Raw genomic sequence first — 56,471 nt, 5'->3', positions numbered from 1 at the left:
AGGAACAGCTGCTGGGCGGTGAAGTCGAACCCCATCGACACCAGGAACGCCGAGCTGACGCTCCACACCAGCCACACCGAGAACCCGAGGTGCTCGGCGAAGATCGACCAGCCCAGGTTGCGGCGGGCCACCGCCCGGCCGGTCGTCGCCCAGAAGTCCGGGTCCTCGGGCCGCCAGTCGTCGATCCACCGACCGGTGCGCCGGACGGGTGCTGCGGTCGTCTCCTGGCCCGCGGCAGCGACCTCGGGCGGGGGTGCGGTCGTCGTCATGCCCCTCAACCTGGGCCCCGGAGGTAACCCCCGGCGCCGCCCGCTGGTTCGCGAACGTCAACTTGTCCTCACGACCTCACGGGCCCCGCACCCACCGCTGGTTGAGCCGCGACGGCGCGCAGCCGCCGGGCCGGGCGGTTGAGGAAGGCGCGCAGCGCCTGTCTCGAAACCTCCCGGCCCCACCGGGTCTCGGGACGGTTGCCAGCGCAACCTCCTCGACCAGCGGGAGCGGGCGGTGACGACCGTTCGTCGCGCCGGACCGACCGCTCACCGACGAGCGGTCGCCACTGGGCGACGGGGCCGCGCGCAGGCCTGCCCGGGCGACGTACGCCGCTCTTACGGTGACGCCGATCACACCAGCCCACGGAAGGGGTCCTCGGTGACCACACCGCCCGACGTGCCGGACCAGGCGAGCCGCCACGATCCGGTCTACGACCAGCTGTCCGCCGCCCCGGAGTTCCACGAGCTGCGCAAGCGCTACCGGGGCTTCGTGCTCCCGGCCACCGCCGCGTTCCTCGCCTGGTACCTCCTCTACATCCTGATGTCGAACTACGCCGGCTCCTTCATGGACACCAAGGTCGTCGGCAACATCAACGTGGCCCTGGTCTTCGGGCTGCTGCAGTTCGCGACCACCTTCGGGCTGGCGTTCCTCTACGCCCGCTACTCCGAGAGCAAGCTCGACCCGCTCGCCCGCGAGCTCAACGCCGAGTACGTCGCCCAGAAGGGCACGCACTCCCCGCGCCGCCACCACGAGGAGGGCCACTGATGGACGACCAGGTGCTCACCACCGTCCTGTTCCTGGCCGTCGTCGCGTTGACGGTCGGCATCACGTTCTGGGCCAGCCGGCAGACGTCCGGCACCGCCGACTTCTACGCGGGCGGCCGCTCGTTCTCGCCGGTGCAGAACGGCCTGGCGATCGGCGGCGACTACATGTCGGCGGCGTCGTTCCTCGGCATCTCCGGCGCGATCGCACTGTCCGGCTACGACGGCTTCCTCTACTCGATCGGCTTCCTGGTCGCCTGGCTGGTGGCGCTGCTGCTGGTCGCAGAGATGCTGCGCAACTCGGGCCGCTACACGATGGCCGACCAGCTGGCGTTCCGCATGCGCCAGCGCCCGGTCCGGATGGCCGCGGCGACCTCGACCGTCGTCGTGTCGATCTTCTACCTGCTCGCGCAGATGGTCGGCGCGGGCGCGCTGGTCGCGCTGCTGCTCGGCGTCGACGACCAGGCCGTCAAGAACATCGTCATCTTCGGTGTCGGCGCGCTGATGATCTTCTACGTCACCGTCGGCGGCATGAAGGGCACCACCTGGGTGCAGATCGTCAAGGCCGTCCTGTTGATGACCGGCTCGGCGCTCATCGTCGTGCTGGTGCTGGCGAAGTTCGACTTCAACCTCTCCGAGCTCCTCGGCGCCGCGGCCAGCAACTCCGGCCAGGGGTCGGCGTTCCTCGAGCCGGGCCTGAAGTACGGCGCCAGCGCCACCAGCAAGATCGACTTCATCAGCCTGGGCATCGCCCTGGTCCTCGGCACCGCCGGCCTGCCGCACATCCTGATCCGCTTCTACACGGTCCCGACCTCCCGCGACGCGCGGAAGTCGGTCCTGTGGGCGATCGGGCTGATCGGCGTGTTCTACCTGTTCACGCTGGTGCTCGGCTTCGGTGCCGCGGCGCTGCTCGACATCCCGGGGCTGCGCGAGTCCGGTGAGCTCGACGCCTCGGGCAACCTGGCCGCCCCGCTGCTCGCCGAGTCCGTCGGTGGCGGAGCCGGCTCGACCGGAGGCGCGATCCTGCTCGCCCTGATCGCGGCGGTGGCGTTCGCGACGATCCTCGCGGTGGTCGCGGGCCTGACGCTGACGTCGTCGGCGTCGGTGGCCCACGACATCTACAACTCGGTCATCAAGAAGGGCACCGCGACCGAGGACCAGGAGATCAAGGTGACCCGGTTCGCCGCCGCCGGCATCGGCCTGGTGTCGATCCTGCTGGCGATCCCGGCGCAGAGCCTCAACATCGCCTTCCTGGTGGCGCTGGCCTTCGCGGTCGCCGCCTCGGCGAACCTGCCGACGATCATCTACAACATGTTCTGGCGCCGGTTCAACACCCGCGGCGCGCTGTGGAGCATCTACGGCGGCCTGATCTCCGCCGTGGGCCTGGTGGTCTTCTCGCCGGTCGTCTCGGGCAAGGGGCTGGACCCCACCGGCAAGAACCTGTCGCTGCTGCCCACCAGCATCGACATCTCCTGGTTCCCGCTGGAGAACCCGGGCATCGTCTCCATCCCGCTCGGCTTCTTCTTCGGCTGGCTCGGCACGGTCACCAGCCGCGAGCCCTCCGCCGAGGACCGCTACACCGAGCTGGAGGTCCGGGCGCTGACCGGGGCCGGGGCCGAGCAGGCCGTCCAGCACTGACCTCCCCACCGGGTCGTGTGCCCCAGGACGCGCACCGCCGCGTGCTGGGGCACACGACCCTTCACTACTGTGGCGAGGGCCACCCCCCGCCCGACAACCAGGACGATCAGGAGCGCGAAAGTGAGCGAAGAGACCCTGTCCAACCTCCTCAAGGAGGACCGTCGGTTCGAGCCGCCCGCCGAGCTCGCCGCGCACGCCAACCTCACCGAGGAGGCCTACGCCCGCGCCGCCGAGGACCGGGAGGGCTTCTGGGCCGAGCAGGCCGAGCGCCTGACCTGGAGCAAGAAGTGGGACCAGGTGCTCGACTGGAGCGACGCCCCGTTCGCGAAGTGGTACGTCGGCGGCGAGCTCAACGCGGCGTACAACTGCGTCGACCGGCACGTCGAGGCCGGCAACGGCGACAAGGTCGCGATCCACTGGGTCGGCGAGCCGGTCGACGACAAGCGGTCGATCACCTACGCCGAGCTGCAGGCGGAGGTCAGCCAGGCCGCCAACGCCCTGACCGACCTCGGTGTCGGCACCGGTGACCGGGTGGCGATCTACATGCCGATGATCCCCGAGGCGATCGTCACGATGCTCGCCTGCGCGCGCATCGGCGCCCCGCACACCGTGGTCTTCGGCGGCTTCTCCTCCGACGCGCTCGCCTCCCGGGTCGTGGACTGCCAGGCCAAGGTCGTCGTGACCGCCGACGGCGGCTACCGCCGCGGCGCGCCGTCGGCGCTCAAGCCGGCCGTCGACGAGGCCCGCGCCAAGGCCGCCGAGCGCGACGGGCACACGGTCGAGAAGGTGCTGGTCGTCAAGCGCACCGGCCAGGAGGTCGACTGGGACGACTCGGTCGACGTCTGGTGGCACGACAGCGTCGCGAGGGCCTCCACCGAGCACCAGTGGCAGGCCTTCGACTCCGAGCACCCGCTCTACGTCATGTACACCTCGGGCACCACCGGCAAGCCCAAGGGCATCCTGCACACCACCGGCGGCTACCTCACCGGCTGCGCCTACACGCACTGGGCGGTCTTCGACCTCAAGCCCGAGACCGACGTCTACTGGTGCACCGCCGACATCGGCTGGGTGACCGGCCACTCCTACATCGTCTACGGACCGCTGGCCAACGGCGCGACGCAGGTGCTCTACGAGGGCACGCCCGACTCCCCGGAGAAGGGCCGCTGGTGGCAGGTGATCGAGGAGTACGGCGTCACGATCTTCTACACCGCGCCCACCGCGATCCGCTCGTTCATGAAGCAGGGCCGCGAGATCCCCGACGCCCGCGACCTCTCGTCGCTGCGCGTGCTCGGGTCGGTCGGCGAGCCGATCAACCCCGAGGCCTACGTCTGGTACCGCCAGGTCATCGGCGGCGACCGCACCCCGGTCGTCGACACCTGGTGGCAGACCGAGACCGGCGCGATCATGATCAGCCCGCTGCCCGGCGTCACCGCCGGCAAGCCCGGCTCGGCGATGATCCCGATCCCGGGCGTCTCCGCCGACGTGGTGACCGAGGAGGGCGAGTCGGTCCCCAACGGCTCGGGCGGCTACCTCGTGCTCACCGAGCCGTGGCCCTCGATGCTGCGCGGCATCTGGGGCGACGACCAGCGCTACCGCGACACCTACTGGTCGCGCTACGCCGAGGCCGACGGGGGCAAGGGCTGGTACTTCGCCGGCGACGGCGCGAAGAAGGACACCGACGGGGACCTGTGGGTCCTCGGCCGCGTCGACGACGTCATGAACGTCTCCGGCCACCGGCTCTCCACCACCGAGATCGAGTCCGCGCTCGTCTCCCACCCCAAGGTCGCGGAGGCCGCGGTCGTGGGCGCGAAGGACGAGGACACCGGCCAGGCGGTCTGCGCGTTCGTCATCCTCCGCGACGAGGCCGGCGACGGGGGCGAGGACATCGTCGAGGAGCTGCGCAACCACGTCCGCAAGGAGATCGGCGCGATCGCCAAGCCGCGCCAGGTGATGATCGTCCCCGAGCTGCCGAAGACGCGCTCGGGCAAGATCATGCGCCGCCTGCTCCGCGACGTGGCCGAGCACCGCGAGGTCGGCGACGTCACCACGCTGGCCGACTCCACCGTCATGGACCTGATCTCCGGCCGGCTCACCTCCGGCAAGGGCGGCGACGACTGACGGGTCGTCGCTCTCCACCCGCACCAGGACCCGTCGGCGGGGTAGTAACGGTCAGGAACGTCCGTGACTACCCCGCCGACGGTCATTGTCGTCCGTTACTACCCCGTCGCCCGCCCGGCCACCGCGGCGCCCGGACAGGCGCGCCGGGCCCGGCGGTACGGCGTACCGGCTCAACGCAGCGCGGCGACGACCTTGGGCAGCCCCCACCGCAGCGGGGCGTCGAACCACGGCCAGTTGTGCACGCCGCCCTGGCGGACCCAGGCCGAGTAGGGCACGCCGGCCTGGGTGAGCGCGGCGAGGAACGACCGGTGGCCGGTCCACATCAGCTGCTCGGTGTAGCCGGTGTGCAGCGGGTCGGTGGTCTCGCTGGCGGTGCTCGGCGACCCGGTGCCGGCGGCGACGAAGAGGTCGACGCCCTTGAGCTTGGGCGCGAGCGAGACGGGGTTGTGCGCGTCCCAGGTGGCGCGCTCGAGCAGGGGGTTGCCCCAGACGCGGAGCAGGTTCGGCGGGCTGACGCCGATCGCCTTGGCGATCTCCGGCGGGAGGATGTTCGCGATCATCAGGTTGGTGTCGACGGCGCCGGAGAGCGTGAACGCCGCCTGGTAGAGGCCGGGGTGCCGCGCGGGGTAGATCAGCGCGCCGAGGCCGCCCATCGAGGCGCCGACAGCAGCGCGCTTGCCGGTCGTGCGGAACTTCCGGTCGACCCAGCGGGTGAGGATCTCGGTGTGGAAGGTCTCCCACTGCCAGGAGCCGTCCTTCCAGTCGCTGAACATCCCGGCCTCGTCGCCGATGCCGCCCTCGGGCATCACGAAGATCGCCTTGAGCGGCTTGGTGACGGCGGTGAGCTCGGTGCCCACGCTCCAGCGGATGTAGGGGCTGCGGGCGCCGTTGAAGAGGTAGACGACCGGGTAGCGCTTCTTCTTGTTCTTCTTCGCTCGGTAGCCGGCCGGGAAGAGGACGCGGACCATGGTGCTGGTGACCTTCACGTCCGCGGGGACCGGCACCCGGAAGTCGCGGCAGCGCGCCGGCGGGCAGGCCTTCGTGCCGTCCGCACCGGGGGAATCGTCCGTGGGCCGGTAGCTCGTCGGCGTCGACGGCACGAGCATCAGGTCGAGGAAGGACTGCCACGACGACCCGGACGCGCCGGTCTGGGTCGTGGTCTTCTCGACGTGGACGTCCTCGCCGGTGTCGGCCAGCGCGGTGCTGCCCCCGCCGGCAGCGACGAGCGCGAGCACGACGGAGCCGACCAGGGCGGCGAGGGCGCGGCGCGGGCGCCGGAGTCGAGCGTTCACGACTGGGGCAACGACCGCGGGGGCACCGAGGTCACGCGGACGTCGTACGCTGGCCGACGGTGTGCCGGGAAGTCTGGTCGGCGTCGCTGTCGCCGACCCCTGGAGAGCACGCCACCCCATGAGCACGAACTCCCGCAAGCCGCTGTTCGGCCGCCCGTCCTTCCTCGAGCACACCCGGATCGCCGAGGTGCTGCGTGCCGAGGCCACCGGCGGGATGCTGCTCATCGCGGGCGCACTCGTCGCGATCGTCTGGGCCAACACCCCGTGGGCCGACCTGTACGAGGCGGCCCGGGACTTCCGCATCGGCCCCTCGGCCCTGCACCTCGACCTCACGATCGGCACCTGGGCCGCGGACGGCCTGCTGGCGATCTTCTTCTTCGTCGTCGGCCTGGAGCTCAAGCGCGAGTTCGTCGCCGGCGACCTGCGAGACCCGCGGCGCGCCGCGCTGCCGGTCGCGGCCGCGGTCGGCGGCATGGTCGTGCCTGCGCTCATCTACGTCGCCTGGAACGCCGGTTTCGACGGCGAGCTGGCCGGCTGGGCGATCCCCACCGCCACCGACATCGCCTTCGCCGTGGCGATCCTGGCGGTCATCAGCTCCCACCTGCCCTCGGGGCTGCGCACCTTCCTGCTGACCCTCGCCGTGGTCGACGACCTGCTGGCGATCACCGTGATCGCGCTGTTCTACACCGACGAGCTCCACCTGCCGTACCTCGCGCTCGCGCTGCTCCCGCTGGCCGCGTTCGCGTTCCTCGTGCAGAAGCGCGTCCGCTCCGGCTGGCTGCTCGTGCCGCTCGCGCTGCTGACCTGGGTGCTCGTCCACGAGTCCGGCGTGCACGCCACCATCGCCGGCGTCCTGCTCGGCTTCACCGTGCCGGTGCTGCGCCGCGACGGCGGCGACGGTCCCGGGATGGCCGAGCACCTCGAGCACGTCGTGCGCCCGCTCTCGGCGGGCTTCGCGGTGCCGGTCTTCGCGTTCTTCGCCGCCGGCGTCACCGTCGGCGGTGTCGACGGCCTGGTCGACGCGCTCGGCGACCCGGTCGCGCTCGGCATCGTGCTCGGCCTCGTCCTGGGCAAGACCATCGGCATCGTGGGCTCGACCTGGCTGCTCGCGACCTTCACCAAGGCCGACCTCGACGAGGAGCTCGCGTGGGTGGACGTGGTCGGCATGGCGATGCTGGCCGGCATCGGCTTCACGGTCTCGTTGCTCATCGGCGAGCTGGCCTTCGGGCAGGGCACGAAGGACGACCACGTCAAGGTCGGCGTGCTCGTCGGCTCGCTCATCGCGACGGTCGCCGCGAGCCTGGTGCTGCGCAGCCGCAACCGGGTCTACCGCCAGATCCACGAGGCCGAGTCGCGCGACGACGACGCCGACGGGGTACCTGACGTCTACCAGCAGGACCGCCGAGCCGACGACTGATCGGCGCCCGGAGGGGTTCTGTAGGGTCAGGCCCACATCTCGACGCAAGGGGAACGAACGAATGTCGCAACCGGTCAAGCCGCCGCAGGAGGGCGACCCCACCATCGGGCGCCTCGTCGCCGACGCTAGCCGCGACATCTCGTCGCTGGTCTCCAAGGAGATCCAGCTCGCGAAGTCCGAGCTCAAGGTCAGCGTCAAGGCCGGCGGGATCGGTGTCGGCCTCTTCGCCGCGGCCGGCTTCCTCGCCGTGCTCGCGATCATCATGCTCTCGGTGGCGATCGCCTACTTCATCCACTGGGACGACAAGGGCCTCGAGCTGCACTGGGCCTTCCTCATCGTCTTCGGCTTCTACCTCCTGCTCGCCGGCCTGCTCGGCTTCATCGGGCTGAAGAAGGTCAAGCAGGTCCGCGCGCCCGAGAAGGCGATCGAGCAGGGCCGCGAGATCCCGCGCGCGCTCAAGGGCCAGTCCTGACGCACTGACCCGACCGGCGTACGCCGGGTGGTGACCCGGCCGTCGGAGACCCGGCCGGCGGGGGCTCAGCCGGCGCAGTCGCCGGTGGAGACCTCGTCGGTGTTGGTGACGCCGATCCGGCGCGCCTCGTCGACCTGCTCGGCGGTCAGCGCGTAGCCGGTGTCGGGGTCGGTGACCGACGCCGCGAAGACCACGCCGACGACGTCGCCGCCCGAGGAGACGATCGGGCCGCCGGAGTTGCCGGGCCGCACCAGGCCGCGCAGCGAGAAGACCTCGCGGATCACCGTGCCGTCGCCGTAGATGTTCGGCGAGCGGAGCCGCTGCTCGGAGCGGATCCGGCCGGCGGCCACGAAGTAGGGACCGTCCTGCGGGTAGCCGAGGATGGCCACGCCGTCCTTGGGCTCCGCACCCTGGTCGAAGGAGAGCGCCGGGCGGTCCGCGCCGTCCAGCGCGAGGACGGCCACGTCGAGGTCGGCGTTGTAGTAGACGACCTCCGCCGGCACCGACTCGTCGTCGAGCTCGACCTCCGGGTCGGCGACGCCGGCGACGACGTGGGCGTTGGTCATCATCCGCGCCTGGCCGTCCTCGCCCTGCGCGTAGAGGAAGCCGGTCCCCTCGATGCCGCGGCCGCAGGCGTTGGTGCCGCGGATCTTCAGCACGCTCTCCCGGGCCGCCTCGACGTCGGGGTCGCGCAGCAGCCGCTTCGGGCCCGGCCCCACCTCGACGATCCGCTCAGGGGCGAACGGCTCGAGGTAGCGCGGGAAGAACGTCGTGCCGACGACGTCGTTGAACGCCTCGAGCACGTTGTCCGCCGAGCTCGGCAGCGTGCGGTCGACCTCGGCCAGCACGCTCGAGCCGCGGACCAGCGGGGTGACCCCCGCGATCGCCGAGCCCGAGATCGCCACGCCGAGGGCCCAGGCGACCAGCAGCACGGCCGCCGCGCTGAGGGCCGCCCCGCCGACCGCGTCGACGGCGCGGACCGGCTGCCACGTGATCCGGTCGCGGATCCGCCCGCCGGCGTACTGCAGGACGGCCTGGCCGAGTGAGGCGGTGAGGATGACGATGAACAGCGCGCCGAGCGAGACCACCAGCGAGGGCGAGGCGTCGCCGAGCGCGACCGGCGCGAGCCAGACGCCGGCGAGGCCGCCGAGCAGCAGGCCCGCGGTGGCGAAGGCGCCGGTGACGAAGCCCTGCCAGTAGCCCGAGAGCGCGTAGGCGAGGACCAGCAGCACCAGCAGCCAGTCGAGCGCGTTCACCGGTCGGGCTCCTCGATGTCCAGCATGCCGGCGCGGGCGTTGCGCTGGACGCGGGAGTCGCCGGCGAGCATGTACGCCGGCAGGTCGCGGACCCGCGAGGCGTCCCACTCCCGGGTCCACCCCAGGAAGTCGAACAGCCGGGCGATGATCCCGCCGGTGAAGCCCCACAGGATGACGTCGCGCTCGGGGCCGATGAGGAAGCCGGGGCTGGTGTAGCCGACCGGGTGGCGCACGGTGATCCGGTTGTCCGGGTCGACCAGGTCCGCGATCGCCGCGTGGTGGATCGCGTGCACCTCCGCGCGGCTGACCACCCCGACGGCCGAGGGCTCGCGCCACCAGCCGACGACCGGCGTGACCGCGAAGTTGCTCGGCGGCAGCCACAGCTGCGGCAGGCAGCCGACCACGTCGACCGAGTCCGGCACCAGGCCGATCTCCTCCTCGGCCTCGCGCAGGGCAGCCTCCACGACCGTCTCGCCCGGGTCGATCGAGCCGCCCGGGAACGACACCTGGCCGGGGTGGCTGCGCATGTCGTGGGCGCGCTCGGTCAGCAGCACCTCGCCGCCGCGCGGGCCCTCGCCGAAGAGCATCAGCACCGCGCCCTCGCGGGCGTCGGCGTCCTCGGGCGGGACGAACCGGGTCAGGTCGGTCGCCTCGATCGCCGCGACGGCCTCCTCGACCGGGCGCATCCAGTCCGGCAGGTCCGCGCTCACGCGGGGCCCTGCGTCTTGACCAGGGCGGCGGCGGTCTCGGGATCGGTGGGCCCGGCGCCGTACGACGGGCACCAGCGCGCGACCGGGCACGCGCCGCAGGCGGGCTTCTTCGCGTGGCACACACGGCGGCCGTGCCAGATCAGGTGGTGGCTGAGCATCGTCCAGTCGCGCTTGTGGAAGAGCGCGCCGACGGCGTGCTCGACCTTGACCGGGTCGGTCTCGTCGGTCCACGCGAAGCGCCGGACCAGCCGGCCGAAGTGGGTGTCGACCGTGATGCCGGGGACGTCGAAGGCGTTGCCGAGGACGACGTTGGCGGTCTTGCGACCCACGCCCGGCAGCTTGACCAGGTCGTCGAGGCGCGGCGGGACCTCGCCGCCGTGGTCGGCGACCAGCGCGGCGCTCAGCTTGAGCAGCGACTCGGTCTTGGCGCGGAAGAACCCCAGCGGGCCGACGAGCTGCTCGAGGTGGGCGCGGTCGGCCGCGGCCATCGCGCGGGCGTCGGGGTACGCCGCGAACAGTGCCGGCCGCGCCGCGTTGACCCGGCGGTCGGTGGTCTGGGCGCTGAGCACCGTGACCACCAGCAGCTCGAACGGGTTGGCGAAGTCGAGCTCGCACCGCGCCTCGGGGTAGGTCTCGGCGAGGACGCGGTCGATCTTGCGGGCGCGCCGCACGAGCGCGGTCGGCGACTCCTCGGCGGTCGCGGCGGGCTCTGCTGGCACGGCGCCCAGGGTACGGACAGGCGCCGACGGTGGCCCGCCGACCGGCCGACCGGCCCCTCCCGGACCGGTCCACGCGAGCGACCCGCCGACGCCGATGATGCTTGTGAGCAACGGCACTGAGTAGGATTCGGCACGGACTGGCCCATGCCCGGTGGGACCGTCGAGGAGGAGGACCCGTGGACAACGACGTACTGCGTCAGGCGCCGCTGTTCAGCGCGCTCGACGACGAGGCGGCGACGGCGCTGCGGACCTCCATGTCCGAGAGCCGCCTGCGCCGCGGTGACGTGCTCTTCCACGAGGGCGACTCCGGCGACAAGCTCTACATCGTCCTCGACGGCAAGGTGAAGCTCGGCCGCACCTCCTCCGACGGCCGCGAGAACCTGCTCGCGATCCTCGGCCCCGGCCAGATGTTCGGCGAGCTCTCGCTCTTCGACCCGGGCCCGCGCTCGGCCACGGTGACCGCGGTGACCGACGCGTCGTTCGCCTCGCTCTCCCACGAGGACCTCCTGCGCTGGCTCGAGGGCCGCCCGGTCGTCGCCCGCGGCCTGCTCACCCAGCTCGCCGGTCGGCTGCGCAAGGCCAACGACGTCGTCGCCGACCTGGTCTTCTCCGACGTCCCCGGCCGCGTGGCCAAGGCGCTGCTCGACCTCGCCGACCGGTTCGGCCGCACCGCCGACGACGGCGTGCACGTCCACCACGACCTCACCCAGGAGGAGCTCGCCCAGCTGGTCGGCGCCTCCCGCGAGACCGTCAACAAGGCGCTGGCCGACTTCGCCTCCCGCGGTTGGCTGCGCCTCGAGCCGCGCTCGGTCGTCATCATGGACGTCGAGCGGCTCTCCCGCCGCGCCCGCTGACCGCCGACTCGCCACTTCCCGCGGGCCGAGTCGCCACTTCTGACAGGTCGAGTGGTCACGTCACCACCGCCGGTTCGAGTACCCGGACCGCAGCTCGTGCCGGAGCTCGTCGAGCCACCGGTCGAGCGCAGGGCCGGAGAAGTCACCGTTGCGGACCACGATGACGATCCACCCCTGCCGACGCAGCCAGGCCCGGCGACGCTCGTCGTACAGGCACTGCTCGGCGGTCGAGTGGGCGTCGTGCCCGTCGTACTCCACGCAGACCCGACGCCGCCGGTAGGCGAGGTCGAGCCGGTACGTCGGCACGCCGTCCACCTCGACCCACACCTGCGGCTCGGGGAGCGGGAGCCCGGCGTCGGCGATCTCGAGCAGCACCCACGCCTCGCGGGGTGACTCGAGCCGTGGGTCGACCAACGGCGCAAGGCCCCGCAGCTGCACCACGCCACGACGCCCCCGGTAGCGGGCGGTCTCCCGCACGAGGTCGGTCGCGGTCAGGCCGTGCTGCCGCGCCAGCATCACCATGGCGCCGTACGCCTCGCGCCGCCGCAGGCAGCAGCCGAGGTCGAGCGCGGTGCGCAACGGCGTGGTGACGCGTACGCCGTGCAGCACCGTCACGTCGCCCGGGGCCAGGTCCCGGGTGCGGCCGTCCGCTGCCGTGAGCCTCGTGGCCCGGTGACCGCGCAACGCGCACGACTCGATCAGCGGCCCGTCCTCGTGCTCGACCTCCAGGTGGGCGTCGACACCGTGGAGCCAGGCGGCGGTCCGATCGGTGACGACGTGGTGCTCGCTGAGCACCTTCGCGACCGCCCGGCCACGCAGGTCGATCGTGTCGGGCAGGTGCGCCGGCACGAAGACCCCGCGCGCCGGGGACCGCACGTTCCCGGCAGCACGCCCGCGCCGCAGGTCGTTGGGGGGTGATGCCGAGACGGGTCAGCTCGGCCCGGGTGAACGGCCCCTCGGGCCAGGCGATCGTCATGCAAGGACCGTGCCGCCCGCCGAGGCGGGATGCTCCGTGCGTGGCGCGCACCTGTGGACGACGCCGTTCGTCGCGCGCCTGTGGACGTCAGGCGGCGCGGGCCACCCTCAGGTGTGGCGACCCGGCCAGCCCAAGGTGACGACTCGGCCAGCCCAAGGTGACTACTCGGCCCGCCCAAGGTGACGACTCGGCCCGCCCAAGGTGGCGACTCGGCCCGCCAGAGGTGGCGACTCGGCGGGGTGGGGGGAGGTCAGGACAGGTCGAGCTGGAGGTCGGCCCAGCCGAGGTAGACCTCGTGGGTGGCCGAGGGCGACCGGACGACGTCGCCGCCGAGGTGGTGCCGGGTGCCGAAGAGGCCGGAGGTGGCGGCGGGCTCGGCCCGGTTGACGCCGAAGAAGACGTAGTCGAGCTTGCGGGCCTGGCCACGGGAGCGGTGGGTGGGGTCGCCCCAGCGGCACACGCGCGGGGTCAGCCGGCACACGATCTGCTCGAGCCCGGCGGCGCGGCCGGTGGGGGTGGAGGCGTACGCCCCGGTCTGGTCGGCCTCGAAGAACAGCCCCCGCTGGTTGGTCAGGAAGCCGTGGCGGGAGAGCCGGTAGAGCTGGCTCATCGTGCCCTTCTGCGGCACGGCGTTGAAGTCGCCGCCGAGCACCACCGCGGCGCGGTCGCGCTCGATGATCGGGGCGAGCACGCGGCGCACGGCGACCGCCTGGGCCTGGCGCGCGGGCCCGGCGCCAGACGCACGCCCGCGGCCGGCGCGCAGCTGGGTGGTGCAGGCGCGGACGGCATCGGGGGCGTAGGCGAGCAGCGGGCCGCGCACCGCGACGTCGGCGCACATCACGCGGAAGCGGTGCGGGGTGCGGCTGTGCGGGTTCGGCAGCCGGTGGCTGACGACCTCCGACAGCCGGTGCCGCGAGGCGATGACGAGCCCGTGCCGCTGCACGCCCTTCCCGCTCGCGCAGCCGGAGTGGTAGCGCAGCTTCTGGAAGGCGAAGTGGTCACGCCACGACTCCCCCGCCCCGATCCACGAGCGGTTGGCCTCGATGAAGCGGCGGAAGTGCTTCCAGCAGACCTCCTGGAGCAGCACGACGTCCGGCGCGCTGCCGCGGACCACGCGCTGCACGGTGCCGAGCTTGTCCCCGCCGCGCGAGCGCTCGGCGCCGTCGAGGTTGGCGGTCACCACCTCGAGGCGGTACGCCGCCCGCGGACCGCCCGCCCCGCCCGCCCCGGCGTCGTTGGCAGCGCTCGGGGCCGGCACGGCCAGCAGCGGCAGGAGCAGCGCCAGCAGCCCGAGGAGCCCCCCGAGCACGGTCGTCGCGACCGTCGGGACCCTCGACGTCCTCGCCCCCACGGCGGTGCGCACCCGCATCGTCGGCGTCCTCCAGCTCACGTTCGGTCCCGGCCCGGCGAGCGCCAGGGTGCCAGAGGGCGGAGCCGCCCGCGGGCGGTTCGCGGAAGTCGAGACCGGTCAGTGACCGAGGTGGCCGAGGTGGGTCAGCTGCGCGCGCACCGACAGCTCGGCGGCGCCCCACAGGACGGGGTCGACGTCGGCGTACACGACCTCGACGACGCGCCGGGGCAGGTCGCTCGACGCCACCGGCTCCGCGGCGGAGAGCAGCGCCCCCGCGGCCTGCTCGACCTGGGCGAGGCGGTCGCGGCGGTGGGCGATGTAGAAGTCCAGCACGTCGAGGGCGTCGTCGATGACCGGGCCGTGGCCGGGCCAGATCGTGCGTGCCTCGGCGCGCTCGGCGAGCGCGTGCAGCCGGTCGAGGCTGTCGAGGTAGGCGCCGAGCCGGCCGTCGGGGTGGGCGACGACGGTGGTGCCGCGGCCCAGCACGGTGTCGCCGGTGAGCAGCGCACCCTCGGCGGGCAGCAGGAACGACAGTGAGTCGGCGGTGTGCCCGGGCGTCGCGACGACGTGGACCTCGAGGCCGTCGACCTCGACGACGTCGCCGTCGCCGAGCCCCTCCGAACCGAGGCGGTAGGCCGGGTCCAGCGCGCGTACCCCGCAGCCCACCCGCTCGGCGAACTCGCGCGCCGCCTCGGAGTGGTCGAGGTGGTGGTGGGTCAGCAGCACGGCGCCGACCTCGCCGGCGGCCTCGGCGACCGCGTCGAGGTGCTCGAGGATCGAGGGGCCGGGGTCGACCACGACCGAGCGGCGGGCGCCCGGCTCGCGCAGCACCCAGGTGTTGGTGCCGTCGAGGGTCATCATGTCCGGGTTCGGCGCGAGCACGCACGAGCCGCGCTCGCCGAACGACCCGCCGCCCCAGGCGCCGGCACCCCCCGCGCTCACGACCGGCGGCGCTCCGCCACCAGGGGCCGCAGCCGGTCGGGCATCGAGAGCGTCCAGCCCTCGCCGAGCGGCTCCACCGACGGGCAGAACATCTCCACGGTCCGCCCCTCGGCCTCGGCGAGCACCTCCGCGGAGGAGGCGTGGGTGCCCACCTCCAGGCACGTGAGGTACGTCGGCGGCAGCATCGCCAGCGAGCCGCTGTCGGCCTGCTCGGCCGCGACCCCCGCCGGCAGCCACGTGACCGAGGAGGACTCGGTGGACACGTCGCGCGTGCGCTGCCCCTCGGGCAGGACGGCGACGAAGAACCAGGTCCGGTAGCGCTTGGGCTCGAAGACCGGCGTCAGCCAGCCGTCCCAGGTGCCGAGCAGGTCGGTGCGCAGCACGAGCCCGCGGCGGTTGAGGAAGTCGGTCATGGCGAGGTCGCGGGAGACGAGCGCCTCGCGGTCGGCCTCCCAGTCGTCGCCGGTGGTGTCGGCGACGACGGTGTCCGCGGACTCGCCGGCCAGCAGCACGCCGGACTCCTCGAAGGTCTCCCGGACCGCGGCGCACACCAGGGCCCGGGCGAGCTCGGTGTCGGTGCCGAGCCGGCGGGCCCAGTCGGCCGCGTCGGGCCCGGCCCAGGCGACCGAGGCGTCGAAGTCGCGCTGGTCGACCCCGCCGCCGGGGAAGACGGCCATGCCGCCGGCGAAGTCCATCGAGACCTGGCGGCGCAGCAGGTAGACCTCCGGCCCGGTGGCCGGGTCGGCCCCGTCGCGCATGACCACGACGGTCGCGGCGTCGCGGGGCTGGGCGGCGGTGCGGGTGCCGTCGTCGTACTCCCGGGCGACGTCGAGCAGGTGCTCGGGCAGCGGCACGGGCGGCAGCGGGATCCTCACGCGCCCGCCCGGACCGCCACGACGACCTCGACCTCGACCGGCGCGTCGAGCGGCAGCACCGGGACGCCCACGGCGGAGCGCGCGTGGACGCCGGCGTCGCCGAAGACGGTGCCGAAGAGCTCCGAGGCGCCGTTGGCGACGCCCGGCTGGCCGGTGAAGTCGGGGGTCGAGGCGATGAACGCGGTGACCTTGACGACCCGCTCGACGGCGGCCAGGTCGCCGACCTGGGCCTTGATCGCCGCGATCGCGTTGAGCGCGCACTGCTGGGCGCAGGCGTAGGCCTCCTCGGCGCTGACCTCGCCACCGACCTTGCCGGTGACGACGAGCTCGCCGTCCTTCATCGGCAGCTGGCCGGAGGTGAAGACCAGGTCCCCGTTGCGGACGGCGGGCACGTAGGCCGCGACCGGCGTGGCCACCTCGGGCACCGCCAGGCCGAGCTCGGCGAGCCGCTCCTCGGGGGTCGCGCCGGAGGTCCCACCGGACGTCGCACCAGACGCAGCAGCCACGGCTCAGCCCTCGATCGGGCGCTTGAAGTAGCCGACGAGGTTCTCCGGGTTCATCCCCGGCGCGACCTGCACCAGCTCCCAGCCGTCGGCCCCGAAGTTGTCGAGGATCTGCTTGGCGGCGTGCGTGAGGATCGGGGCGGTCAGGTACTCCCACTTGGTCATGGCCGCACCCTACTCGCGGCCGCCGATGTCCTCCCGTGGTCGGACGCGCGCGGGCACGCGGCCCGCCTAGGGTTCGGCGGGTGACCGCGCCGAACCCCACGCTCGTGCGGCGTCCGCCGCGGCTGGGCCCGCGGGGTCGCCGCTGGTTCGACGCGCTCCTGGTGGCCGCGCTGCTGCTGCCGCTGCTCCCCCTCGGCTTCTCCCTCGGCCTCGTCGCGGTCGGCATCTCGCTGATCGAGGTGGGGCCGCTGCTCTGGCGCCGCCGCCACGCGGTGGCGGTGTTCTGGGCGGTCACGGCCGCGCATGCCATGCAGGTGGTGCTCATCGACGAGCCCACACTGGGCCAGGCGGCCTGGCCGGTCGCGGTCTACTCGGTCGCCCGCCGCGCCCCCGCGCCGCACGGGTGGGCCGCGCTCGCCGTCAGCGCGGTCGCCGCGCTCACGGCCTCCTGGGACTGGAGCCTGGGCTCGCCCGACCCGTTCCTGACGCTGCTCAGCAACGCCCTCCTCCTCGGTGCGGTCGCCGCGACCGGATGGGCGCTGGGCACGCTCGGCCGCACCCGGGAGGCGTACGTCGACGCGCTGGTCGAGCGCAGCGAGCGGGTCGAGCGGGAGGCCGCCCAGCAGGTGGCGCTCGCGGCCGCCGACGAGCGCGCACGGATCGCCCGCGAGATGCACGACGTGGTCGCCCACGGGCTGTCGGTGATCGTGGTCCAGGCCGACGGGGCGCGGTACGCCGCCCGCACGGACCCCGACGTCGCGGCCCGCACGCTGGAGACCGTCGCGTCGACCGGGCGCGAGGCGCTCACCGAGATGCGGCGGATGCTGGGGCTGCTCCGCGCCGAGGACGGCGACGGCAGCGCGCCGGCCCTGCGGCCGCAGCCTGGCCTGGCCGACCTCGACGCGCTGGTCGCCGAGGCCCGCACCGCCGGGGTCACCGTCGACGCGGACCTGCCCGACCCCGCGGAGGTCGGTGACGTGCCCGACGGCGTCGCGCTCACGGCGTACCGCGTGGTGCAGGAGGCGCTCACCAACGTCCGCAAGCACGCCGGGCCCGACGTCGTCGTCCGCGTCGCAGTCGCCGTGGCCCGCCAGGGCAGGACGCGCGTGGTCGAGCTGCGGGTCGAGGACGACGGCCGGGGCGCGGCGGCCGCCGACGACGGCCACGGCCTGGGGCTGCTCGGCATGCGCGAGCGGGTCTCGGTCCACGGCGGCACGGTCGAGGCCGGACCGCGACCCGGGGGCGGGTTCGCGGTCTCTGCGAGGATCCCGGCGTGACCGTGGCCGAGCCGATCCGGGTCTTCCTCGTCGACGACCAGCAGATGGTCCGCAGCGGCTTCCGGATGCTCGTCGACAGCCAGCCCGACCTCGAGGTCGTCGGCGAGGCCGGAGACGGTGCGGAGGCCCTCGAACGGTTGTCGGTCACCCGCGCCGACGTGGTGCTGATGGACGTCCGGATGCCGCGGATGGACGGCGTGGAGGCCACCCGCCTGCTCGTCGCGCGGCCCGACGCGCCCCGCGTGCTGGTGCTGACGACCTTCGACCTCGACGAGTACGCCTTCGCCGCGATCCGCGCCGGCGCCGCGGCGTTCCTGCTCAAGGACGCCGCGCCCGAGGACCTGCTCGGCGCGATCCGCACCGTCCACGCCGGCGACTCGGTGGTCGCGCCGAGCACGACCCGGCGGCTGCTGGAGCAGTTCGCCGCCGTCCTGCCCGACCCCGCGGCGCCCGCGGGGGCGCCCGCCGGCGCACCCGTCGACGACCGGCTCGCCGTGCTCACCGACCGCGAGCGGGAGGTGCTGGCGCTGGTCGGCCGGGGGCTGAGCAACACCGAGATCGCCGCCGAGCTGGTCGTCGCCGAGACGACGGTGAAGACCCACGTGGGCCGGCTGCTCGCCAAGACCGGGTCGCGCGACCGGGTGCAGCTGGTCGTCCTGGCGTACGAGACCGGGCTGGCGCGTACGACCTGAGTCGTACGCCGGGTCCCGCCCCCGGGTGGACGACCCGACCCCCTCCCGGGCGGGATCGTCGTGGCATGACCACGACGACCCCCTCCCACCCCGTCCCGGCCGCCGCGGCCGGCCACCCCGGCACGGCCGCCACCGCCCGCGGCCTCACCCGCGTCCACGGCCGCGGCGACGCCGCCGTCCACGCGCTGCGCGGCGTCGACCTCGACCTCCCCGCCGGCCGGTTCACCGCCGTCATGGGGCCCTCGGGCTCGGGCAAGTCGACCCTCATGCACTGCCTCGCCGGCCTCGACACCCCCACCTCCGGCATCGTCGAGGTCGCCGGCCGCGCGCTGGCCGGCATGGACGACACCGCGCTGACCCTCTTCCGCCGCGAGCACGTCGGCTTCGTCTTCCAGGCCTTCAACCTGCTGCCGATGCTCTCCGCCGGGCAGAACATCGTGCTCCCCCTCGAGCTCGCCGGCCGCCGGCTCACCGGCTCCGTCAAGGAGCGCCACGACCTCGTCGTCGACGTGCTCGGCCTGCGCGACCGGCTGGGCCACCGGCCCGCCGAGCTCTCGGGCGGCCAGCAGCAGCGGGTCGCGATCGCCCGCGCGCTGGTCACCGAGCCCGCGATCGTCTTCGCCGACGAGCCCACCGGCAACCTCGACAGCGCCGCCTCCGCGGAGGTGCTGGGCTTCCTGCGCCGCTCGGTGCGCGAGCTGGGCCAGACGGTCGTCATGGTCACCCACGAGCTCGACGCGGCGGCGTACGCCGACGACGTGGTCGTGCTCGCCGACGGCGCCGTCCGCCGCCACCTGGTCGACCCCACCGCCGACGAGCTCGTCGCGGCGCTGCGCGGGGAGCAGGTCCGATGAGGACGGTGCTGCTGGCGTCGCTTCGGACGCACACCCGGCGGTACGTCGCCGCCGCGGTCGCCGTCGTCATCGGCGTCGCCTTCGTCGTGGTGACCGGGATGCTCTCGGCCTCGGCCCGCTCCGGGATGACCGCCTCGGTCGGCGTGCCCTACGCCGGCGCCGACGTCGTGGTCACCGGCCTCGACGGGCCCGACGCCCGCGACCTGGTCCGCGACGCCGCGGGCCGCGGCGACCGGGCGGCCGTCATCGGGTCCACCGCCGAGCGGGCCCGGGTCGGCGGGCGGTTGCTGCCCGACAACGTCACCGTCGGCGCGGTCGCCGACGACGAGCGGCTGCAGTGGCAGGAGGTCCGCGAGGGCCGGCTCCCGGCCGCGCCGAGCGAGGTCGCGGTCGACGTCAACGCCGCGAAGACCGACCGCGTCGGGCTCGGCGACACCGTCCGCCTGGGCGCGGGCGACCGCACGGTCGAGGCGGAGGTGGTCGGCCTCGTCGACACCCCCTCGGCGGCGCCGGGCACGGACTTCCTGCTGACCTTCGCCGACCTCGAGACCTTCGTCGACGGCCTGTGGGTCACGAGCGTCGTCTACGCCGGGCCGGGCGCGGACAGCGTCCAGGACCGCACCGACGGTGACGTCGTCGCCGCGGCGGACCACGTCCAGGCCGTGCAGGCCGACGTCACCCGTGGCGTGGACGTGCTGGCCGCGATGCTGCTGGTCTTCGCGGCGATCGCGCTCTTCGTCTCGGTGCTGGTCATCGCCAACACCTTCACGATCCTCTTCGCCCAGCGGGCGCGGGACTTCGCGCTGCTGCGCTGCGTCGGCGCCACCCGGGAGCAGGTGCTGCGCTCGGTGCGCCTGGAGGCGCTCGCGCTCGCCGTCGTCGCCTCCGTGACCGGCGTCGTGGCCGGCACCGCCCTCGGCGCGCTGGTCATCGCCGTCGTGCGCCGGTCCGTCGACGACGACGTGCTCGGCTCGGCCATGCCCTCGGCCAGGTGGTACGTCGCCGCGCTGGCCACCGGGCTGGTCGTCACCCTCGTGGCGGCCTGGCTCCCGACCCGGCGCGCCACGGCGGCCGACCCGCTGTCGGCGCTGCGCCCGCACGACGTCGACGTCCGCACGACCGCCGGCCGGGTCCGCGTCGCGCTCGGCGTCGTGGCGCTCGCCGGTGGCTGTGCGCTGCTGGCGCTCGCCATGGCCTCCCACGAGGTGGTCCCGATGCTGGCCGGCGGGATCGTGTCGTTCTCGGGCCTGCTGCTCCTCGGCCCGGTGCTGGTGCCGGCGGCGGTCCGGCTGGCCGGCGCGCTGGCGTCCCGCCTGGCCGGCACCCCGGGTCGGATCGCGACCGGCAACGCCGTGCGCAACCCGCGGCGCACCGCCGCCACCACCGCCTCGCTGCTCGTCGGCGTCACGCTGACCACCGCCGTGCTCATCGGGCTGGCCAGCTCACGGCACACGGTCGAGGAGGAGATGGACCAGCAGTACCCCGTCGACCTGACGATGACCTCCGACACCCCGCTGCCCGACGACCTGCTCGGCGACGTGCGGGCCACCTCGGGCGTGGTCGACGCCGTCGCCCTGCCGGGCACCACCGCCCGCATCGTCGGCCAGGGCCCGGTCACCCTCCTGGCCGCCCCGCGCGGCACGACCGGCGTGCTGCGCGGCGACGCGGGCGTCGCGTCCCCGGGGCCGGGCGAGGTGTGGCTGCCCGACGGCCTGCTCACCGAGTGGCCCGCGAACGGCCGGGTGACCCTCGAGGTCGAGGGCCGGACCCGCACGCTCAGCCTCAACACCGGCGAGGGCTGGGGCCCCGCGGCCGTCGTCGCCCCCGCGACCCTGGCCGCGCTCACCGACGCCAGCACGCCCCGCGCGGTCTGGGCCCGGGCCGACGACGGCGCCGACGCCGAGGACCTCGCCGGCGACCTCGACGCCCTCGCGGTGCCGGCCGGCGCCGAGCTGGTCAGCAGCCTCGGCGAGCGCGGCTGGGTCGACACCCAGCTCGACGTCCTCACCGCGACGGTCGTGGGCCTGCTCGGGATCGCCGTCGTCATCGCGCTCATCGGCATCGGCAACACCCTGGGGCTCTCGGTGCTCGAGCGCGGCCGGGAGAACGCCCTGCTCCGGGCGCTCGGCCTGACCCGCCGGCAGCTGCGGGCCACGCTGGCCGTCGAGGGGCTGCTGCTCTCGCTGGTCGCCACCGTCGTGGGGGTGGTCGTCGGGGCGGCGTACGCCTGGGTCGCGCTGCGAACCATGGTCGACGTGCTCACCGACGACGCCGCGATGGTGCTGCCGTGGTGGCAGCTCGCGCTCGTCGTGGTCGTCGCCGGGCTGGCCGGGCTCGCCTCGAGCGTGCTGCCCACCCGCCGGGCCGTCCGCACCGCGCCCGCCGCCGGGCTCGGGATGGACTAGGGGCCGGGTCAGGGGCGGGCCCGCTGCGGGTAGATCGTCTCGTGGCGGGCCAGCATCGCGACGTACTCCCGGATCTTGCGCTCGCGCGTCTCGGCCCGCTTGACCGCGTCGAGCCGGGTGACCATCGCGAACCGGTTGGCCGAGGTCAGCACGTCGAACATCGCCTGCGCCCGCGGGTCCGCCGCCACGGCGGCCCGCAGGTCCTCGGGCACCTCGAGCCGCGAGGGCGGTGCGTACGCCGCCTCCCACCGCCCGTCGGCCCGGGCCGCCTCCACCGCGGCCCGGCCGGCGGGCGCCATCCGGCCCTCCGCCTCGAGCCGGGCGATGATCTCGACGTTGACCTGCGACCAGCGGCTGCGCGGGGCGCGCCGGGTCATCCGCTGCAGCGAGGTGGCGGCGTCGCGGCTGCGCCCCTGCCCGTCGATCCAGCCGAAGCACAGCGCCTCGTCCAGCGCCGCGGCCCGGGTCAGCGCGGTGACGTCGCCACCCTTCTTGGTCAGCACCAGCCACACGCCCGGGGAGTCGGCGTGGTGCTCCTCCAGCCAGGCGCGCCACGCTGCGGCGTCGGGGAGGAGCAGCTCGGGGAGCTCGACGGCCACCTCAGCCCTCCAGGAACGGGACGTAGGGGGCCAGCACCTCGCGCAGCTCGTTGGCGCCGAGCAGCAGGAAGAGCACCGCGCACACCCCCAGGCCGGTGTTGGACAGCCAGCCGTTGCGCCACTCCGGCGGCACGTCGGAGTGCGGCAGGGCGCCGGGGCGGCGCTTGTTGAGCAGCACCAGCAGCGTGATCGCGAGGAACGGCATGAACAGCGCCCCGAGCGCGCCGTAGGCCAGGATCAGCCCGACCGGCTCGTCGAGCAGCAGCAGGAGCATCGGCGGGAAGGTCAGCCACAGCAGGTAGGCCTTGAACAGCCGGCCGCCGGTGCGGGTGTCGGGGTGGCCCGACGGCAGGTCGCGCAGGTTGCCGACGAAGTCGGCGAACATCAGGCTCACGCCGCTCCACACGCCGATGAGCGAGGAGAACGACGAGGCCCAGAAGCCGACGAGGAAGACCTTGCCGAAGACCTCGCCGTACCGGTCGGCCAGCACGTCGGAGAGCTGCACCAGCGCCTGGTCGCCGGTCTCCATCGCGATGCCGGCGGAGTAGAGCAGCTCGGCCCCCACGACGAGCATGGAGACGACGAAGACCCCGGTGACGGCGTACGCCACCCCGTTGTCGATCCGCATCACCCGCATGAAGCGCGGGGTGTGCCAGCCCTTCTCGCGCAGCCAGTAGCCGTACGCCGCGAGCGTGATGGTGCCGCCCACACCGCCGGCGATGCCCAGCACGTTGACCAGCGAGTCGTCCGGCAGCGCCGGGCGCAGGCCGCCGAGCACCTCGCCGAGGTTCGGCAGGGTGAGCACGGCCGCCCCGACGACGGTCACGAACATGACGCCGACGAGCGCCGCGGTGATCTTCTCGAAGGCCGCGTAGGTGCCGAACCACACCAGCACCAGGCCGACCAGGCCGAAGGCGACCGCCGTCCACCGCAGCGGCAGGTCGGGGAGGAGCGCGACGACCGGCAGCGCCGTGGACGACATCGCGGTGGCGCCGTACACGACGCCCCACACGAGGATGTACGGCGCGAAGTACCACGTCGTCCACCGGCCCAGGCTGCGCCAGCCCTCGAAGATCGTCCGCTGCGTCGCCAACGAGTAGCGGCCCGCGCCCTCGACGAGCACCACCTTGATCACCGCGCCGAGGACCGCGACCCACAGCAGCGTGTAGCCGAACTTCGCGCCGGCCACCAGCGTCGCCACCAGGTCGGCAGCGCCCACGCCGGTAGCGGCCACCACCAGGCCGGGCCCGACGATCCTCCAGCGGGGCGGGTCGCCGGCCGCCAGGGCCGGGTCGGCCGGGTCCGTCGTGTCTCCCGAGGACGTCATCGCCGCATCATGACCCGGGCTGGTCGCCGCTGGCTACGCTCGCCCCCATGACCGACTGGCCGCGCGTGCAGCTGCACGTGGTGACCGGCAAGGGCGGCACCGGCAAGTCGACCGTCGCCGCCGCGCTGGCCCTGGCGCTGGCCACCACCGGCCGCAACGTCCTGCTCTGCGAGGTCGAGGGCCGCCAGGGCATCGCCCGGATGTTCGACGTCGACCCGCTGCCGTACGCCGAGCGCCGGATCGCCACCGGCCTGCCGTCCGACGGGGTGCCCGACGGACCGACGGACGGGGCGGGCGGCAAGCCCGGCGTCGTGCACGCGCTGCACATCGACCCGGAGGCGGCGCTGCTGGAGTACCTCTCGATGTACTACAAGCTCGGCCGCGCCGGCCGCGCGCTCGACAAGTTCGGGGTCATCGAGTTCGCCACGACGATCGCGCCCGGCGTCCGCGACGTGCTGCTGACCGGCAAGGTCTTCGAGGCGGTGCAGCGCAACAGCCGCAACAAGGGCGCGATCGAGTACGACGCCGTGGTGCTCGACGCCCCGCCGACCGGACGCATCGTGCAGTTCCTCAACGTCAGCGACGAGCTCGCGGGGCTGGCCAAGGTCGGCCCGATCAAGCACCAGTCCGACACGATGATGACCCTGTTCCGCTCGCCGCGGACGGCCGTCCACCTGGTCACCGTCCTGGAGGAGATGCCCGTGCAGGAGACCGCCGACGGGATCGCCGAGCTCGAGGCCGCGCGGCTGCCGGTCGGCGGGGTCGTGGTCAACCTGGTCCGCCCCCGCGACCTCGCCGCTGCCGACCTCGCCGCCGCCCGCACCGGGACGCTCGACCGCGACCGGCTCACCACCGACCTCGCCGCCGCGGGGCTGGACCTGTCCGCGGCACGGCTCGACGACCTCGTCGACGGGCTGCTCGCCGAGGCCCACGACCACGCCGTCCGCCGTGACCTCGAGGACAGCCAGCGCGAGGTGGTCGCGGCGCTGGACCGACCGACGTACGAGCTGCCCCGGCTGCCGGGCGGGGTGGACCTCGGCGGGCTCTACGAGCTCGCCGAGCAGCTGCGCGCGCAGGGGCTGGCATGAGCACCCGCGCGCGGGTCGGCCCGCAGACCGGCCGCCAGCACGCGCCGCTGGACGTCGACGCCCTCCTCGACGACCGCGGCACCGAGATCATCGTGTGCTGCGGCTCCGGCGGGGTCGGCAAGACCACCACCTCCGCGGCGCTGGCGCTGCGCGCGGCCGAGCGCGGCCGCAAGGTCGTTGTGCTGACCATCGACCCGGCCCGGCGGCTGGCGCAGTCGATGGGCATCGAGATGCTCGACAACACCCCGCGGCCGGTCTCCGACGTCGACCCCGCGGCCGGCGGCAGCCTCGACGCGATGATGCTGGACATGAAGCGGACCTTCGACGAGGTCGTGCTCAGCCAGGCCACCCCGGAGAAGGCCGAGCAGATCCTGGCCAACCCGTTCTACATCGCGCTGTCGAGCTCGTTCGCGGGCACGCAGGAGTACATGGCGATGGAGAAGCTCGGCCAGATCCACGCCGACGCCCAGCGCACCGGCACCTACGACCTGGTCGTCGTCGACACCCCGCCCTCGCGGTCGGCGCTGGACTTCCTCGACGCCCCCGAGCGGCTCTCCAGCTTCCTCGACGGCCGCTTCATCCGGCTGATGCTCGCCCCCGCCCGCGGTCCGGCGAAGCTGATGACCGCCGGGTTCGGGATCATCACCAACGCGCTGACCAAGATCCTCGGTGGCCAGGTGCTGCGCGACCTGCAGACCTTCGTCGCCGCGCTGGACACCGTCTTCGGCGGCTTCCGCGTCCGCGCGCAGAAGACCTACGCGCTGCTGCAGGCCGACGGGACGGCGTTCCTGGTCGTCGCGGCCCCCGAGCCCGACGCGCTGCGCGAGGCGGCGTACTTCGTCGAGCGGCTCGCCGAGGACCGGATGCCGCTGGCCGGGCTCGTCGTCAACCGGGCCAGCCCCGCACCGCAGGGCGACCTGTCCGGCGACGAGGCGATGGCCGCGGCCGCGCGGCTGCGCGCCGACGACCCCACCTCGCTGACCGCCGGGCTGCTGCGGCTGCACGCCGACCGCACCCGGATGGTCGAGCGCGAGGCCGGGCTGCGGGCTCGCTTCGCCAAGGCCCACCCCGAGGTCCCCACCGCCGTCGTCCCCGCCCTCGCCGGCGACGTCCACGACCTCGCTGGTCTGCGCGAGGTCGGTGGGCTGCTGGCCGGCGGGGTGCAGGGGTCACCGGTTCACCGGTGACCCCTGCACATATCGGGGCAGATCTCCCCCGATATGTGCAGGACTACCCCGATATGTCCGACCCCCAGCCCACGGCCAGGGTCGGCCGGGGCCGGGTCGGACGCGCAGGCACGCCCACGACGTACGCCGCAGCGACGCCGCAGCGAGCGCCGCGGCCGGGCGCGCGGACGCGTCAGACGGTGGCGCGCGGAGCCGGCACGGTGGCCGACTGCTCGCGGGCGGTCTCGAGGACCGTGCGCCACGAGGCGTTCGGGCGGCGGCGCAGCAGCGCACGGCGCTCGCGCTCGGTCATGCCACCCCAGACCCCCCACTCGATCTGGTTGTCGAGCGCCTCCGCGAGGCACTCGGTGCGCACGGGGCAACCCGCGCACAGCTGCTTGGCCTTGTTCTGCTCGGCCCCACGCACGAACAGCTGATCCGGCTGCGCCGACTTGCAGGCAGCGCGCGGCGTCCAGTCCTCAACCCACATGATGTCCCCACATCTGATCCGAGATAGGTCCGCGTCCCCATGACGCCTACCCGGGAAGTCCCCTCGGAGGTAAAGGTAAAGGCGCCCACGGCAACCGGTACAGACACGTTCAGCCCAACCGGCATAGTCCGAAATGACTAGTCCGTCCTCGTCACGCCACCCTGGGGCTTCGCGGACTCCCGTAGCCTGGTGGTCATGACCGCGCAGCGTCCCGAGCAGCTCACCCCGGGCCGCGTGGCCTCCCACCTGGGCGTGATGCTCCTCGTCGCCGCCGTCCTGGGGGTCGTCGTCGCCGGCCTGGCCATCCCGTTCGCGGGCGTGGCGGGCATCGGCGCGAAGAACGTCGCCGAGACGATGGACCAGCTGCCGGCCGAGCTGGAGACCGAGGCGCTCGCCCAGCGCACCCAGGTGCTCGACGAGGAGGGCGAGGTCGTCGCCACCCTCTACGACCAGAACCGCGTCAACGTCCAGCTCACCGACGTCTCGCGGATGATGGTCAAGGCGATCGTCGCGATCGAGGACTACCGCTTCTACCAGCACGGAGCGCTGGACCTGAAGGGCACGCTGCGCGCGTTCATCACCAACCAGGCCAGCTCCGGCGTCGTCCAGGGCGGCTCGTCGATCACCCAGCAGCTGGTCAAGCTGACCCTGGTCGACCAGGCGAAGACGAAGAAGGAGCGCCAGGAGGCCACCGACGACAGCTACGCGCGCAAGCTGCGCGAGCTGCGGTACGCCGTGGCGCTGGAGCAGCGCCACAGCAAGGACTGGATCCTCGAGCGCTACCTCAACACCGCGTACTTCGGTGACGGCGCCTTCGGCATCCAGTCCGCGGCCCGCCACTACTTCGGCGTCAACGCCAAGGACCTCAACCTCAAGCAGTCGGCGCTGCTGGCCGGCCTGGTGAAGAACCCCACCGGCTACGACCCCACCAACGCCCCCGACCGGGCGCTGGAGCGGCGCAACGTCGTGCTGGACCGGATGGCCCAGCTCGGCGTCATCAAGGACCGCCGCGCGGAGAAGGTCAAGGAGAAGAAGCTCGGCCTCGACGTGCAGACGACGCCCAACGGGTGCGTCAACGCGCGGGCGCCGTTCTTCTGCGACTACGTCCTCAACTACCTGCAGAAGGACCGCGCGCTCGGCCGCAACGCCAAGGAGCGACGCGAGCTGATCTTCTCCGGCGGCCTCACGATCCGCACCTCCATCGACCTCGACGCCCAGGCGGCCGCCGACGAGGCCGTCTCGTCCGCGGTCTACCCCCCGACCGAGGCGATCGGCGGCCTGGCGATGGTCGAGCCCGGCACCGGCAAGGTCCGCGCCATCGCCCAGTCCCGCCCGATGGGCCGCGACCGCGCGGCCGGCCAGACCTACCTGAACTACGTCGTCAACCAGAAGTACGGCGACTCCGCCGGCTTCCAGCCCGGCTCGACGTTCAAGGTCTTCGTCCTCGCCGCCGCGCTGGAGCAGGGCCTGCCCACGTCGACCGGCTTCCAGAACCCGGACCGGATGGAGATCCCCGAGTACGAGTTCGAGGACTGCGACGGCGAGCCCTACGGCTACGGCACCTGGTCGGTCGGCAACTCCACGACCACCGGCTACAAGGACATGTACACCGGCACCCGCGAGTCGGTGAACACCTACTTCGCCCAGCTCGAGCGGGAGACCGGCATCTGCGAGCCCTACGAGCTCGCGAAGGCGATGGGCGTCGAGCTCACCAACCCCGAGGGCAAGGGCCCTGGCCTCGCCGAGCGGGTGCCGACGTTCACCCTCGGCGTCACCGACGCCAGCCCGCTGGAGATGGCCGAGGCGTACGCCACCTTCGCGGCCCGCGGCCTGCACTGCGACTCCCGCCCGGTGCTGGCGATCGAGGACGCCCGCGGCAACCTGCTCAAGGAGTACCCGCAGGAGTGCCAGCAGGTGATCCAGGAGACCACCGCCGACGCGATCAACGACATCCTCCGCGGCGTCATCGACGGCGGGTTCGCCTCCGCGCAGGCCCTCGGCCGCGACGCCGCCGGCAAGACCGGCACCACCCAGAACGGCCAGGCGGTCTGGTTCGTCGGCTACACCCCCAACATGGCGACCTCCGCCATGATCGCCGGCGCCAACGAGTTCGGCATGCCGAAGAGCCTCGAGGGCGTCAACATCGGCCCGACGACCATCTACAACGCGTCCGGCTCCTACTACGCCGCACCCATGTGGGGCGGCGCGATGCGCGGCATCCTCGACAAGCTCCCCGTCGAGTCGTTCACGCCGCCCTCGTCGGTCACCAGCAGCGGGACGGCGCCGAGCACCGACTCCTTCGACGACGACGACAGCGACTCGTTCGACGACGACTGAGCGGACGAACGGGCCGACGACCGGGCCGACAGGTGGGCCGGCCGAGCGGCCGTCTCAGCCGAGCTGGCGGCGCACCTCCGCGGCCACCGCGGCACCGTCGGCACGGCCCTTGACCTGCGGCTGCACGACGCCCATCACCTTGCCCATGGCCTTCATGCCCTCGCCGGCCGCGCCCGTGCGCTCGACGGCCTCGCTGACGATCCGGGCGATCTCCTCGACCGGGAGCTGCTCGGGCAGGTAGTCGGCCAGCACCTTCGCCTCGGCCCGCTCCTTGGCGGCCATCTCACTGCGCCCGCCGTCGTCGAAGGCGATCGCGGCCTCGCGGCGCTTCTTGGCCTCGGTGGAGAGCACGTCGACGACCTCCTCGTCGCTGAGCTCGCGCTGGACCTTGCCCGCGACCTCGGCGTTGGTGACGGCGGTGAGCGCCATCCGCAGGGTCGAGGAGCGCACCTCGTCGCGGGCCTTCATCGCGGCGGTGAGGTCGGTGCGCAGGCGGTCCTTGAGCTGGCTCATGGGGCCATTGTGGCAGCCTGGCGGCGTGACCCCGCTGCCCGCCGCCGCCCGCGCCCTGGCCCTCACCGCCGGCGCCGGAGCGGCCCTCGGCGGCGGCCTGGCGACGTACGCCGCGTGCGAGGCGCGCGCCTACACGTTGCGGCACGTCGAGGTGCCGCTGCTGCCGGCCGGCCACCGCCCGCTGCGGGTGCTGCACCTCTCCGACCTCCACGTCACGCCGGGCCAGCGGCGCAAGCTGGCGTGGATCGCCGGCCTGGCCGACCTGCGCCCCGACCTGGTCGTCGACACCGGCGACAACCTCTCCCACCGCGACGCGGTCGGCCCGCTGCTGGACGCGCTGGGCCCGCTGCTCGACGTGCCGGGGGTCTTCGTCCTGGGCTCCAACGACTACTTCGAGCCGACCATGCGCAACCCGCTGCGCTACCTGCTCCCCGACGACGGCCGCCGGCACACCGACACCCCGCACCTGCCGTGGCGCGACCTCGTGGCGGCGTTCACCGGCTCGGGCTGGCTGGACCTCACCAACCGCACGGGCGCGCTCACCCTCGGCGACACGACGATCTCCTTCGCGGGCGTCGACGACCCCCACCTCGGCTACGAACGGCTCGGCGACGTCACCGGGGTCGCCGGCGCCGACCGGCACGCCGACGTCCGCCTCGGCGTCGCCCACGCGCCGTACCTCCGCGTCCTGGACGCCTTCGCCGCCGACGACTGCGACGCCGTGCTCGCCGGCCACACCCACGGTGGGCAGGTGTGCCTCCCCGGCGGCCGCGCGCTGACCACCAACTGCGACCTCGAGCCCGCCCGCGCCCGCGGCCTCTCCCGCCACCCCGCCGACTCCCGCCCCGGCGAGCCCGGCTCCGCCTGGCTCCACGTCAGCGCCGGCCTCGGCACCAACCCCTTCGTCCGCCTCCGCCTCGCCTGCCGCCCCGAGGTCACCCTGCTCACCCTCGTCCCCGCCTGACCCGGAGGGGGTCGTGTGCCCGGGAACGCGCCCCACCGCGTCCGAGGACACACGACCCGGGGCCGCCCGCCCCGATTGGGGCCGCCCCGAGGTGCTCCGGTATGCTCCGGTGCTCGTGAGCCCGGTGATCCCGGGACCACGGATCGGGCTGTGGCGCAGCTTGGTAGCGCGCCTCGTTCGGGACGAGGAGGCCGCAGGTTCAAATCCTGTCAGCCCGACAGCAGAGGACCCGGACCCCAGGAACACCTGGGATCCGGGTCCTTCGCCGTTCTCCGGCTGTGCCGTCGTGCCACACTTGCCCGCATGAGTGGGAAGGACCGCGACAAGGAGGCCCCGAGCCTGGAGCCGCCCACCCTGTTCGGTCGCAAGCGGCGCAAGAAGGCCCCCGAACCGGCCCCGGCTCCAACCCCCGAACCAGCCCCGCCCGTCGCCGAGACGACGCGGGTCGACCTGCCGGCCACCGCACCCGACGAGACGCCCACCGCGGCCGTGCCACCCGTGCCGCCCCCGGCCGTGGTCGCCGAGCCCGAGCCGGTCACGGAGCCCGTCGCGGCACCCGAGCCCGTTGCGCCGCCCGCACCGGTCCGCCGGTCCGCGCCGGTCAGACCGCCGGCCCCCACGCCGACGCCAGAGCCGACCCCGCCGCCGCTGTTCGCCGACGAGGCCCACGCGCCGACACCGGTCCCGGCGCCCGTGCTCACCGACAGCACGACTACCGAGCCCGTGGCACCCGTCGAGCCGGAGGAGCCCCGCGCGCCGCGGGAGCCCTTCGTGACCGGGATGCCGGCGGCACTGCTCACCGGCGCGCTGGTGGGCCTGGCGACCGTCGGCCTGACCTGGCTGGGCCTGCGGGCCTGCGAGGTCGCGCGCGGCACCAGCTCGTGCGGCAACCCCGGGTTCCTGCTGCTCATCGCGATCCTCGTCGCGATGGTGCTGCTCGGCTCGGCGCTGCTGCGCACGTTCCGGGTCCCCGATCCGTCCTCGACCAGCTTCCTGGCGGTCGGCCTGCTGACCGTCCTGGTGCTGCTGTTCCTGATCGAGGTGCTCTTCAGCTGGACGATGGTGATCGTCATCCCGCTGCTCGCGGTCGGCTGCTTCGCCGCGTCGCACTGGGTCACCACGCTGGTGGCCGACGCCGGCGACGACGCCTGAGCCGGCCCCGGAGGGGCCGGCCCGGCTCAGCGAAGGGTCAGCGAGGGATCAGCGGCGGGCCGCGACGACCAGCTCGGCCAGCTGCACGGTGTTGAGCGCCGCGCCCTTGCGGAGGTTGTCGTTGGAGACGAACAGCGCGAGGCCGCGGTCGCCGTCGACGCCCGGGTCCTGCCGGATCCGACCGACGTACGACGGGTCCTGGCCGGCCGCCTGCAGCGGCGTCGGGACGTCGGTCACCTCGACGCCCGGCGCGTCGCGGAGCAGCTCGGTGGCCCGCTCGACGGTCATCGACCGCTCGAACTCGACGTTGAGCGCCAGCGAGTGCCCGGTGAAGACCGGCACCCGCACGCAGATGCCGGAGACCCGCAGGTCCGGGATGCCGAGGATCTTGCGCGACTCGTTGCGGAGCTTCTGCTCCTCGTCGGTCTCGTGGGTCCCGTCGTCGACCAGCGAGCCGGCCATCGGCAGCACGTTGTGCGCGATCGTGCGGACGTAGGTCTGCGGCTCGGGGAAGGCGACCGCCGAGCCGTCGTACGCCAGCTCACGCGCCTTCTCGCCGCCCGCGGCGACCTGGCCGGCCAGCTCCTCCACGCCGGCGACGCCGGAGCCGGAGACGGCCTGGTAGGTCGAGGCGATCATCCGCACCAGCCCGGCCTCGTCGTGCAGCGGCTTGAGCACCGGCATCGCGGCCATCGTCGTGCAGTTGGGGTTGGCGATGATGCCGCGCCCGGCCTCGATCACCGGCTGCATCGCCTCGGGGTTGACCTCGGAGACGACGAGCGGGATCGCGGGGTCCTTGCGGAAGGCCGAGGAGTTGTCGACGACGATCACGCCGGCGTCGACGAACTTCTGCGCCAGGTTGCGCGAGGTGGTCGCCCCGGCGGAGAACAGCGCGATGTCGAGCCCGGACGGGTCGGCGGTCGAGGCGTCCTCGACGGTCACCTCGCCACCCGCGAACGGCAGCACGGTGCCGGCCGAGCGCGCGGAGGCGAAGAACCGGACCTCGTCGGCGGGGAACGCCCGTTCCTCGAGGATCTGCCGCATCGCGACGCCGACCTGGCCGGTGGCGCCGACGATGCCGATGCGCACGCCGCTCATCGGCCGGTACCGCCGTAGACCACGGCCTCGACCTCGTCGGCGTCCAGGTCGAACGCCGTGTGCGTGGCGCGCACGGCGTCGTCGACCTCCGCCTCGTCGACGATCACCGAGATCCGGATCTCCGAGGTCGAGATCATCTCGATGTTGACCCCGGCGGAGGCGAGCGAGGCGAAGAACTTCGCGGTGATGCCCGGGTGCGAGCGCATCCCGGCACCGATCAGCGAGACCTTGCCGATCTGGTCGTCGTAGAGCAGCTTGTCGTAGCCGACCTCGTCCTGGATCCGCGCGAGCGCACCCATCGCGGCCTGGCCGTCGGTGCGCGGCAGCGTGAAGGAGATGTCGGTGAGGGCGGTCGCGGCGGCGGAGACGTTCTGCACCACCATGTCGATGTTGACCTCGGTCGCGGCGAGCGTCTCGAAGATCCGCGCCGCCTCGCCCACCTTGTCGGGCACGCCGACCACGGTGATCTTGGCCTCGCTGCGGTCGTGCGCGACGCCGGAGATGATCGCCTGCTCCATGGGCTCTTCTCCCTCTCGGGGCTCGGGGATGATCCAGGTCCCCTCCTTGGTGGAGAAGGAGGAGCGGACGTGAATCGGCATGTTGTAGCGGCGTGCGTACTCCACGCACCGCAGGTGGAGGATCTTCGCGCCTGAGGCGGCCATCTCGAGCATCTCCTCGGTGGAGACGCGGTCGAGCTTGCGCGCGGCGGGGACGATCCGGGGGTCGGCCGTGAAGACGCCGTCGACGTCGCTGTAGATCTCGCACACGTCCGCACCCAGCGCCGCGGCGAGCGCGACGGCGGTGGTGTCGGAGGCGCCGCGACCCAGGGTCGTGACGTCCTTGGTGTCCTGCGAGACGCCCTGGAAGCCCGCGACGATCGCGATCGCCCCGTCGCGGACCGCGGCCTCGATGCGGCCCGGCGTGATGTCGATGATCTTGGCCTTGCCGTGGGCCGAGTCGGTGATCACGCCGGCCTGCGAGCCGGTGAAGGACTGCGCCTTGTGGCCCAGCTGCGCGATCGCCATCGCGACCAGCGCCATCGAGATGCGCTCGCCGGCGGTCAGCAGCATGTCCATCTCGCGCGGGGGCGGCAGCGGGGAGACCTGCTCGGCGAGGTCACGCAGCTCGTCGGTGGTGTCCCCCATGGCGGAGACCACGACGACCACGTCGTTCCCGGCCTTGCGGGTGTTCACGATGCGCTGGGCGACCCGTTTGATGCCGGCGGCGTCGGCCACCGACGATCCGCCGTACTTCTGCACGACAATGCCCACGACGACGTCCTCGGGTTGGGGGAAGGAAGGCCGCGCCCGAGTCTACCGAGGTGCGGGACCGCCCCCGCCGAGCATCTCATCCGCCACGGCCAGCACGTCGTCCTCGCCGGGCACCTCGTGGTCGAGCCGGTCGTGGGAGACCACCGAGAGCAGCGCGTTCAGCGCGGCGCCGGCGAGGTTGCCCCACGAGGAGACGTAGGAGAACTGCCACCACCACAGCGCCTCCTCGGTGTTGCCCTGGCGGAAGTGGCGCAGGCCCGTCTCGAGCTCGCTGGCGATGCTGGTCAGGTCGTCGGAGAGCTGGCTCTCGACCACCTCGGGCGCGTAGGGGTCGAAGACCAGGCTGTAGGTGTCGACCGGCTCGAGGATCGCGGCGAGCCGCATCCGCATCGGGTCGAGGTCGGTCTCGGGGCCGATGTCGGGCTGGTACTCCGCCCGCGGCGTGAAGTCGCGCTGCGCACCCAGCCGGGCGCCGGCGAGCAGCACCTGGCTGATCTCCAGCAGCAGCAGGCTGATCGCCCGGCCGCCGCCGCCGGTGTCGCGGGAGATCTCCCGCAGCGCCAGCAGGAAGCTGGCCGCGGAGTCGGCGACCTGCTGGGCCAGCTCCTGGGTGCCGGTGTCGACGCGGGCCACCGCCTCGGCCGCACCCGGCAGGGGGCGGGCCAGCTCGGCCAGCGCCTTGTCGACGTCGATGGGGTGCTCGTCCATCGGCGGCAGGGCGCCGGCCAGGACCGCCTGCTCGAGCAGGGTCGTGGGGTCGAGGTCGCCGGAGATCGGCCCCGGGTGCTGCTGCTGGTCAGTCATCTGCGCTCCGCCTTCCCGCGAATGCCCGGCCGAGGGTCACCTCGTCGGCGTACTCAAGGTCCCCACCCACCGGCAGTCCACTCGCCAACCGCGTCACGCGCAACCCGAGCGGCTTCAACATCCGCGTGAGGTACGTCGCGGTCGCCTCGCCCTCGAGGTTCGGGTCGGTCGCGAGGATCGTCTCGGTGATCGCCCCGTCGGCCAGCCGCTGCATCAGCTCACGGATGCGCAGCTGGTCGGGCCCGATGCCGTCGATGGGCGAGATCGCCCCGCCGAGCACGTGGTAGCGGCCGCGGAACTCGCGGGTCCGCTCGATCGCCACCACGTCCTTGTACTCCTCGACCACGCACAGCACCGTGGGGTCGCGCCGCGGGTCGCGGCAGATCCGGCACTGCTCGTCCTCGGAGACGTTGAAGCAGGTCGAGCAGAACTTCACCCGCGCCTTGACCTGGACCAGCACGTCCGCCAACCGCCGCACGTCGACCGGGTCGGCCTGCAGCAGGTGGAAGGCGATCCGCTGCGCGCTCTTGGGACCCACGCCCGGCAGCCGGCCGAGCTCGTCGATCAGGTCCTGGACGACACCTTCGTACAAGGAGGGTCGTCCCCTAGAAGCCGAGCTGGCCCAGCGGGCCGCCCTCGCCGGGGCCGCCCGCACCGCCGCCGGCCAGCGGGCCGAGGGCCTCGCCGGCGACGGCGTCGGCCTGCGCCTTCGCGTCGCGGTACGCCGCCACGACCAGGTCGCCGAGGTCCGCGAGGCTGTCCGCGTCGTCACCGTCGACGGTGCCCGGCGTGACCGTCACCTTGGTCAGGTCGCCCACGCCGTTGACCTCGACGGTCACCGCGCCGCCGGCGACCGAGCCCTGCACGGTCGTCTCGGCCAGCCGCTGCTGGGCAGCCTGCAGCTGCTCCTGCATCTGCTGGGCCTGCTGGAGCAGGGCGTTCATGTCGAGACCGCCGCCGCCGAGGGCGTCGAAGGGGTTCTGGCTCATGGGGGGTCCTCCGCTGGGTGGGTGGTGCGGGTGTGGCCTGTGCTCGGGGGCCCTCCTGCGAGGACCCCGGCCAGTCTGTCCGGTGGGTGGGCGGGGCCGTGCAGCCCCGAGGTCGGGCCGGCGCTGCCGGCCTACTGGTGCGGGATCTCCTCGATGATCCGCGCACCGAGCTCGCGCTCGAGCAGGTCGGCGCCGGCGAGCCCGTCGGCGTCGGCGTCCGGGTCGTCAGGGTGGGCGTCCGCGTCCGGGTCGTGCCGCTCGCCCTCGGGCGGACCGGGCTGCTCCGGCCCACCCGTGCGGGTCTGCTGGATGCGGGCGCGGGCCGCCGCGATCGACTGCGGGTCGGCGGTCGGCCGGGCCGGCGGCGCCTGCTGCTCCGGCTGCTGGCCCTGCTGGCCCGGCTGCTGGTCCTGCTGCCCCTGGGGAGCGGCGTCGTCCGGCGGGAGGTCGGCCCACGCCGGCGGGCCGTCCTGCCCGGGCGGCGGGCCCTCGCGGAACGGCGGCTCCGGCTGCGCCCCGGGCTGCACCGCGGGCGCGGTCGACTGGCCCGGCTGGGCCCACGGAGCGGGGTCCGCGCCGGGGGCCGGACCGGCCGCGGGCGGCGGCGGGGGTGCGTCGGCCCGGGCGCCGGGGTCGACGATGGTCTCGATGCGCCAGTCGGCGCCGACGACGTCGATCGCGGCCTGGCGCACGATCTCGGCGCTCCCGCCGTTGTCGAAGGAGTCGCGAGCGCCGGCGTTGGTGAAGCCCAGCGTCAGCGTCCTCGCGTCGACCGCCACCACCTGGGCGTGCTGGGTCAGGTGGATCCAGGTGACCCGGCGCCGCAGCTTGGTCGCCTCCACGATGTCGGGCCACAGCCGGCGCACGTCGACCAGCGTGAGCCCGCCGGGCTCGGCCGGCGCCTGCGCCGCGGGCTGGGCCGCGGGCTGGGCCGCGGGCTGGGTCGCCGACGGGGCCGGTGCCGGGGACGGCGTCTCAGCAGGCGGGGTCGGAGCGGGCGGGGTCGACGCAGCAGGGGCAGGGGGTTGGGCGGGGGCGACCTGCTCCGGTGCCGCGGGACGCTCGGCGGCGGGCGCCTCGGGCGCGGGGGCCTGCGCAGCGGCGGATGCAGCGGCGGGTGCCGACGGCGCGGCCGCGTCGTCCGGGGGCAGCGAGATCGTGGTGGCGGGCGCGACGTGCGGCACCGGTCGGACCGGCGTGACCGGCTCGGGCTCGTGGGCGAGCGGCGCGGGACGGTCCTGGGCAGGCGCGACCGGGGCGGCCGGCGCGGCTGCGGCGGCCGACGGCGTACCGCTGATGGAGACGCGCTTCTCCAGCCGGTCCAGCCGGGCCGCGAGGCCCTCGACACCGTGGTCGGCGCCCGGCAGCAGCACACGCGCGCAGATGAGCTCGAGCAGCAGGCGGGGAGCGGTGGCGCCCCGCATCTCGGTCAGGCCGGTGGCCACGATGTCGGCGGCCCGGCTCAGGTCGTGGGCGCCGAACCGCGCAGCCTGCGCCACCAACCGCTCGGCCTGGTCCTCGGAGACGTCGATCAGGCCGGTCGCCGGCGCGTCGGGGACGGCGGCGACGATGACGAGGTCGCGCAGCCGACGCAGCAGGTCCTCGGTGAAGCGGCGCGGGTCCTGGCCGGTCTCGATGACCTTGTCGACCACGCCGAAGACCGCCGAGCCGTCGCCGGCGGCGAACGCGTCGACGACCTCGTCGAGCAGCGTGTCGGGGGTGTAGCCGAGCAGCCCGGTCGCGAGCTGGTGGGTCACTCCCCCGGGGCCGGCCCCGCCGAGCAGCTGGTCGAGGACCGAGAGCGTGTCGCGCGCCGAGCCCGCGCCCGCCCGCACGACCAGCGGCAGCGCCGCCGGCTCGATGGCGACGCCCTCCTTCTCGCACAGCTCGGAGAGGTACGACGACAGCAGCCGCGGCGGGATCAGCCGGAAGGGGTAGTGGTGCGTGCGCGAGCGGATCGTCGGCAGCACCTTGTCCGGCTCGGTGGTGGCGAAGATGAACCGCAGGTGGGGCGGCGGCTCCTCGACCAGCTTCAGCAGGGCGTTGAAGCCCTGCGTGGTCACCATGTGCGCCTCGTCGATGATGTAGACCTTGTAGCGGCTGCGCACCGGCGCGAAGAACGCCTTCTCCCGCAGGTCGCGCGCGTCGTCGACACCGCCGTGGGAGGCCGCGTCGATCTCGATGACGTCGATCGAGCCGGGCCCGCCGCGCGCCAGGTCGCGGCAGCTGTCGCACACCCCGCACGGGTCGGCGACCGGCGCCGCCTCGCAGTTCAGCGCGCGCGCCAGGATGCGGGCGGAGGTGGTCTTGCCGCAGCCACGCGGCCCGGAGAACAGGTAGGCGTGGTTCACCCGGTTGTTGGCCAGGGCAGCACGGAGCGGCTCGGTGACGTGGTCCTGGCCGATGACCTCACGGAACGTCTCCGGCCGGTAGCGGCGGTACAGCGCGAGGGGTGACTCCACGCCAGAACACTAACCACCGGCACCGACAGCCGGACAGGGCGGCGGGGAGGGCCTCGGCCGGGGGCACGCGACGCGGCCCTGGAGACGCAAAGGCCCCCCGTGCACCCGGAAGAGCCCACTTGCCCTTGCTGCCTTCCGGCCCTGGGGGATTGGGTGAGGTACCGCCGCACGGGGGGTTGCCCCAGAGTCTAGGCGAGCCCGTCCCGGGCACCAACACCACCCGGCCTCCCCCGAGCGGGGAGCGATTTCACCGGCGTCGCAGGTGACCGGTACGCTCCTGCGCGGAGGATTCGCCTAGTGGCCTATGGCGCTCGCTTGGAAAGCGGGTTGGGTTAACAGCCCTCAGGGGTTCGAATCCCCTATCCTCCGCCACCGGACGGCGTCGCACCTCGAGTGCGGCGCCGTTCGTCGTTCCCGGACCCAGGCCCTCAGCGGCGACGGCGGGCCAGGACGGGGCGCAGCACGAGCGCGAGGAGCAGCGCGCCGCCGCCGACGAGCCCCCACCACACGGACCGGTCACGGGCACCGGCCAGCAGGTCGGCCTCCGGGGGCGGGGCGGTCGCCCGCTCGACGGAGCGGTCCTCGACCGAGGCGGCGACGAGGGTGCCGTCCTCGCGCGGCCGCAGCGGCCGGGTCAGGGCCTCGAGCGGCTGCACGACGCCGGCGCCGGTCTGCTTGTTGCGTTGCCCGCCGCTGGCGCTCGCGGTGGCGATCAGCCGCGCCACCACCTGGTCAGCGGTCTCGCCGGGGAAGTGCGAGCGCAGCATCGCCACCACCCCGCTGACCACCGCCGCGGCCCACGAGGTCGCGACGCCGGGCACGCCGCACGAGCCGCCGTCGAGCCCGTAGGAGATCAGGCCGACCGTCGGCACGGCCACGTCGATGTCGCTGCTCTGCAGCACCTGGGCCGTGGCGTCGCCGGCACCGGTCCCGTCGGCGGTCGAGCTCACCGCCACCACGCCGTCGTACGCCGCCGGCCAGACGAACCCGGCCGCGTCCTCGCCGGGCTTCGCCTCGGCCGTGCCCTCCTCGTCGGGGTCCGGGCCGAACTCCTCGTACAACGGGTCGGTCTCGAGAGTGGGCCGGTTGCCGCTGGCAGCGACGACCACGACGTCGGCCCGGGCCAGCCGCTTCAGCACCTTCTTCAGCGGGGCGTACTCCCCCACCGCGAGCGAGACGTTCACGACGCCGATGTCGAGGCGGCGGGCGTTGTCGGCGACCCACTGCAGGCCGGCGACCAGGTTGGCCGGCTGCACCGGGTCCCCGTCGTCGCCGCCCTCGGCGGAGTCGTAGATGCGGACGTCGACGACCTCGGCGGCCGGCGCGATGCCGACCAGCCGCGTGGCGGCACCCTCGGCGTCGCCGGAGCCGGCGGGCCCGACCGGGGAGCCCCGGGTGCCCGTGTCGGCCACGCCCTCGACGGTCCGCGGGGAGCCGGCGACGATGCCGGCGACGATCGTGCCGTGCGCCTCGCCGACCTCGCGCCGGCTGCTGATCTGCGGCGGCTTCTCCGCGATGACGGGGACCGCCGGGCCGGCGGACCGCGGCGCCACGCCGGAGTCGACGACGGCGACCCGGACGCCCTGCCCGGGCTCCTCGCGGCGGGCGGCGAGCCAGGCGTGGGCCTCCTCGATCCCCAGCAGCTCCAGCGGCAGGCTCGGGTCGGTCGAGGCCGACGGCGCCGGGGCGTCGGCCTGGGTGGAGGTGCAGTCGACGGTCTCAGCGGCCCGCGCCGTGCCAATCGGGGTCAGCACGAGCGTCGCGACGACCGGGGCGAGGGCACCGGCGGCGAGGGCGCGGCTCACTCGCACGTCGTGCTCCGGCCGGGCTGCTCCGGCGGGCAGAGCGCGGCGTCGACCGACAGAGGCACGCCCTCGGCGAACAGCTCGACCCAGCTGTCGGGCACGACGGGCGCCTCCACGTCGGCGTACCCGAGCCGCTCCGCGACCTCCGCACCGACCAGCGCGTAGGCGACGCCCTTGGCGTCGACGAGGTACGGCGTGCCGACCTCGCGGCCGTCCCAGCTGCCGCTCAGCGCGTAGGCGCCGCGGCCGGAGTCGACCGAGCGCTCGACCGAGGTGGGGGCGACCTCGCGACCGACCGCGGAGGCCTCGGGGCTCGGGTCGGTGCCGAGCCGGACCACGGGCGCGGCGTCCGGGGAGAGGTCGAGGACGGCGCAGTGCTCGCCGTCGACGCGCTGCAGCGCGTCCGCCGGCCAGCTCGCCCGCTCGTACGCCGGCACCTCCTGGCGCAGCTGCGGGTCGCCCTCGGGCCGGAGGGTGCGCGGCTCGTAGCCGGCGGGCTTCTCGACGCTGGCGTAGACCGCCGCCGCGAACGGCGTGAGGCTCACGGGGGCCTGCTTGGTCACCAGCAGCTCGATGCCGGCGGACTGGTAGCGGTCGCCGACCCGCGCGTCGGCGGGCAGGCCGTCCTGCCCCGCCACGTCGGAGCGCTGGCCGAAGCCCTCGAGGCCGAAGGCGGCGAAGCTGAGCGCGCCGCCCGAGGGGAAGAGTGCCAGCCAGCGCTCCGGCACCTCGACGGCCTCCTCGAGGATCGGCAGGCCGAGCTGCTCGAGCAGCAGGTCCACCGAGCCGCGGTCGGGCAGCAGGTAGCTGTAGGCGCGGGTCTGGCCGGCCGCGTCGGGCTTCGCCGACTCCGCCACGAGGTAGACGCGGCCGCGGGAGCGCACGAGCATGCCGGCCCCGGTCAGCTCGCGGACCTCGGGCTGCTCCGAGACGTCGACGGCGACCCCGGCGCCGCCGGCCGTGCAGGCCGTCCAGCCCGACTCCAGCAGCAGGCCGGGGTCGGGGACGGTCGCGGGGGCGCTGAGGATGCCGATGTCCTCGCCGATGGTGTGCTTGTCGATCTCCGACTGCTTGACCACGTTGGGGTCGAGGTCGGAGCCGAGGATCAGCTGGGCGGAGGTCACGTTGATGACCGGGCGCAGCACCGGGTCGTCGCCCCCGTCGAGGATGACGTACGCCGCCCCGCGCTCCTTGGAGACCACGAGCCCACCGTCGGTCCAGTCGCTCGGGGCGCGCGGGCTGAGGATCGAGGCGATCGCGGCGCCGGCGACCAGGAGCACGGCCAGCGCGACGCCGCCGACGACGGTGCGGCCGGGGCGGGTGGGCTCGACCTCGCGGCCGCCCGGGGCGCCGGAGACGAATGCGGTGACGAGGCGGCGGCGGCTGAAGGCGTGCGCCTCGACGAGGTCCTTCTTGGTGGCCATCGGCGACTAGCCCCGCACGGCCGCGAAGACGCCGGTCGCGAGGACCGTGAGCGGGAGCAGCGAGAGCAGGCAGATCGACTCGGCGAGGTCGCCGAGCCGGCCGCGGCGCAGCGAGGGGGTGGCCGGCAGCAGGGTGGCCGCGAGCAGCACGGCGCCGGTGGCGGCCAGGACGACCGCGCCGACGGGGCGCCAGTCGGGGTGGATCCACAGCACGGCGATCGAGACCGAGACCAGGCCGGCGATGCCCGAGACGAGCCCGACGAGCACCTCCGAGCCGGTGCGGTACTGCCGGGTGCGGAGCATGACCACGATGCTGGCGACGACGGCCAGCAGGGTGCCGGAGAGGCCGAGCGCCACGGCGAGCGGCGCGATGATGACCAGCAGCAGGCCGACGGTCGCAGAGATGCCGAGCAGGATCTCGTGGGCGACGCGGGCGTCGGACTGGACGCGGGTGGGGTCGATGTCGTCGGGGTCGGCGGTGATGTCGGCGACGGTGTAGAGCTGCTCGACGCTCGTCCCGGTGGCGCCGAGCGCCAGCCACGGGAAGACGGAGCCGGCGAGCACGACCAGCACGAGCGTGGTGGTCAGCACGACCCGGTGGTCGACGTCGACGCCGTTCATCACCAGGCCGGTGGCCAGGAGCACGGCCCCCACCACGACGGGCGGGGAGACCAGCGTGCGGCCCTCGCCGAGACCCACCAGGGCGACCAGGCCGGCGAGCAGCGCGCCGCCACCGGCGGCGGCCATCGGCAGGCCGAAGAGGTAGTCGTCGGTGACCAGCATCAGGCCGGCCACGGCGGCGTACGCCGAGCCCATCCACGCGACGGCGACCGCGGCCTCGGGCTCGTCCTGGGCCCGGGAGAGCACGATCGCGCCGGCCACGAGCGCGACGGCGACGGTCGCCGCCGCCACCCCGGCCAGCAGCGAGCCGCGCTGGATGAGCAGGGCCACGGCGCCGAGCGCCATCAGCAGGCCGGCGGCAGCGAGCGCCGTGCGTCGCCCGGAGGCGGGCTCCCACGGCTTGAGGTCGCGCTCGACGACGTCGGTCATCGCCTCGACGACGTCGTCGTAGACCCGCGGCGGCTCGTCGTCGACGCCGGCGGAGACGGTCAGCAGGCCGCCGTCCTCGATGCCCTGGAGGGTCAGGCCGGCGTCGCCGGCGAGCTCGCGACCCTCGGCGGTGACGACGCGGTAGCCGCCGTAGACCGTGGCCGGGTCGAGCAGGCCGACGCTGCGGGCGAGCTCGGGCAGCAGCTCGGCCACCGGCACCGCGCCGGGGAGCACCAGGTCGACCCGCCGGGTGCCCGAGGCCACCGTCACCCGGACCAGTCCGGACGTGCTGGTGGGCGCCTGGCTCATCGTGTCTCCTCGCGGGGGTGTCGCCGGTCGGCCGGCTGGAGCCTAGCGCCGGCGCGAGTCCTCGAAGGGGCCGACGCCACCGCGCCGACCCCTTCGAGGTGTGTTGCTCCGTGCTGGGTGCTGCTCAGCCGCCGAAGGCAGCCGCGCCGCGCTTGTCGGCGGCGGCGTAGTCGGCGTTGGACTGGCTGACCGCTGCGCTGGTCTCCTGGAGGAGGTTGCGCATCTCCTGGATCGCGTTGTCCCACTTGCTCTTGGCGACGTGGTAGGCCTGCTGGGCCTGGCCGTCCCAGTCGCTGCGGAGCGGCGCGAGCTCGCTCTCGAGGCGGTTGAGGCGGTCGTCGATGTTCTTCACGGCCTGCATGAGGTCCGCCGCAGCGGTGTCCAGGCCTGCGTGGTTGACGCGGATGCCGTCGAGGTTCATGTCTCTTCTCTCTCCCTAGGTCCTGGTGCTCACTGCAGGCGGCTGGTGAGGCGGGACATCCCGCCGCCGCTCTCCTGGTCGGTGTTGACGTTGAGCTGCTCGGTCGAGGTGAGCGAGGCCGAGAAGTCATCGAGCGCGTTGACGATGGTGCGCTGCTTCTCGCTCCAGGTCTGGTGGAGGGTGAAGAAGGCCCGACCGCCCTCGCCGACCCACTTGCCCTGCAGCGCGCTGAGCTGGTCGCTCAGCTGGCCGGCGAGGTTCATGAAGTCGCCGCGTGCGTCCGAGACCATCCCGGCGGCGCGGCTGAGTGTTGCTTCTCCCTGTCCGAAGTTGCCCTGCGACATGTCGCTTCTCCTCACGTGGTCAGCGGCAGTCGCCGCCGTTCGGTTGTTCCCCGAGCTCCAGAACGACGTCCCGGTTGCTGCTCGTCAGGTCTGGGGGCCCTCCCGGTCACCCGGTCGGACAGGCAACGGTCTACCCGGGCGATCACCCCCTAAACCTCAGAACGTCCTTTCCCACAGGACGCGGAACAGGCCGACCGCCACGACGACCGACGCCACCGCGAACGACCCGCAGATCCCCTCGAGGATCTCCGCGCGGCGCGACCACCAGGCCGAGCGCCAGCCCCGACCGGTCGCCACGGCGACCACGACGAGCAGCACCGCGAGCAGCACCGCGCCGACCGCGACGGTCGAGCCCCAGCCGCCGCCGAGGTGGTCGAGCAGGTGGACGAGCAGCGCCACCTCGCACGCCAGCCCGGCGGCGCGGAGCAGGCTGCGAGCGGCGACGTGGCGGTAGCTGCGGGCGGCCAGCAGCAGGCTGACGCCGGAGGCGCCGACCATCACGCGCGCGCCTATGAGGTCCAGCGACGCGGTCGCGGTGGCCAGCAGCAGCGGCGCCGAGACGGCCGCGACGGCGAGCACCGCCACCGAGGCGGAGGTGATGACGCGCGCTCCGCGCGCGGCCACCTCGGCCACGGCGTGCGGGCGGACGATCGTGCGGCCGCGGCGGCCCCGGGGCTGCTCGCGCGCCGACCAGGCCGTGACGGCGAGCCGCTCGAGATCGACGAGCAGCTGGTCGGGCACGTCGATCGCCCACCCCGGCACCAGGCGCGCGGCGAGGACGACGCTGAGGAGCAGCACCGCCCACACGACCTGCTCCGGGAAGCCGACGAGCGCGGCCAGCACGCTGACCGCGAAGACCGACGTCCCGACCAGCATCCACGTCCGCAGCGCCTCCTCCGAGCGCCGGTCGAGCGCCCGGGCGACCGCGGCCGCGACCGCGGCGACCAGCGCGCTGGTGCCGACGACGGTGGGCAGCCGCTCGGGTGCGGGGTCCCAGAGCACGGCGAACGCCGCGGCGCCGGCGAACGCGGGCGCGGTCACCACCCGGTGGGCGGCGAACCGGCCGACGGGCAGCGCGGCGAGGACGGCGGCGAGGGCGAGCAGGGCGGTGGCGACGTCGCGCTGGTCGCCCGGCCCGGCCTGGGCGGCGAACCACCCGGCGAGCCCGGCGGCCGCGGAGGCCACGCAGCACCACAGCACCGACAACGGCCCCGGCTCGGCCCGCGCCGCCGCGGCGCCCGAGCGGGAGCGGGCGCCGTCGGCCGGGGTGGCCGGGGCGTCCCCGGGCAGCAGCGCGACGAGCACGGTGCCGGCGTCGACCCCGACGTCGGCGAGCACCGCGTCCGGCCCGAGCGCGGCGCCGGTGGCGCGGGCCAGCGTCGGCACCGCGGCCAGGCCGGCCTGCTCGGCGTACGCCGCCGCGACGTCGCGCGCGGTCGCCTCGGCCGGGACGACCAGGTCGACGACGCCGGCGCTGCCGTGCACGCTGAGCGCGAGCACGTCGGTGGTGCCCCCGGCCATCGGTCCTCCAGGTGACGGTGCTGTGACAGTGCCTCGGCGTGTGCGCCCGGTGGCCAGGAGGGTAGCCGGGTCGGTGGTGGGCCCGCGGCCCCCTGCCTATCATCGAGCGACCGCGAGCAGGGTTGGACGGCACCGGGCAGGGCACGATGCGCCGGAGCCGTCCCACGGCGGCTCGTCCGCGGGCATGGGGACCACGGGGACACGGACACGGCCTGGCCGACGGCCACACAAGGAGCCTGGGTGTGAGTACGACGCTTCGCGGGGCACGCGCCGACGAGCCGGAGATGCCCTCCGGCCAGCTCGTGCTCCAGCCCCCGCCGCAGATCGAGCAGCACGAGGGCGCGGCCGGCGTGCTGATGAACGCCATCCCGATGCTCGGCAGCCTCGGCTCGATCGTCCTGGTGGCCACGATGGCCAACCAGAGCGGCAACTCCAGCCGCAGCTTCATCGCCGCGGGCATGTTCCTCTTCGCGACGATCGGCTTCATCGTCGTCCAGATCGACCGGCAGCGGAAGCAGCGCACCCAGCAGGTCACCGGCTCGCGCACGGAGTACCTCCGCTACCTCGCCACCGTGCGCAAGCTGGCCCGCGAGTCCGCCGACCAGCAGCGCCGCGCGCTGGCCTGGCACCACCCCGAGCCGTCCGCGCTGCCCGCCATCGCCGAGGAGCGCTCCCGGGTGTGGGAGCGCGGCTCGGGCGACGCCCGGTTCCTCCAGGTGCGCTACGGCACCTGCGCGCAGCCGCTGGCCGTCGAGCTCGTGCCGCCGGAGAGCGCGCCGATCGACCAGGTCGACCCGGCCGCGGCGTCCGCCCTGCACCGGCTGCTCGTCGTGCACCGCCTCCAGCCCGACCTGCCGGCGTCGGTGGACCTGCGGGCCTTCGACCGCATCGAGGTCTGCGGCCCCGAGGACCCCTCGCGCTCGCTGGCCCGCGCGATGATCTGCGAGGCGGCGACCTTCCACTCCCCCGAGCACCTCGTCGTCGCCGTGCTCGCCTCCGAGCAGAACCTCGCCCACTGGGACTGGGTCAAGTGGCTGCCGCACGCCCAGAGCGCCCACCAGTCCGACGCGGTCGGCCCGATGCGGATGGTCACCACCAACCTCGCCGACCTCGCGGCGCTGCTGCCGCCCGACCTGGCCGACCGGCCCCGCTTCGGCGCCGACGAGCGCCCGGCGAGCCCGCACATCCTGCTCGTCGTCGACGGCGGCGAGCTGCCGCCGGGCAACCACGTCGTGCCGCCCGACGGCCTGCACGGCATGACGATCCTCGACCTGCCGGCCCGCTGGGACGAGCTCGAGGACGCCACCCGGCTGCGGATCCAGGTGGACGGCCGCCCGACCCGCGACGGCCGCCCGTCGGTGCTGGCGCTGCGGCTGCGCGAGGAGCCGATCCCCGCCAAGGCCGACCAGTGCGACCTGGCCACCGCCGAGGCCTGCGCCCGCCGGCTGACCCCGCTGCACACCGTCTCCTCGGGCGTGGTCGAGCAGCCGAGCGGCGGCGAGATCACCGGCCCCAGCGACTTCATGGACCTGCTGGGCCTGGGCGACGTACGCCGCTTCGAGCCGACCGCCGCCTGGCGCCCGCGGCCCGCGCGCGACCGGCTGCGCGTGCCGATCGGCCTCGGCGAGGGCGGGTCGATGGTCCACCTCGACATCAAGGAGTCCGCCCAGCAGGGCATGGGCCCCCACGGCCTGGTCATCGGCGCGACCGGCTCGGGCAAGTCGGAGTTCCTCCGCACGCTCGTGCTCGGCCTCGCGATGACCCACAGCCCCGAGCAGCTGAACATGGTGCTCGTCGACTTCAAGGGTGGCGCGACCTTCGCCGGGATGAGCGAGATGCCGCACGTCTCGGCGGTCATCACCAACCTCGAGAACGAGCTCACCCTCGTCGACCGCATGCAGGACGCCCTGTCGGGTGAGATGGTGCGCCGCCAGGAGCTGCTGCGCGACGCCGGCAACTACGCGTCGGTCCGCGACTACGAGAAGGCCCGCAGCGCCGGCGAGGACCTCGACCCGCTGCCGTCGCTGTTCATCGTGGTCGACGAGTTCTCCGAGATGCTCTCGGCCAAGCCGGAGTTCATCGACCTCTTCGTCGCCATCGGCCGCCTCGGCCGCTCGCTGGGGCTGCACCTGCTGCTGGCCTCGCAGCGCCTGGAGGAGGGCCGGCTGCGCGGCCTGGAGTCGCACCTGTCCTACCGGGTCGGCCTGCGCACGTTCAGCGCGCAGGAGTCCCGCGCCGTGCTCGGCGTGCCCGACGCCTACGAGCTGCCGCCCGTCCCGGGCCTGGGCTACCTCAAGCCCGACCCGACCTCGATGGTGCGGTTCAAGGCGGCGTACGTCTCCGGTCCGCCGTCGGGGCGCCAGCGGGTGCGTCGCGACGAGGGCGGCCACGTGCGCGGCATCCTGCCGTTCACCGTCGCCGAGGTGCTGACCCTCGAGGTGCCCGAGAGCGACGAGCCGGAACCGACGCCGGTCGCCGCCGAGCCGGAGAGCCAGGAGTCGCTGCTCGACATCGCGGTCTCCCACATGGTCGGCCAGGGCCCGGCGGCCCACCAGGTGTGGCTGCCGCCGCTGGACGTGCCCGACACCCTCGACGAGCTGATGGACCTCACCGAGGACCCCGACCTCGGCCTGGTCGCGCCGGCCTGGCGCGAGCTCGGCGGCCTCGTCGTGCCGCTGGGCACCGTCGACCGCCCCCGCGAGCAGCGGCGCGACACGCTGACGGTCAACCTCGGCGGGGCCGGCGGCCACGTCGCGGTCGTCGGCGGTCCGCGCTCGGGCAAGAGCACGCTGCTGCGCACGATCGTGACGAGCATGTCGCTGACGACGACGCCTCTGGAGACGCAGTTCTTCGTGCTCGACTTCGGTGGCGGCACGTTCGCCCCGATGAGCGGCCTGCCGCACGTCGCGGGCGTCGGCAGCCGCGCCGAGCCCGACGTCGTACGCCGCGTGCTGGCCGAGGTCCGCGGGATCATCGACCGCCGCGAGGCGTACTTCCGCGCCAACGGCATCGACTCCATCGAGACCTACCGCTCGCGCCGGGCCGCCGGCAGGGTCGACGACGGCTACGGCGACGTGTTCCTCGTGGTCGACGGGTGGAGCACGATCCGCGCGGACTTCGACGACCTCGAGCTGGAGATCCAGCAGCTGGCCACCCGCGGCCTGACCTTCGGCTTCCACGTGGTGGCCGGCGCGAGCCGCTGGGCGGACTTCCGCGCCGCGATGCGCGACATGTTCGGCACCCGGCTCGAGCTGCGGCTCGGCGACGCGATGGACTCCGAGATCGACCGCAAGATCGCCCAGCTGGTCCCCGCGGGCCGCCCCGGCCGCGGTCTCGTGCCCGGCAAGCTGCACTTCCTCAGCGCGCTGCCGCGCATCGACGGCACGCCCGACTCCGAGAGCCTCGGCGACGGCGTCGACGACCTGGTCAAGCGGGTCGGCGCCGCCTGGCCGGGCCCGGACGGCCCGAAGCTGCGGCTGCTGCCCGAGCGGATCGACCTCGGCGACGTGCTCCGCCTCGCCGGTGCCGACACCGGCACCGCGCCGGCGGACGTCACCGACAAGCGGATCCTGCTCGGCATCAACGAGAAGGAGCTGGCCCCGGTCGGGCTCGACCCCGACAGCGAGCCGCACCTGCTGGTCTTCGGCGACGGCCAGTCCGGCAAGAGCGCGCTGCTGCGGACCTACCTCAAGGAGGTCATGCGCACCCGCAGCCCCCAGCAGGCGCAGATCATGGTGGTCGACTACCGCCGCTCGCTGCTGGGCGAGGTGCCCGACGAGTACCTGCTGGGCTACCTCACCTCCGCGACCCAGGCGCAGCCGCAGCTCAAGGACCTCGCGACCTACCTGGAGAACCGGATCCCGGGCCCGGACGTCACCCCCGAGCAGCTGCGCAGCCGCAGCTGGTGGACCGGCGCCGAGGTCTTCGTCGTCGTCGACGACTACGACCTGGTCGCCACCCAGCAGTCCTCGCCGGTCGCCACGCTCCAGCCGCTGATGGCCCAGGCCCGCGACGTCGGCCTGCACGTCGTGGTGGCGCGGCGCTCCGGTGGTGCGTCCCGCGCGCTCTACGAGCCGGTCATCCAGTCGATGCGCGACCTGGCGATGCCCGGCCTGCTGCTCTCGGGCAGCCCGGACGAGGGCCCGCTCCTGGGCAACCTGCGGCCCCAGCCGGCCCCGCCGGGACGCGGCCGTCTCGTCACCCGCGACCGCGGCATGGACGTCGTGCAGACCGCCTGGACCGACATGGCGCTGTAGCCGAGGCCTCGGCCTCGAGCCGGGGCACGAGCCGGGCGGCCCGGGGGATCACACGTGGGTGTGGGACCCCGGGCCGCTGATCTTCAGGCTCGGCACGTCGTCCATGCTCCACGTCATCTCGTAGGTGCGGCGGTAGCCGGTGTGCGCGACCCGCCAGCCGGCCGGCGTGCGGACGTAGCGGTCGGTGTAGATCGCGGCGCCCTCCAGCACGAAGCGGAACGCCTCGACGATCACCTTGTCCTGGAGGTACCAGTGGCCGGTGGCGCTGTCGCCCTCGACCGTGATCTCGGGGTGGTGGGCCTGGTGGAGGGTGATCATCCCCTCGACGATGTTCTCGCGCATGTAGCCGGTGAGCGCGGCGCGGTCGTCGAAGACCAGCCCGTTGTAGTCGCCGGTCGCCTCCGGCACGAAGCAGTCCTCGAACTCGTCCCACTGCTTGGTGTCGAGCGTGCGGAGGTAGCGGTACTTCAGCCGGCAGATCTCGTCCACGTCGGTGCTGGTCACGCGTGCAACGTAGATCACAGGCCGGCCGGGTGTCCCGGAACCTGCTCGTAACCGCGCGTCAACCCGCCGGCGACGTACGCCGTCCACGCTGGTGCGCATCCCCGGACCGGGGCCCACCACCGCTGAGGAGGCCGTCATGGAGAACCCCATCGCGATCGACCGCACCACGTCCCGCGTGACCAGCCCGACGTTCGAGGAGCGGCTCGAGCGGATCCGGCTCCAGCGCGACGCCCTGCGGCTGCGCCACTCCCAGGCGCTGGCGCGGCTGATGGAGGAGCGCGAGGACCTGCGGGGCGTGCACGCGCTCGCCGACTTCGTCGACGATTCCCTGCGCTGGTCGGCCTGAGCCGGGCCGCGCGCCGGCCGCGCCCGGCCCGGCCCGGCTAGCGGCGGCGGCCGGTGCGGAAGAGCCCCCGCGCGATCTCCCGCGTCGCCGTCCGCACGACGTCGCGGAAGACCTTCGACCCCACCACGTCACGCACGAGGTCGGGCTCGGCCCGGGGTGCCTTCCGCGCCGGCTTGCGGGCCGGCTTCCGGGCGGGCTCGGGGGCCTGCTCGCCGGTCCGGTCGCGGGTCCGGTCGGGCAGCGGCTGCCGGACGGGGTCGGGGTCGGGCTGCTCCTCGGCGGCCCGCGCGCCCGCCTCGAGCCGGGCGGCCAGGCGCTCGCGGGCGGAGTCGCGGTCGACGGCGACGGCGTACTTCGCCTGCAGCGGGCTGGCGGCCACCACCGCCTCCTGCACCGCCGGCTCGCTGGGCGCCATCAGCGACCGGGGCGCCGGCAGCCGGGTCCACGCGACCGGCGTCGGCGCACCGCGCTCGTCCATCACCGTCACCACCGCCTCGCCGATGCCCAGGCCGGTGATGACCCGGCCGAGGTCGTCGTAGGAGGAGTGCGGGTAGGTCGACACGGTGGCCCGCAGCGCCTTCGCGTCGTTGGGCGTGTGGGCGCGCAGCTGGTGCTGGATGCGCGAGCCGAGCTGGGCCAGCACCTCGTCGGGCACGTCGGTGGGGCTCTGGGTCACGAAGACGACGCCGACGCCCTTGGACCGGATCAGCCGGACGGTCTGGGCGACCTGGTCGAGGAACGCCTTCGACGCGTCGCGGAAGAGCAGGTGGGCCTCGTCGAAGAAGAACACCAGCTTCGGCCGGTCGACGTCGCCGACCTCCGGGAGGTCGTGGAAGAGGTCGGCCAGCAGCCACAGCAGGAACGTCGAGAACACCGCCGGGCGGTCCTGCAGCTGCGCAAGCTCGACCAGCGACACCACGCCGCGGCCGTCGTCGGTGGTGCGCAGCAGGTCGGCGGTGTCGAGCTCGGGCTCACCGAAGAACGACGCCGCCCCCTGGTCCTCCAGCGCGACCAGCTCGCGCAGGATCACGCCTGCCGTCGAGGTGGCCAGCCCGCCGAGCTCCTTGAGCTCGGCGCGGCCCTCGTCGCTGAGCAGGTGGGCGACGACCGCGCGCAGGTCGGCGAGGTCGAGCAGCGGCAGCCCGGCCTTGTCCGCGTAGTGGAAGACCAGGCCCAGGCTGGACTCCTGGGTGTCGTTGAGGCCGAGGACCTTCGAGAGCAGCACCGGGCCGAAGGCGCTCATCGTCACCCGCAGCGGCACGCCGGCGCCGAGGCCGCCGATGGCGAGCAGCTCGACGGGGTACGCCGCCGGCGACCACTGCTGGCCGACCGACGCCGCGCGCTCGGCCGTCCGCGGCGACTCCTCGCCGGGGCTGGCCATGCCCGACAGGTCGCCCTTGACGTCGGCGGCGAAGACCGGGACGCCGGCGTCGCTGAGCTGCTCGGCCAGCAGCTGCAGCGTCTTGGTCTTGCCCGTGCCGGTCGCGCCGGCGACCAGGCCGTGGCGGTTGAGCATCGCCAGCGGGATGCGCACCGGCACCTCGGTGAGGGTGTCGGCGTCGACGAGCAGCCGCCCCAGCTCGAGCGCGGGGCCGGTGAAGGCGTAGCCGGCGGCCACCTCGGCGGCGAGCCGCTCGGCCTCGGACCGGGTGTCCGTCGGGGCGGCGGATGCGGGATCGGGCACGGGGTCGGCCATCCCCGCAGCGTAGCCAGCGCCACGCGGCGTACGGGCCCTCCTGCGGCGCGCTCGCTAGGGTCGTCCCGTGATCTTCAAGCGGGTCGGGGACGGTCGGCCCTACCCCGACCACGGGCTGAGCCCGAAGCAGTGGTCGGGGCTGCCGCCGCGACAGGTGCGCCTGGACCAGCTGGTCACGACCAAGGACACCCTGCAGCTGGCCGCGCTGCTCGACGAGGACTCGACGTTCTACGGCGACCTCTTCGCCCACGTCGTGTCGTGGCGCGGCGAGCTGTACCTCGAGGACGGCCTGCACCGGGCCCTGCGGGCGGCGCTCCAGCAGCGCAGCGTGCTGCACGCCCGGGTGCACGTCGTGGACGGGAGCGCGTGATGCTCGACGGACTCGACCAGCGGCTGCGCAGCCTGCTGACCCTCGGCGTGCTCACCCTGCTGCTGCTCCTCGGCGCGGCGTGGGGCTGGTCGGCGGCGACCAAGCCGTTCCCCGGCGCCGTCGAGAGCCCGGTGTGCGTGGACACCGAGGTCAGCGAGGGCAGCAAGCTCTTCCCCGACCGCGTCGTGGTCAGCGTGCTCAACGCCGGTCGGCGCGAGGGCCTGGCCGGACGCACGATGCAGCTCTTCGGCGACGCCGGCTTCGTCGAGGGCGACACCGGCAACGCGCCGCGCGGCACCGAGGTCGCCTACGCCCAGGTCTGGGCCGAGACGCCTGCCGACCCCGCCGTCCGCCTCGTGCGCTCCCGGCTCGGCCCCGACGCCGGCTTCGAGCGCCGCGAGGGTCCGGGCACCGGGGTCACCGTCGTCGTGGGCGACGGCTTCCAGGAGCTCCTCGACGGCAAGGAGTCGGTGAAGGTCAAGCGCGACTCGGTCGTCTGCAGCCCGCCGGAGTGAGCCGCCCACCCGCGCAGGTCAGCGCGGGGCGGGGCCGTCGTCGAGCCACTGCGCGAGGCGGCCGCCGACGGACACGGCGCGCAGCCGCTGCTCGGTCTGCTCGCGGATCTTGCGCGGGGTGACGACGAGCAGGTCGTCGCCCCGGCGCAGCGCCGTGCGCTGCTCGGGGACCAGCGTCTCGCCGTCGCGGATGACCATCGAGACCGAGGCGCCCCGGGGCAGGCGCAGCTCGCCGACCTCCACGCCGTGCATGAGCGAGCGGGGGCTGATGGTGACCTGCAGCAGGTCGGCGGCGACCCGCTCGAGTGGGGCGGCCTCGAGGTCGAGGTCGCGCGGCTCGGAGCGACGGGCGACCCGCAGCACCCGGGCGACCAGCGGCAGCGTCGGTCCGGTCACCAGCGTGTAGATCACGACCAGCACGAAGACGATGTCGAAGAGCCGCTCGGCGCCGTCGACCCCGGCGGCGAGCGGGATCGTGCTGAAGACGATCGGCACCGCGCCGCGCAGGCCTGCCCAGGAGATGAAGGCCATGTCGCGCAGCGGCATCCGCTGCACGAGCCCGCAGGCCAGCACCGAGAGCGGCCGCGCGACGAAGGTGAGGACCAGGCCCGAGGCGAAGGCCAGCCCGACGACGTCCCAGCCGATCCGGGCCGGGGACAGGAGCAGCCCGAGCATCACGAACAGGCCGATCTGGGCGATCCAGGCGATGCCCTCGGAGAAGGACCGGGTGGCCGCCCGGTGGGGCAGCTCGGTGTTGCCGAGCACCAGCGCGGCGACGTACACCGCGGCGAAGCCGGAGGCGTGGACCGCGGCGCCGGTGCCGTAGGCGAGCACGGTCAGGCAGATGATCGCGATCGGGTAGAGGCCCGAGGAGGGCAGCGCCGCGCGGCGCATCACCCACGCGCCGCCGAAGCCGATCGCCAGGCCGATCGCGACGCCGGCGACCAGCTCGAAGAGGATCAGCCCGGCCATCGCGAGCGGGCCGTCCTCGGCCGCGGCGCCGGAGGAGATGAGCACGACCAGCACGACGACCGGGGCGTCGTTGAGGCCCGACTCGGCCTCCAGCGCCCCGGTCAGCCGCCGGGGCAGCGGCACCGCCCGCAGGACCGAGAACACCGCCGCGGCGTCGGTGGCCGACGTGCAGGCGCCCAGGAGCACCGCGAGCTGCCAGTCCATCCCCAGCAGGAAGTGCGCGCCGCAGGCGACCACCCCGACCGAGATGGCCACGCCGAGGCTGGAGAGCGCGACGCCGAGCCGCATGGCCGGCCGGATCTCGTGCCAGTTGGTCGTCAGGCCACCCTCGGCGAGGATCACGACGAGCGCCCCGAAGCCCAGCGCGTGCGCCAGCTCGGCGTCCTCGAAGTTGATGCCGAGGCCCGCCTCGCCCAGCAGGACGCCCATCAGCAGGTAGATCAGCAGGCTCGGCAGGCCGGCGCGGCTGGAGGCGCGCACCGCGAGCACGGCCAAGAAGGTGACGGCCGAGCCGACCAGCAGGAAGACGTCGAGCTGGTGGGCGTCGAACGTCATGTCACCTCGGGCGCGGGTCGGGGGAAGCGGCACCGAAGTCTATCGGCCCGCACCCGGCGCCCCGACCGCCGCGGACGCGCCTGCGGGAGGGCCTCGCGGCACGCCCGCCCAGGTGGTGCGCTCAGGTGGTCGGGGTGTAACCCGGCCGCCCGGAGGCGTCCCACTCCTCCCAGAACGAGGTGAACTCCTCGCCCAGGAACGGGTCGCCGCCGGTCATCATGATCCCGCCCCGGCGCACGGTCCAGTCCCACGGCGCGAGCTCCTGCGCGGTGGCCAGGTGGGCGCGGGCGGCGTCGGTGCGCCCCGTGCGCTGGAGGTGTGCGGCGACGCGGCGGTGCGCCAGCGCCCGCTGCTCGTCGTCGCTGCGCTCGGGCATCGGGGCCGACGCGCTCGCGGGCAGCTCGCCCTCGCGGACCCAGCGCCGCAGCGCCTCGTGGTGCTGCTCGCTGCTGATCTTGGTGAAGTCGACGAACTGGTCGTCGCCCGGCGCGATCGTCGGCGGCTTGACGATGCGGTCCTCCTCGTCGACCCACACGACCGAGGGGACGTTGGTGATGCCGTAGCGCTCGGCGGTCACGTGCGCGGTGTCGACCGCGACCGGGTACGTCGGCGCGCCGGCCTCGATCCAGGGGCGGGAGTCCTCCGGGTCGGCGTCGAGGGCGACCGAGAAGACCTTCAGCCCGGTGTCGGCCAGCTCGTCCTGCACCTGTTGCCACCCGGCGAGCTCGTGGCGGCAGCCGCACCACGACGCCCAGGTCACGAGCACCCGCTTGTGCCCGGACAGGTCGTCGAAGGAGACCGGGTTGCCGTCGACGTCGGGCAGGGTCAGGCTCGGCGCCCGCCCGTCGCCGAGGTCGCGGGCGTGTGCGGCCGCCGACGGGGCCAGCGCGGCGACACCCTCCTCCTCGTCGACCACGAGCAGCAGGTCGAGCGCGGCGGCCCAGGCGGCCAGCGCGACGCGCCCGGGGTCGTCGGGGTGCGCGACGGCCCGCCCGAGGAGCGGGACGCACACCTCGTCGCGGCACAGGCCCGCCGGCTTGAGGACCCACCCGGTCGCCGCGGCGAGCGCGTCCCCGGCGACGTACCCCTCGACCAGCGGCAGGTCGTGCTGGGCGCCGTCGACGTCGATCAGGACCACCATGCAGCGAGGATCGCACGAAACTGAAACTTGTTCTAGATTTGTTCCCATGACTGCCACCACCCCCGACAGCGCGAGCAAGGGCACCGAGATCCCCGCGACGGTCGCGGCCGCCTCGCTGCCCGCCGACACCCCGGCGTACGACGTCGTGGTGGTCGGCTTCGGCATCGCCGGTGGCTGCGCGGCGCTCGAGGCGGCGCGGGCCGGGGCGCGGGTGCTGCTGCTCGAGCGGGCCGCGGTGCACGGCGGCACGTCCGCGATGTCCGGGGGCCACTTCTACCTCGGCGGCGGCACGGCGGTGCAGCAGGCGACCGGCCACGAGGACTCGGTCGAGGAGATGTACCGCTACCTCGTCGCGGTCTCCAAGGAGCCCGAGCACGACAAGATCCGCGCCTACTGCGAGGGGTCGGTCGAGCACTTCGACTGGCTCGAGGGGCTCGGCTTCGAGTTCGAGCGGTCCTACTACCCCGAGAAGGCGGTCATCCAGCCCGGCACGCAGGGGCTGATGTACACCGGCAGCGAGAAGGTCTGGCCCTACCGCGACCAGGCGCGGCCCGCCCCGCGCGGCCACAAGGTGCCGGTCGCCGGCGACACCGAGGGCACCAAGATGGTGATGGACCTGCTGCGCGACCGGCTGGCCGAGGCCGGCGTCGAGGTCCGCTACGAGACCGGCGTGACCAACCTGGTCGTCGACGAGGCTGCCGGCTCCCCCGCCGTCGTGGGCGTCGCGTGGCGCTCCTTCGAGGAGACCGGCCACGTGCTCGCCGACGGCGTGGTCGTGGCGGCCGGCGGGTTCGTGATGAACCCCGCCATGGTCGCCGAGCACACCCCGAAGCTCGCCGAGAAGCCCTTCGTGCTCGGCTCCACCTACGACGACGGGCTCGGCATCCGGCTCGGCGCGTCGGTGGGCGCGGAGCTCAAGCACATGGCGGAGCCCTTCGTCACCGCGCCGTTCTACCCGCCGTCGGTGCTGCTGACCGGCATCATCGTCAACCGCGAGGGGCAGCGGTTCGTCGCCGAGGACTCCTACCACTCGCGCACCTCGCAGTTCGTCACCGAGCAGCCCGGCTCCGCGGCGTACCTCGTCGTCGACAGCGAGCACGTGGAGTACGCGAAGTACCCCCTCGTCCCGCTCATCGACGGCTACGAGACCGTCGCCGAGCTCGAGGAGGCGCTCGAGCTGCCCGCCGGGTCGGTGCAGGCGACGCTGGAGCGCTACAACGACCACGCCGACCGCGGCGAGGACCCCGACTTCCACAAGCACCCCGACTGGCTCGCCTCGCAGCGGGTCGGGCCGTGGGCGGTCTTCGACCTGACGCTGGGCAAGGCGATGTACGCCGGCTTCACCCTCGGCGGCATGCGGGTCACCGTCGACGGCGAGGTGCAGCGGGCCGACGGCTCCGTCGTCCCCGGCCTGTACGCCGCCGGCGCCTGCGCC

Annotated in this window: 51 protein-coding genes, 2 tRNA genes and 1 other RNA gene (2 of these 54 cut by a window edge); 22 read left to right on the top strand and 32 right to left on the bottom strand. The window is 74.0% G+C overall.

Features of this window, described 5'->3' with window-relative positions:
* A protein-coding gene (locus QWY29_RS08625) for an MFS transporter (protein WP_300960302.1) crosses the window boundary here: on the bottom strand, positions 1-269 show its start. 1,246 nt of this gene lie to the left of the window's left edge; 269 of the gene's 1,515 nt are visible here — the first part of the coding sequence; its start codon is at positions 267-269; the stop codon falls past the left edge of the window.
* A gap of 379 nt (positions 270-648) precedes the next feature.
* Between QWY29_RS08625 and QWY29_RS08620 the strand changes: the two genes are divergently transcribed.
* From QWY29_RS08620 to acs, 3 genes are all read left to right on the top strand, one after another.
* A complete protein-coding gene (locus QWY29_RS08620; protein WP_300960301.1) occupies positions 649-1,035 on the top strand; it encodes a DUF485 domain-containing protein in 387 nt (128 codons plus the stop codon).
* The gene (locus QWY29_RS08615; protein WP_300960300.1) at positions 1,035-2,669 is read left to right on the top strand and encodes a monocarboxylic acid transporter; all 1,635 of its coding nucleotides are present in this window, start codon (positions 1,035-1,037) and stop codon (positions 2,667-2,669) included. Before QWY29_RS08620 ends, QWY29_RS08615 begins: the two co-directional genes overlap by 1 nt.
* A gap of 120 nt (positions 2,670-2,789) precedes the next feature.
* Positions 2,790-4,787, top strand: a complete 1,998-nt coding sequence (gene acs / locus QWY29_RS08610; protein WP_300960299.1) for an acetate--CoA ligase — start codon at positions 2,790-2,792, stop codon at positions 4,785-4,787.
* Positions 4,788-4,957: 170 nt separating this feature from the next.
* Here acs and QWY29_RS08605 read toward each other — a convergent pair whose 3' ends face one another.
* Positions 4,958-6,079, bottom strand: coding sequence for an alpha/beta hydrolase (locus QWY29_RS08605; RefSeq protein WP_300960298.1), 1,122 nt, complete (start codon positions 6,077-6,079; stop codon positions 4,958-4,960).
* Positions 6,080-6,197: 118 nt separating this feature from the next.
* On the opposite strand from QWY29_RS08605, the gene nhaA reads away from it, so the two are divergent.
* Both nhaA and QWY29_RS08595 read left to right on the top strand, forming a co-directional pair.
* Positions 6,198-7,496, top strand: a complete 1,299-nt coding sequence (gene nhaA / locus QWY29_RS08600) for a Na+/H+ antiporter NhaA (protein ID WP_300960297.1) — start codon at positions 6,198-6,200, stop codon at positions 7,494-7,496.
* A gap of 61 nt (positions 7,497-7,557) precedes the next feature.
* The gene (locus QWY29_RS08595) at positions 7,558-7,968 is read left to right on the top strand and encodes a phage holin family protein (protein WP_300960296.1); all 411 of its coding nucleotides are present in this window, start codon (positions 7,558-7,560) and stop codon (positions 7,966-7,968) included.
* 65 nt (positions 7,969-8,033) lie between these two features.
* Here the strand turns inward: QWY29_RS08595 and QWY29_RS08590 are convergent, their stop codons facing one another.
* From QWY29_RS08590 to nth, 3 genes are read right to left on the bottom strand one after another with little or no spacing between them, the layout of a single operon-like run.
* Complete coding sequence (locus tag QWY29_RS08590) at positions 8,034-9,224, bottom strand: MarP family serine protease (protein WP_300960295.1); 1,191 nt, start codon at positions 9,222-9,224, stop codon at positions 8,034-8,036.
* Complete coding sequence (locus QWY29_RS08585; RefSeq protein WP_300960294.1) at positions 9,221-9,934, bottom strand: NUDIX hydrolase; 714 nt, start codon at positions 9,932-9,934, stop codon at positions 9,221-9,223. The genes QWY29_RS08590 and QWY29_RS08585 overlap by 4 nt, the downstream gene beginning before the upstream one ends.
* Positions 9,931-10,653: an endonuclease III gene (nth, locus tag QWY29_RS08580; RefSeq protein WP_300960293.1), complete on the bottom strand. Its 723-nt coding sequence runs from the start codon at positions 10,651-10,653 to the stop codon at positions 9,931-9,933. The genes QWY29_RS08585 and nth overlap by 4 nt, the downstream gene beginning before the upstream one ends.
* A 176-nt stretch (positions 10,654-10,829) precedes the next feature.
* On the opposite strand from nth, the gene QWY29_RS08575 reads away from it, so the two are divergent.
* Positions 10,830-11,507: a Crp/Fnr family transcriptional regulator gene (locus QWY29_RS08575; protein ID WP_268238538.1), complete on the top strand. Its 678-nt coding sequence runs from the start codon at positions 10,830-10,832 to the stop codon at positions 11,505-11,507.
* Positions 11,508-11,567: 60 nt separating this feature from the next.
* Here QWY29_RS08575 and QWY29_RS08570 read toward each other — a convergent pair whose 3' ends face one another.
* From QWY29_RS08570 to sp36, 6 genes are all read right to left on the bottom strand, one after another.
* Positions 11,568-12,383 (bottom strand): type IV toxin-antitoxin system AbiEi family antitoxin, encoded by an 816-nt coding sequence (locus QWY29_RS08570; RefSeq protein WP_300960292.1) that lies wholly within the window; start codon positions 12,381-12,383, stop codon positions 11,568-11,570.
* A gap of 350 nt (positions 12,384-12,733) precedes the next feature.
* Positions 12,734-13,852, bottom strand: a complete 1,119-nt coding sequence (locus tag QWY29_RS08565; RefSeq protein WP_300960291.1) for an endonuclease/exonuclease/phosphatase family protein — start codon at positions 13,850-13,852, stop codon at positions 12,734-12,736.
* A 99-nt stretch (positions 13,853-13,951) separates the two neighbouring features.
* On the bottom strand, positions 13,952-14,695 hold the full coding sequence (locus QWY29_RS08560; protein ID WP_300960400.1) for an MBL fold metallo-hydrolase: 744 nt from the start codon (positions 14,693-14,695) through the stop codon (positions 13,952-13,954).
* Between the two features lie 77 nt (positions 14,696-14,772).
* Complete coding sequence (locus tag QWY29_RS08555) at positions 14,773-15,651, bottom strand: NUDIX hydrolase (protein WP_300960290.1); 879 nt, start codon at positions 15,649-15,651, stop codon at positions 14,773-14,775.
* The gene (locus QWY29_RS08550; RefSeq protein ID WP_300960289.1) at positions 15,648-16,157 is read right to left on the bottom strand and encodes a RidA family protein; all 510 of its coding nucleotides are present in this window, start codon (positions 16,155-16,157) and stop codon (positions 15,648-15,650) included. Before QWY29_RS08550 ends, QWY29_RS08555 begins: the two co-directional genes overlap by 4 nt.
* A gap of 3 nt (positions 16,158-16,160) precedes the next feature.
* Positions 16,161-16,319, bottom strand: a complete 159-nt coding sequence (sp36, locus tag QWY29_RS08545) for a Sp36 family protein (RefSeq protein WP_186347541.1) — start codon at positions 16,317-16,319, stop codon at positions 16,161-16,163.
* Positions 16,320-16,399: 80 nt separating this feature from the next.
* On the opposite strand from sp36, the gene QWY29_RS08540 reads away from it, so the two are divergent.
* The 4 genes from QWY29_RS08540 to QWY29_RS08525 all read left to right on the top strand — a co-directional run bounded on the left by QWY29_RS08540 (position 16,400) and on the right by QWY29_RS08525 (position 21,547).
* On the top strand, positions 16,400-17,596 hold the full coding sequence (locus QWY29_RS08540) for a sensor histidine kinase (protein WP_300960288.1): 1,197 nt from the start codon (positions 16,400-16,402) through the stop codon (positions 17,594-17,596).
* Entirely contained in the window at positions 17,593-18,288 is a 696-nt protein-coding gene (locus QWY29_RS08535) for a response regulator (protein ID WP_300960287.1), read from the top strand. The genes QWY29_RS08540 and QWY29_RS08535 overlap by 4 nt, the downstream gene beginning before the upstream one ends.
* Positions 18,289-18,353: 65 nt before the next feature.
* Complete coding sequence (locus tag QWY29_RS08530) at positions 18,354-19,142, top strand: ABC transporter ATP-binding protein (RefSeq protein ID WP_300960286.1); 789 nt, start codon at positions 18,354-18,356, stop codon at positions 19,140-19,142.
* Positions 19,139-21,547: an ABC transporter permease gene (locus tag QWY29_RS08525; protein WP_300960285.1), complete on the top strand. Its 2,409-nt coding sequence runs from the start codon at positions 19,139-19,141 to the stop codon at positions 21,545-21,547. The genes QWY29_RS08530 and QWY29_RS08525 overlap by 4 nt, the downstream gene beginning before the upstream one ends.
* Positions 21,548-21,555: 8 nt before the next feature.
* Here the strand turns inward: QWY29_RS08525 and QWY29_RS08520 are convergent, their stop codons facing one another.
* Positions 21,556-22,146: a YdeI/OmpD-associated family protein gene (locus QWY29_RS08520; RefSeq protein WP_300960284.1), complete on the bottom strand. Its 591-nt coding sequence runs from the start codon at positions 22,144-22,146 to the stop codon at positions 21,556-21,558.
* A gap of 1 nt (position 22,147) precedes the next feature.
* Positions 22,148-23,473 carry an Nramp family divalent metal transporter gene (locus QWY29_RS08515; protein ID WP_300960283.1) on the bottom strand — a complete coding sequence of 442 codons (1,326 nt, stop codon included), beginning with the start codon at positions 23,471-23,473 and terminating at the stop codon, positions 22,148-22,150.
* A gap of 47 nt (positions 23,474-23,520) precedes the next feature.
* On the opposite strand from QWY29_RS08515, the gene bagA reads away from it, so the two are divergent.
* The gene (gene bagA, locus QWY29_RS08510; RefSeq protein WP_300960282.1) at positions 23,521-24,561 is read left to right on the top strand and encodes an ATPase BagA; all 1,041 of its coding nucleotides are present in this window, start codon (positions 23,521-23,523) and stop codon (positions 24,559-24,561) included.
* Entirely contained in the window at positions 24,558-25,748 is a 1,191-nt protein-coding gene (bagB, locus tag QWY29_RS08505; RefSeq protein ID WP_300960281.1) for an ArsA family ATPase, read from the top strand. Before bagA ends, bagB begins: the two co-directional genes overlap by 4 nt.
* A gap of 172 nt (positions 25,749-25,920) precedes the next feature.
* On the opposite strand, the gene QWY29_RS08500 is transcribed toward bagB, so the two are convergent.
* Positions 25,921-26,217: a WhiB family transcriptional regulator gene (locus QWY29_RS08500; protein ID WP_300960280.1), complete on the bottom strand. Its 297-nt coding sequence runs from the start codon at positions 26,215-26,217 to the stop codon at positions 25,921-25,923.
* Positions 26,218-26,412: 195 nt separating this feature from the next.
* On the opposite strand from QWY29_RS08500, the gene QWY29_RS08495 reads away from it, so the two are divergent.
* Positions 26,413-28,554: a transglycosylase domain-containing protein gene (locus tag QWY29_RS08495; RefSeq protein ID WP_300960279.1), complete on the top strand. Its 2,142-nt coding sequence runs from the start codon at positions 26,413-26,415 to the stop codon at positions 28,552-28,554.
* Positions 28,555-28,608: 54 nt separating this feature from the next.
* Here the strand turns inward: QWY29_RS08495 and QWY29_RS08490 are convergent, their stop codons facing one another.
* A complete protein-coding gene (locus QWY29_RS08490; RefSeq protein ID WP_300960278.1) occupies positions 28,609-29,067 on the bottom strand; it encodes a GatB/YqeY domain-containing protein in 459 nt (152 codons plus the stop codon).
* 25 nt (positions 29,068-29,092) lie between these two features.
* On the opposite strand from QWY29_RS08490, the gene QWY29_RS08485 reads away from it, so the two are divergent.
* The 3 genes from QWY29_RS08485 (at position 29,093) to QWY29_RS08475 (ending at position 31,183) form a co-directional block, all read left to right on the top strand.
* Positions 29,093-30,031: a metallophosphoesterase gene (locus QWY29_RS08485; RefSeq protein ID WP_300960277.1), complete on the top strand. Its 939-nt coding sequence runs from the start codon at positions 29,093-29,095 to the stop codon at positions 30,029-30,031.
* Between the two features lie 144 nt (positions 30,032-30,175).
* Positions 30,176-30,249, top strand: a tRNA-Pro gene (locus tag QWY29_RS08480).
* 85 nt (positions 30,250-30,334) lie between these two features.
* A complete protein-coding gene (locus tag QWY29_RS08475) occupies positions 30,335-31,183 on the top strand; it encodes a hypothetical protein (RefSeq protein WP_300960276.1) in 849 nt (282 codons plus the stop codon).
* Between the two features lie 48 nt (positions 31,184-31,231).
* On the opposite strand, the gene QWY29_RS08470 is transcribed toward QWY29_RS08475, so the two are convergent.
* The 7 genes from QWY29_RS08470 to ffs form a co-directional block, all read right to left on the bottom strand.
* The gene (locus QWY29_RS08470) at positions 31,232-32,281 is read right to left on the bottom strand and encodes an aspartate-semialdehyde dehydrogenase (RefSeq protein WP_300960275.1); all 1,050 of its coding nucleotides are present in this window, start codon (positions 32,279-32,281) and stop codon (positions 31,232-31,234) included.
* Positions 32,278-33,552: an aspartate kinase gene (locus QWY29_RS08465; RefSeq protein WP_300960274.1), complete on the bottom strand. Its 1,275-nt coding sequence runs from the start codon at positions 33,550-33,552 to the stop codon at positions 32,278-32,280. The genes QWY29_RS08470 and QWY29_RS08465 overlap by 4 nt, the downstream gene beginning before the upstream one ends.
* 42 nt (positions 33,553-33,594) lie before the next feature.
* Complete coding sequence (locus QWY29_RS08460) at positions 33,595-34,356, bottom strand: DUF5063 domain-containing protein (protein ID WP_300960273.1); 762 nt, start codon at positions 34,354-34,356, stop codon at positions 33,595-33,597.
* The gene (gene recR / locus QWY29_RS08455) at positions 34,349-34,948 is read right to left on the bottom strand and encodes a recombination mediator RecR (protein WP_300960272.1); all 600 of its coding nucleotides are present in this window, start codon (positions 34,946-34,948) and stop codon (positions 34,349-34,351) included. The genes QWY29_RS08460 and recR overlap by 8 nt, the downstream gene beginning before the upstream one ends.
* Positions 34,949-34,961: 13 nt before the next feature.
* Positions 34,962-35,345, bottom strand: coding sequence for a YbaB/EbfC family nucleoid-associated protein (locus QWY29_RS08450; protein ID WP_300960271.1), 384 nt, complete (start codon positions 35,343-35,345; stop codon positions 34,962-34,964).
* 131 nt (positions 35,346-35,476) lie between these two features.
* On the bottom strand, positions 35,477-37,807 hold the full coding sequence (locus QWY29_RS08445; protein ID WP_300960270.1) for a DNA polymerase III subunit gamma and tau: 2,331 nt from the start codon (positions 37,805-37,807) through the stop codon (positions 35,477-35,479).
* Positions 37,808-37,895: 88 nt separating this feature from the next.
* An RNA gene (gene ffs / locus QWY29_RS08440) (signal recognition particle sRNA small type) lies at positions 37,896-37,985 on the bottom strand.
* Positions 37,986-38,090: 105 nt separating this feature from the next.
* Here ffs and QWY29_RS08435 point away from each other — a divergent pair.
* Positions 38,091-38,179 (top strand) — tRNA-Ser (locus tag QWY29_RS08435).
* 56 nt (positions 38,180-38,235) lie between these two features.
* On the opposite strand, the gene QWY29_RS08430 is transcribed toward QWY29_RS08435, so the two are convergent.
* The 6 genes from QWY29_RS08430 to QWY29_RS08405 all read right to left on the bottom strand — a co-directional run bounded on the left by QWY29_RS08430 (position 38,236) and on the right by QWY29_RS08405 (position 44,681).
* Positions 38,236-39,612, bottom strand: coding sequence for a S8 family serine peptidase (locus QWY29_RS08430; RefSeq protein ID WP_300960269.1), 1,377 nt, complete (start codon positions 39,610-39,612; stop codon positions 38,236-38,238).
* Positions 39,609-41,036 carry a type VII secretion protein EccB gene (gene eccB / locus QWY29_RS08425; protein ID WP_300960268.1) on the bottom strand — a complete coding sequence of 476 codons (1,428 nt, stop codon included), beginning with the start codon at positions 41,034-41,036 and terminating at the stop codon, positions 39,609-39,611. Before eccB ends, QWY29_RS08430 begins: the two co-directional genes overlap by 4 nt.
* 6 nt (positions 41,037-41,042) lie before the next feature.
* A complete protein-coding gene (gene eccD / locus QWY29_RS08420; protein ID WP_300960267.1) occupies positions 41,043-42,395 on the bottom strand; it encodes a type VII secretion integral membrane protein EccD in 1,353 nt (450 codons plus the stop codon).
* Between the two features lie 124 nt (positions 42,396-42,519).
* Positions 42,520-42,816 (bottom strand): WXG100 family type VII secretion target, encoded by a 297-nt coding sequence (locus tag QWY29_RS08415; protein ID WP_300960266.1) that lies wholly within the window; start codon positions 42,814-42,816, stop codon positions 42,520-42,522.
* 29 nt (positions 42,817-42,845) lie between these two features.
* On the bottom strand, positions 42,846-43,160 hold the full coding sequence (locus QWY29_RS08410; RefSeq protein ID WP_300960265.1) for a WXG100 family type VII secretion target: 315 nt from the start codon (positions 43,158-43,160) through the stop codon (positions 42,846-42,848).
* A gap of 156 nt (positions 43,161-43,316) precedes the next feature.
* A complete protein-coding gene (locus QWY29_RS08405) occupies positions 43,317-44,681 on the bottom strand; it encodes a ubiquitin family protein (protein ID WP_300960264.1) in 1,365 nt (454 codons plus the stop codon).
* Between the two features lie 242 nt (positions 44,682-44,923).
* Between QWY29_RS08405 and eccCa the strand changes: the two genes are divergently transcribed.
* Positions 44,924-48,937 carry a type VII secretion protein EccCa gene (gene eccCa, locus QWY29_RS08400; protein ID WP_336621834.1) on the top strand — a complete coding sequence of 1,338 codons (4,014 nt, stop codon included), beginning with the start codon at positions 44,924-44,926 and terminating at the stop codon, positions 48,935-48,937.
* Positions 48,938-48,985: 48 nt separating this feature from the next.
* Here eccCa and QWY29_RS08395 read toward each other — a convergent pair whose 3' ends face one another.
* Complete coding sequence (locus QWY29_RS08395) at positions 48,986-49,441, bottom strand: nuclear transport factor 2 family protein (RefSeq protein WP_300960263.1); 456 nt, start codon at positions 49,439-49,441, stop codon at positions 48,986-48,988.
* 136 nt (positions 49,442-49,577) lie between these two features.
* Between QWY29_RS08395 and QWY29_RS08390 the strand changes: the two genes are divergently transcribed.
* Positions 49,578-49,787: a hypothetical protein gene (locus tag QWY29_RS08390; RefSeq protein WP_300960262.1), complete on the top strand. Its 210-nt coding sequence runs from the start codon at positions 49,578-49,580 to the stop codon at positions 49,785-49,787.
* 37 nt (positions 49,788-49,824) lie between these two features.
* Here the strand turns inward: QWY29_RS08390 and QWY29_RS08385 are convergent, their stop codons facing one another.
* Positions 49,825-51,483 (bottom strand): helicase HerA-like domain-containing protein, encoded by a 1,659-nt coding sequence (locus QWY29_RS08385; RefSeq protein WP_300960261.1) that lies wholly within the window; start codon positions 51,481-51,483, stop codon positions 49,825-49,827.
* Positions 51,484-51,550: 67 nt separating this feature from the next.
* On the opposite strand from QWY29_RS08385, the gene QWY29_RS08380 reads away from it, so the two are divergent.
* Positions 51,551-51,853 (top strand): type II toxin-antitoxin system VapB family antitoxin, encoded by a 303-nt coding sequence (locus QWY29_RS08380; protein WP_300960260.1) that lies wholly within the window; start codon positions 51,551-51,553, stop codon positions 51,851-51,853.
* On the top strand, positions 51,853-52,368 hold the full coding sequence (locus QWY29_RS08375) for a LytR C-terminal domain-containing protein (RefSeq protein ID WP_300960259.1): 516 nt from the start codon (positions 51,853-51,855) through the stop codon (positions 52,366-52,368). Before QWY29_RS08380 ends, QWY29_RS08375 begins: the two co-directional genes overlap by 1 nt.
* A gap of 18 nt (positions 52,369-52,386) precedes the next feature.
* On the opposite strand, the gene QWY29_RS08370 is transcribed toward QWY29_RS08375, so the two are convergent.
* On the bottom strand, positions 52,387-53,895 hold the full coding sequence (locus QWY29_RS08370) for a potassium/proton antiporter (protein WP_300960258.1): 1,509 nt from the start codon (positions 53,893-53,895) through the stop codon (positions 52,387-52,389).
* A gap of 121 nt (positions 53,896-54,016) precedes the next feature.
* A complete protein-coding gene (locus QWY29_RS08365) occupies positions 54,017-55,036 on the bottom strand; it encodes a TlpA disulfide reductase family protein (protein ID WP_300960257.1) in 1,020 nt (339 codons plus the stop codon).
* 46 nt (positions 55,037-55,082) lie between these two features.
* Here QWY29_RS08365 and QWY29_RS08360 point away from each other — a divergent pair, with 46 nt between their 5' ends.
* Positions 55,083-56,471 carry the 5' portion of an FAD-binding protein gene (locus tag QWY29_RS08360; RefSeq protein WP_300960256.1) on the top strand. The gene runs 171 nt beyond the window's last position, so only the first 1,389 of its 1,560 coding nucleotides appear in the window; the start codon lies at positions 55,083-55,085; its stop codon lies beyond the right edge, outside the window.

The sequence above is a fragment of the Nocardioides abyssi genome (assembly GCF_030412915.1).
Taxonomy (GTDB): Bacteria; Actinomycetota; Actinomycetes; order Propionibacteriales; family Nocardioidaceae; genus Nocardioides; species Nocardioides abyssi.
This window is presented reverse-complemented; position numbering and strand designations above follow the sequence as displayed.

What these genes read in the sequence shown, in the direction of transcription:
- QWY29_RS08615 (WP_300960300.1), top strand. Translation starts at nt 1,035, where the DNA reads ATGGACGACCAGGTGCTCACCACCGTCCTGTTCCTGGCCGTCGTCGCG.
- nhaA (WP_300960297.1), top strand. Translation starts at nt 6,198, where the DNA reads ATGAGCACGAACTCCCGCAAGCCGCTGTTCGGCCGCCCGTCCTTCCTC.
- QWY29_RS08595 (WP_300960296.1), top strand. Translation starts at nt 7,558, where the DNA reads ATGTCGCAACCGGTCAAGCCGCCGCAGGAGGGCGACCCCACCATCGGG.
- QWY29_RS08565 (WP_300960291.1), bottom strand. Translation starts at nt 13,852, where the DNA reads ATGCGGGTGCGCACCGCCGTGGGGGCGAGGACGTCGAGGGTCCCGACG.
- QWY29_RS08560 (WP_300960400.1), bottom strand. Translation starts at nt 14,695, where the DNA reads ATGATGACCCTCGACGGCACCAACACCTGGGTGCTGCGCGAGCCGGGC.
- sp36 (WP_186347541.1), bottom strand. Translation starts at nt 16,319, where the DNA reads ATGACCAAGTGGGAGTACCTGACCGCCCCGATCCTCACGCACGCCGCC.
- QWY29_RS08530 (WP_300960286.1), top strand. Translation starts at nt 18,354, where the DNA reads ATGACCACGACGACCCCCTCCCACCCCGTCCCGGCCGCCGCGGCCGGC.
- QWY29_RS08525 (WP_300960285.1), top strand. Translation starts at nt 19,139, where the DNA reads ATGAGGACGGTGCTGCTGGCGTCGCTTCGGACGCACACCCGGCGGTAC.
- QWY29_RS08515 (WP_300960283.1), bottom strand. Translation starts at nt 23,473, where the DNA reads ATGACGTCCTCGGGAGACACGACGGACCCGGCCGACCCGGCCCTGGCG.
- bagA (WP_300960282.1), top strand. Translation starts at nt 23,521, where the DNA reads ATGACCGACTGGCCGCGCGTGCAGCTGCACGTGGTGACCGGCAAGGGC.
- bagB (WP_300960281.1), top strand. Translation starts at nt 24,558, where the DNA reads ATGAGCACCCGCGCGCGGGTCGGCCCGCAGACCGGCCGCCAGCACGCG.
- QWY29_RS08500 (WP_300960280.1), bottom strand. Translation starts at nt 26,217, where the DNA reads ATGTGGGTTGAGGACTGGACGCCGCGCGCTGCCTGCAAGTCGGCGCAG.
- QWY29_RS08495 (WP_300960279.1), top strand. Translation starts at nt 26,413, where the DNA reads ATGACCGCGCAGCGTCCCGAGCAGCTCACCCCGGGCCGCGTGGCCTCC.
- QWY29_RS08490 (WP_300960278.1), bottom strand. Translation starts at nt 29,067, where the DNA reads ATGAGCCAGCTCAAGGACCGCCTGCGCACCGACCTCACCGCCGCGATG.
- QWY29_RS08475 (WP_300960276.1), top strand. Translation starts at nt 30,335, where the DNA reads ATGAGTGGGAAGGACCGCGACAAGGAGGCCCCGAGCCTGGAGCCGCCC.
- QWY29_RS08470 (WP_300960275.1), bottom strand. Translation starts at nt 32,281, where the DNA reads ATGAGCGGCGTGCGCATCGGCATCGTCGGCGCCACCGGCCAGGTCGGC.
- QWY29_RS08460 (WP_300960273.1), bottom strand. Translation starts at nt 34,356, where the DNA reads ATGACTGACCAGCAGCAGCACCCGGGGCCGATCTCCGGCGACCTCGAC.
- QWY29_RS08450 (WP_300960271.1), bottom strand. Translation starts at nt 35,345, where the DNA reads ATGAGCCAGAACCCCTTCGACGCCCTCGGCGGCGGCGGTCTCGACATG.
- eccB (WP_300960268.1), bottom strand. Translation starts at nt 41,036, where the DNA reads ATGGCCACCAAGAAGGACCTCGTCGAGGCGCACGCCTTCAGCCGCCGC.
- eccD (WP_300960267.1), bottom strand. Translation starts at nt 42,395, where the DNA reads ATGAGCCAGGCGCCCACCAGCACGTCCGGACTGGTCCGGGTGACGGTG.
- QWY29_RS08415 (WP_300960266.1), bottom strand. Translation starts at nt 42,816, where the DNA reads ATGAACCTCGACGGCATCCGCGTCAACCACGCAGGCCTGGACACCGCT.
- QWY29_RS08410 (WP_300960265.1), bottom strand. Translation starts at nt 43,160, where the DNA reads ATGTCGCAGGGCAACTTCGGACAGGGAGAAGCAACACTCAGCCGCGCC.
- QWY29_RS08405 (WP_300960264.1), bottom strand. Translation starts at nt 44,681, where the DNA reads ATGGCCGGGGGCACCACCGACGTGCTCGCGCTCAGCGTGCACGGCAGC.
- QWY29_RS08390 (WP_300960262.1), top strand. Translation starts at nt 49,578, where the DNA reads ATGGAGAACCCCATCGCGATCGACCGCACCACGTCCCGCGTGACCAGC.
- QWY29_RS08385 (WP_300960261.1), bottom strand. Translation starts at nt 51,483, where the DNA reads ATGGCCGACCCCGTGCCCGATCCCGCATCCGCCGCCCCGACGGACACC.
- QWY29_RS08375 (WP_300960259.1), top strand. Translation starts at nt 51,853, where the DNA reads ATGCTCGACGGACTCGACCAGCGGCTGCGCAGCCTGCTGACCCTCGGC.
- QWY29_RS08370 (WP_300960258.1), bottom strand. Translation starts at nt 53,895, where the DNA reads ATGACGTTCGACGCCCACCAGCTCGACGTCTTCCTGCTGGTCGGCTCG.
- QWY29_RS08365 (WP_300960257.1), bottom strand. Translation starts at nt 55,036, where the DNA reads ATGGTGGTCCTGATCGACGTCGACGGCGCCCAGCACGACCTGCCGCTG.